The sequence below is a fragment of the Stenotrophomonas sp. YJH_SMC_37 genome, assembly GCF_059370035.1.
In genome coordinates this window covers 1-56,247 of the sequence record NZ_JCAFTG010000011.1, presented here as the reverse complement: position 1 = coordinate 56,247, position 56,247 = coordinate 1, and the positions used below count along the sequence as shown (strand labels likewise).

The following is a 56,247-nucleotide window of genomic DNA, read 5'->3' as shown; positions in this document are numbered from 1 at the left end:
CCGGGCTGCGACTGCGCTATGAGTTCAGCCGCCGCTTCGCGCCGTACATCGGCATCAGCCACGAACGCAGTTTCGGCGACACCGCCGACTATGCCGGTGACCACGCGCGCGACACACGTTGGGTCGCTGGCGTGCGCATGTGGTTCTGAGCAGCGTTACGTGAGCAGTGGCCAGCCCCGGCAACCGCCGGGGCCGGCTACACTGCGCCACGTTCCAATGCAGGTTCCATCATGCCGTTGCAGATCCGCCGCGCCACCCTGGCCGATGTCGATGCGCTGTCGGCCATCGCCATCACCACCTACAACGAAACCTGGGGCGACTCCTATCCGCCGCAGGAGCTGCACGATTTCCTGCACGCGCACTACAGCAGCGAACCGCAGCGCATCGAACTGTCCGACCCACGCAGTGCCATCTGGCTGCTGATGGACGGCGACGCCGTGGTCGGCTACCTGGCCGCCGGTGCCAACACCCTGCCGCATGCCGAGGCCCGCGAGGGCGACATCGAATTGAAGCGGTTCTACATCCTGGCCGCACACCAGAACGGCGGCCATGGTGCACGCCTGATGGACGCGTTCATGGCCTGGCTGGACCAGCCGCGCCGCCGCACCCTGTGGGTGGGCGTATGGGAAGAAAACTTCGGCGCGCAGCGCTTCTACGCGCGCTATGGCTGCAGTAAAGTGGGCGAGTACGACTTCATCGTCGGCGATACCCATGACCGCGAGTTCATCCTTCGGCGGCCGTGATCACGTCTTTGTAGAGTCGAGCCATGCTCGGCTATTGGCGGCAACAGCCAGTCGAGCATGGCTCGACTCTACAGAGAGCGAAGCGCCTAGAAGTCGAACAACTCGGAGAGGAAGCTCTCCTTCTTCCTTTTCTTGTAGCCGTGGCCACGGTTGTCCTCGTAGCGCTGGCCGAGGTGGCGGGTATCACGGTGCATCACCGGTGGCGGCGCGGACGCCGGCTGAGCCTGCACGGGCGCTGGCGGCGGTACGGCAGCACCGGCGCCCGCACGTTCGATGATCTTGTCCAGCTCGCCACGATCCAGCCACACACCTCGGCAGCCAGGACAATAGTCGATCTCGATGCCATGGCGTTCGGCCATCTGCAGGGTCTGGGTCTTGCACACGGGGCACAGCATGGGCATGGCTCCTGAAGGTCTGGCAACGACTTTACCTGCCCACCGATGACTGTGCGGCAACACATGACCGATGGCACAGGGACTTCCGGCGCGTGCCAGCGTCCCCGGCCGCCTTCCACACTTCACGCTGGTTCCGCAGGGAGTGCGTGCATGACCGTCCTGTCCCGCCTGCCCAACGCCGCGCGCCTGCTGCTGGTGCTGCTCGGCGTCGGCGTTGGCCTGAATCTGCGCGATGTCGCTGCGGCCGCAGGCGCGCCGATTCCCGCCTTGCCTATGCCCTACGGCGGCAGCCTGCTGGACAACGCACTGGCCGTCCTGCTGGCGCTGCTCCTGGCCGCACTGCTGCGCCCGCGTGGGGTGGGCCTGATGGCCAGCCTGGGGCTGCACGGGAACGGCTGGCGCGGCCCATTGTGGGTGCTGCTGGCCAGCCTGCCCTGCTGGCTGGGCCTGGCGGTGCTGGGCACGCCCAACACCGCACTGACCGCACTCGATGCGACGATGCTCGCCGTGCTGTTCCCACTGGCCGAGGAAGTGCTGTTCCGCGGCCTCGGCTTCGTGCTGCTGGTGAAGCTCATGCGTGGCCCGTGGTCCCTGTTTGCGCTGCCGCAGGCGCTGCTGTTCGGTTGGGTGCACTGGCTGGGCTTCGGCGGCTTCGACGGCGGCGGCACTGCCCTGTTCGTCGGCGCGGTCATCGCACTGGGCGGCTTCATCTTCGCTTGGCTCGACCATCTGGACGGCGACACCCTGTGGTGCGGCCTGGTGCTGCACGTATCGATGAACATGGCGTGGAACGTGTTCAGCCTCGACGACGTCGTTGCGCTGGGCTGGCAGGCCACCAGCCTGCGTATCGGCACCGCGCTGCTGGCGGTGGCGGTGCTGGCCTGGCAGGTACGCCGCCAGCGCCAGCGCTCGCTGCAACGCCCACTTAGCCTGGCGTGCACGCCGGGATCACCCCCGGCTTGCGCATACTTGCGCGCCTTTTCATTGCTGCTTTCCGGAGCTGTAGCGTCATGTTGCTGTCCAAGCGCCACGTCGAACCCCGCGTCCTGCTCATCGAGGACGCCGAGGAAACCCGCGAACTGAGTCGGCTGGCGCTGGAAAGCCAGGCCTGCCACGTGGCGGGCGTGAGCTCTGCCGAAGCGGCATTGGGCCTACTGGCCGCCGGTGAGCGTTTCGATCTGCTGTTCACCGACGTCAATCTGGGTGCAATCAGTGGCATCGAAGCCGCCAACCGGGTCCGCGGCCTGTATCCCCAGCTGCCGATCCTGGTGACGTCGGGCATGGACCAGCACCAGGTGCTGCCGCAGCTGCGCGACGGCATCCATTTCCTGCCCAAGCCGTACAACATGAGCGAGCTGCTCGACGCCATCCGGCTGTGCTTCCGGCATGCCGATGTGGGCGTATTGACCGGGCCGGATTCACAGGCGGACTGAGGCGTTCATCCACGCATGGCGTGGATCTACTGCAATGGCCCTGTAGATCCACGCCATGCGTGGATGGCGCCCATCATCAACCGCTGCTGTACGGTCCGGTACCCGGGAACACCTTCAGCAGTGCGCGGGTGATCATGTCCGGGTAGACGGTGAAGTGATCCTCGTCATCGATCACCATGTTCTCCACCTTCAATGATCGCCCGCTGCTGCGCAGCTGCTCGGCGAATTCTGCGTTGTGGCGCAGCATGTCGTTGCGGGTGAAATAACGCGGTTCGGGCTTGACCGTTTCAAAGCTGCCCACCGACAGCACCACCGTGGTCGGCTGCGCCGGCGCCTTGGCTTCGGCCTGCATGCGCGGCACCCGATGGTCGTCGAACCACAGCGATGGGCTGGACAGGATGTAGGTGCGGAACATATCCGGGCGCGTGGTCAGCACGTAGGCGCCGAACAGGCCACCATAGGAATGACCCGCATAGGCACGCCGCGCCGGATCGGTGCGGTAGCGTGCATCGACCATCGGCAGCACCTGCGCTGCCAGGAAATCGCGGTAGTGCGCGGCACCGCCGTAGGTGACGTCATCGCTGTAGTAGCCATCGACCGTATGCGCTGGATTGCTGGGCGTGTAATCGCGCGAGCGGCTCTGCTTGGAGGTCAGGCCCTCCTGCGGCGGCAGCCCGACCAGGATGAAGTTCTCGATGTTGACGCCCTGCTGCCCCACCAGGTTGCGCACGCTGCGCACCAGCGGGAAGCTGTACAACGCATCGGTCACGTACAGCACCGGGTAGTGCTTTTCCGGATGCGCCGCATAGTCGGCCGGCAGCGCCACCCAGATCGGGTAATCGCGCCCCACCGGGTCATGCACGCGCAGCGCTTCGGTATCCGGCAGCACCACGCCCGTCGCGGCCTTGGTCGCGTCGCCCTTCGCTTCAGGCTGCGTTGCCGGTGGCGCCACCGACATCGCACAGCCACTCACGGCCACGCAGGCCGCCATACTCCATCCACGCACACGCTGCATCCACACGCTCCCATTGCGGGCGGCGCACCGGATGGCGCCGCTGCCGCATCCTTGCATGCTGTGCACGCCGCTGCCAGTGCGGTCAGGGCGAGGCCGGCGGCGGCGCCGGGAACAGCGTGCGCAGCGCCTGCAAGGCGGCCGGGTGATAGATCGTGGCGTGGGTTTCCTCCGGCAGCGGCAGGTACTTCACCAGTGGCGATGGCGACGCCTGCTGCAGCAGCGTGGCCAACTGTGCGGCGGACGCAGCCAGCTCCGGCTGCCCACTGCTGGCCAGGAACACGCGCGGCTGCGCGCGCATCACGGCCGGCAACTGCTTGGCCGCGGCCGCCAGCATCGTGCCCCGGTTCCACCACAGGCTGGGGTCCAGCGCGATGTAGCTGTTGAACAGCATCGGCTCCTGCAGCAGTGTTTCCACCACGAACAGGCCGGCCAGCGACTCGCCGATCAGTGCGCGCTCGTCGGTGGTCGGGTAACGCTGGCGGACCTGCGGCATCAGTTCATCGCGCAGGAACGCGCGGTAGGCCACCGAGCCACCGATGCGCGGTGCGATCTTCTGGTCCTGCGGGTCGCTGCTGGGGCCGGTCATGTCGCGGCGGCGCTCGGTGTTCTCGATGCCGACCAGCAGGAACGGACGCATGCTGCCGTTGCCGCTGAGCACCTGCACCAGCCCGGCCACATGCAGGAAATCCTCACCGATGCCGCCGTCGGGCATGTAGAGCACCGGCAGCGGCGCTTTCGGGTCCAGGCCCCACGGCTGCGGACGGTAGACATTGATGCGGCGGGTCTCGCCCAGCGCCTTCGATTCGATGGTGAAGGTTTCGCCGATCACCAGCGGGGTTGCCGGCGATGCCTGTGCGGATGGTGCCGGTTCGGCGGCCATCAGCGGCGCGACGGAGATGGCGGACAACAACAGCGACAGCATGATCAAGCGCATGGGGTGACCCGTCCTGGGAAGAGGCCGAGCATAGCGCCCAGCGGCAGGCATTGGCGGCTTCTGCACGCTCAGCATCCCTGCCAGATGCGTGGATCCATGCCATGCGGGGATGACCTCCCCGCGCGCAACCGGGTACGGCTCGGTTTCCCATGCAAATCGCAGCCGAGCATGGCTCGGCTCTACAACACCTTGGACGTCGCAGATGCACCGATTTTTGAGTGCGTGACCCGCTGTTCCGTACCACCACGGCTGGCAAACGTGGCGCCCACTTTCCACGTACCCCATCACGGCAAACGTGCCGTCAGCGGCAGCTAACAGCATTTTGCAACGATCAGCCAAGCGCATGAGCACATGCGTCGCGAGCTGTCGCTTGCTGCAATAGCTGCCCCTGCGCGAGCATTCCCGCGCGCCTGGATTCCGCATCGTTCTTCGGAAAATCCTCATTGAGTTCCATGCGCAGGCGTAAACACCATGCTGCGCCACCGACAACGGGTGGCAGCGGGCCTGCAAGCCCGTAATGACATTCACGCTGTTGTTTGCGCTCACCCGCCGACACTGTCTTTGGACCGTGCCGGCGGGTGATCCGTCGGCCTTCATGGCGGGCGCTGCGTGGGGGCCTTCTGGCCCGCCGGTTACTGCGTGATGTCATTCCGGCTTGCAGCCACGCATCGCCCGCCACCCGTTCTGCGCGGTGGCACGCCCACTCCAGAGTCGAGGAAGCCGAGATGACCGATCGTCCGCCCTATGCTTCGTACACCGCCAGCACTCACTATGACGACGACAACCCTTCGCCCGAACTGAGCACGTTTCTGGGCTGCCTCAAGCGCATCCGCGCGGGCGAAGGTGCCGATGGCCAGCCCTGGCCTGAAACCAGCGTTTCCACCGGGCGCGGGGTTGCCCTGTCGCGGGTGGAACGGGCCGCCATCGGCATGCTGACCGTGGCGGAAATGCTGCATGCCGCCGACCGCTGCCGGGCAATGGCCACGCCCGACCGGCATCTGGATGCCGGCGTGGTTGAAGGGCTGTTCTTTGCCTGCCGCGGGCTGGCCGAGCTGGTGTGCCGGGATGTGAGGCCGGAGTAGCCTCACCCTGTACCGCAAACCGGGCCATACTGGGGCCGGGCCGGCCGGTACCGGGTCCCATCGAAACCTACAAGGAGGTTTGTATGTTGAATGTCGTGATCGTTGCCGCGCTGGCTGGCGGCCCCGCTGCATCCGTACCGTATGCCGATTGCCTGCTGGGCAATATCCAGCCCGGGCTGTCCGATCATGCTGTGCAACTGGTACAGCAGGCGTGTGCGGCGAAGCATCCAGACAGTTTCCTTGCCTCGCTGGAACTGGAACGCACCTACAGCGCCCAGCGGCAGGCGCGGTTCGATGCGGATCGTGCGACAGCGGAACGCTCTGCGAATGCTGCCGCCAACGCCGCAGCGGTCGCCGCGCAGGCAGCCGCCGAACGCGAGGCGGCGCGGGCGCGCGGCGCCAAGGCGAAATAGGCATTTTGCGGGCAACAACACAAAAGGCACCGCTGAGCGGTACCTTTTTGAATGACTTGGGTCATTGATTGCATTGGTGGGCCGTGAAGGATTCGAACCTTCGACCAAAAAGATCAAAAGAAGGCTTGCGACTCCTTTGAAAACAACCGGGTGCGCCGCTCTATTTTTCCGCCCGCCGAGCGTGGAACCATTGCCGATCCTAAGCTCACTCGACAATTTTTCCGCCGTCTCAAGGGATATACACGGGGTCCACGACCAAGGTTCCACCGTTTGACGCCGGTTACCGAGCCACTGGTGAACTGGTGTGCCGCGACGTGCGACCATCGTGAGCGTGCGGGCGGGAACGGCAATGAAAAAGGCGCCCAGCGGGCGCCTCCTCACAATCCAGCGGCAAATCAGGAGCGCTGCACGTTGGAATCCAGCCACGCCTGCACGCCCTGTAGCTCGGCCCCGATCTTCGCATTGAAGGTTCGCTCCACATCCCACGCAACGCCCCTCCCTTGGGCAAAGGCGGCGCGATACTTCTTTATCATGTTGCCCGGGTCGTTAGCCAGTTCCTGCATGAGCTGGGGTACGCCCCAGATCACCAGCTCGAAAGGTTCGCCGAACGCCTTCTGCAGAATATCCGGAAGGTCGCCGTAGCGGATGGTGTCACCTGCCAGATACACGATCTCGTTGCGGATCGCAGGTGTGTGGAACACGATGCGCGCTGTCATTGCGCCGATGTCATCCGGCGTGGTCAGGGTGACAGCATTGCTCGCCGAGCCCAACGCGTTCACTTTATGCCCAACCAGGTCGACCACCCCGAAGTCCGGCTCGAAGAGGTAACTGGTGAACATTCCAGTAGAGATGATCACCCAGTCCATCGCAGTCTGCGAACGCAGATACTCGCGCACGTCCAGCTGGGCATCGAACAGGTCCTGGGGACCACCGCGCCCAATGGCATCGAAATCGACACCGAACTGCCAAGGAAAGTAGCGGGGAATACCCGACTTCACCGCCGCACGCGCAACCTTCATTGGCGTATCGCGGCCTGCGGCATAGCCGGTGCATCCAATCACTGTGTCAGAATGCGCAAAGGTAGCCGCCAACGCCTCTACCGATTCAGTCACCAGATCACCAGCAACGATATTCACCCCCAAGGCGCGGATTTCATCGACCACCCGCTGCTTCTCCGGCAGTTCTGAGTCAATCGACGTCGCCCGTAGCATCACACTGATCCGTGTGCCTGGATGACTTACGGCCAAACGTGCAAGGTTCCGGATGACAGGCATTCCAAGCTCGCCTGCGCCGAGCACCAGGATCGACCGAGAGGGGGTAGTGCTGATATGAGATGACATGGAAATCGCCCTGTGTGTGTACGATGGCGGCGATTCTGCTCGCCTACTGGCCCACACGTAAGAAGGCACATCGATGATACCGACCGCACCGTTCATGAGTCCGGAAGAACTGCTAAGGCACTCTCAAGCCATATGCGACGGGATGAGCGAGGACGAAGATGGACTGCGCCGGGAGGTTTTGGCGCACGCTGGTAGCCGCTGGTCCCTGGGCGTCATCCATGCGCTTGGCGTGTATGGAACGCTGCGTCATGCCGAGGTCGCACGACGGATGAAGGGGATCACCCAGCGCATGCTTACGCGCACCCTCCGGCAATTGGAGCGTGACGGGTTGATCAGCCGGGAGGATTTCCACGAAGTACCGCCACATGTGGAGTACAGCATCACAGCGCTGGGCAAGGACCTTCTTGTACTGATGATTCCCATGTGGACATGGGTAGTGGCTCATGCGGAGGAATTCCGCCAATGTCGGCAGAATTTTGATTCTTCAGACGGGAAATGAAGATATAGGCCAGCAGCGGCGCAGGCAGGTAGCCTCCCCCACAGGCGGATGCTCCAGCGCGTCATGACGGGGGTATTCGCGTCGGTCACATCCGACGCCATGCGTTTGGCCTTGTGTGCTTGCTCTTGAGTTGACGACGATCTACTTCTGATCAATCGAGGCTCCCTAGCACGAGGAACGTTGAGCGCTAGGAAGAGATCAGACACTCAACCTGTAGCGAACGAACTCCCCGAGAAGCGATGATCGCATTGAACACCTCGATCATGGTGCGCTGCAGGGCATTCACTTGTAGGCATACATGCTTCGCGACGTCAGCTCTGTCTTGATCTGGCTCCATTGATTCCATTGTTTCCACCGACATCAAGGCCCCGGCCCTCAACGTAATAATGAGCGACAGTCGGTCACTCAAGCCGGCATCAAACACGTTCGTGGTCTCGCAAATTCGATCTATTCGCGTCGTATTGAACTGCTTCAAATAGACCAGCAGAGCTGCTTCCGCACCTGGTTTGGCACTTAGAAGTCCCAGGCCGTTCGAATAGCCGGCTATCTCGGCGTTTCCGTTAGTAAATGCACTAATTGAACGAAGCTGCGCTATCTCGAGCCCTAAATCGCCAGCAATTAGCTGTGACAGGCGGGAAGAGTCTGAACGCCTCCGGGACCAGGCTGAGGCGCGGTCATAAGCAAATACCCCTGCAGCGAGCAGGGCCGACAGTGCTGTACCCGCCGCACTGATGGTGTCTGCCGTCCAGAATGCCGACTGGCTGCTCATCGTCCCCCCAGTGGTCAAGTTCCAACCTGCGAAGGTATCAGCAAACGGCGACTGTGAAAGACGCGACCTGCCTTCGACTTCATCTGTATGGCACGCGCTACCCAGCCCAACCGAAAGGCGGCGAGATCTGCAGCTTGGCCAACCGGTTCGCCCGCACCGCCTCTCGATAGGCCTCGATCTTGGCCACATCCTCGCGCAGGCGGGTCTCGTGCCTGGTCACCCACATTTCGGCGCCGGCGCGGCCCTACTCGTAACTGCTACACCGGCGGGACGGCCCGCCGGGACCATGCCGGTGCCGGTCGAGACCGGCGATCCAGATCCCATCGTTCACCCGTTGTAGCAGTACGACCACCCACACGCCGCTGCAAGCGATGACCGTGGGGGCATCATCCGGGAGGCAGGCAGATCGCGTCGTCCAGTAGAAGTCGGGGGGCAGCGGCATGGCCGGCAGGATACGGCTGGGCGTCGCAAGCGCTGCGACAAGGGCGCGGGCTGCAGGCGTGAGCGCGTGCGGCGGCGGGGAGGCTTATGGCCCGCTTACGCGCGATAGAGCGCAATTTTTGAGGTGACCACGGGAAAGAGGTAACAAAGGTAATCAGGCACCCAGATCCTAACAATTTACGTTTATTATCAATCACTTATATAGCTTAAATGAAGGTAACAATAAGGTAACCCTGGAGTGACCAGATTACCTTTTAGAGGGGTAACATCGGCAGAGTAAAAAGTCCTTATTAATCAATGACATTACTTTGTAGGAAGCAAAAAATTACCTCCCATCACTTCAAAAGGTAACCATTCTTATGCCTTTTAAATCATATACTTAGACCACGTTCGGACCCGCGTGTTACCTGGTTACCTTGTCCCCGTGGTCACATGAAAAGTCGGGCCTGCCGAGAAGAGCCATGGAACGCCCGCGTAGGGTCTCGCAGGCGCCCCTCCCGCGCAGGGAACCGCAGGTCCGACCGGCGCTTTGGAACTCCGGGGAGCGCCATACAGGGCCTGGGCTGAGGCTTGGTGCGGGCAGCGCAGAAAAAGCACCCCCTGAAGTGCGCGGCGTGGCGGGGAGACGAGTGCACACCACCGGGCGCGGGTAGGAAAAACCTGAATGAAATGTAAGCAAGGTGTCTGCATACTTGTAGACAAAAGGGGGATCTATGCTTACCAAAATCAACCACATCACAGGAACTGGGCTCTTTGAATCCGCTGGAGCATCGCCGCCGTTCACTGCAGCGACTCTGATCTTTGGCGAGAACGGCCGTGGTAAATCCACCCTCGCTTCTCTACTCCGCTCTTCGACGGGAGAGGAAGGATCAGATATCAATGCGCGCCGCACACTAGGCAACTCTCTTACGCAGACCGCCAGCATTGAGATACAAAGTGCCGGAGGTGTGGAAACCCTCAATCTGAATAGCAACACATGGTCCAGCCACTGGATGGACTTGATCGTGTTCGATGCCGAGTTCGTTAGTAAGAACGTTTACGCAGGGCACGGCGTTTCCCCGGACCAAAGAGCAGGCCTCCTGTCCTTCGCTGTTGGCGAGGCCGCCGTTCAAACGAAGAAGAGCCTCGACGATCTCACGGCTCAGGCGAATGCGGCCGCCGCAACATTCCGCGCGGTTGAGTCGGCACTCAGTCACGCCCGTGGTCCCTTCACTTTGAAACAGTACCGGGCGCTTCCCGCCGACGCAGACTTGCAGCAAAGAATTGATGCGCTGCGACTGCGGTCGAATCAAGCCAAAGACTTGGCAAAGGTAAAAGGTACGCCTGGGGCGCAGCTGATCCCAACACCGAAGCTGGACATTGAAGCGCTCTTTGCGATCTTGCGAAAGAGTGTTGCTGACGTCTCCGAGGCAGCAGCCACGCGCGTGAAAGCGCACATCGCATCGCGCAGCTCGGCAGCATTCGAGGGCTGGCTGGCTGCGGGACTGAAGTACGTGGTGGACGATAACTGTCCGTTCTGCGGGATCGCGAAAGGTGACGAGCCCCTTCTCGCTGCATACCATTCCTACTTCAATGACGAGTATCACGCGTTGAAGGAACAAGCATCCACATTGCCCGCGAACGTGGAGACGCGCGTTGGGGAACAGGTCGCAGTTATAGTCCATAGCAACGTTCAGAAGGCCCAAGCGCAGCTCAGCTATTGGAGAAGCGTACTCAGCCTACCGGCGACAGACTTTGAAGAAGAAAAGTTCAGCTCACTACTCGCAGAATTACGCGAACTGCTTGTCGGCCTCGCAAGATCGAAAAGCGAGTCCCCACTCAGACCCATCGGAGGTCAGGCTGAGCTTGAGCAAGCAGTTCAGATGTGGCAGGGCTTGATTGGTCAGCTCAATTGTTTCAATGAGAGCCTCATCACGTGCAATCAGCTGATCGATTCATATAAGCAGTCGCTCGAGACAGTGCAGCAGCAGCTGATCGAACTTGAAATAAAGAAGCTTGAGATACAAAGAGACAGGCACACCACCGCTGCGATCAATCAGCTCGCTGAATATGACAGTGCTGATCAGACTCGCAACGCACTCGCAAAGCAGAAAGAGACAGCTCGCACCACGCTCAACGGACAGATGGAGGCCATCTTCGTAACGTATGGTGAAAATATCAACAAGCTGCTGGCCGACTTTGGCGCGCAAATTGAGATTCGGTCTCTTAAGCCAGCGTTCCGTGGACAGGGGGCCATTGGTCGAACAGAGTATGAACTGATAGTTCGTGGAAATCCGGTATCCCTAACATCCACAGAGGGTGCGCACTTCGGGAATACTCTCAGTGAAGGCGATAAGCGAGCGCTGGCTTACGCCTTCTTTCTCGCAAAGGTCATCACCACTCCCAACCTGAGCGTAAAGACCGTACTAATTGATGATCCAGTCTGCAGCCTGGACTGGAACCGACGTGCCGCGACCATACGTTCACTGCTGCGTCTAGCAAGAAGTTGCAGGCAATTGATCGTCCTTGCGCATGACGCATTCTTTGTTCGCGCGCTAGGTGAAGGACTGTCAAAACTTCCTGAAACGAAGAACAAAGTCAGCTACATCAAAGTGGTCGCAACAGCAGGAAATGCGTCTGATCTGTCGTCCTTCAACGTAGAAGACGAATGTAAAGGAAGGCATCGGCGAAACATCGATATCCTTTCTGCGTATCTAGCAGATCCGTCCTCCAGCTCCGCCCACCTAGTTTCTAGAACCATCCGCCCGGTTCTTGAAGGATACATAAGAAACCGGTTTCCACTCAGCCCTCCAACCGGAAACATGCTTGGGAACCTTATCGCTTTCATCCAGAGCGCCGATCAGAACTCGCCGTACTTCGCCCTGAAGCCGTTAGTTGGTGAGTTCAATGACATCAACGACTACGCAACTCAGTTCATGCACGAAGATGGTATGCAGGAACCGCCTCTCGTCGAGGCTGAATTGAGAGCGTATTGTCAACGAGTGCTTGCACTTTTGAGCAAATAGACCTTCCGCCGGGCGACTAGTCGCCCGTCGTTTCACGTGCTCAGCCTTCTCTCGGAAGCGCTCCAGCCGCAGGCGCATGCATCCTGCCAGCTCCCGGACAGTCAAACCAAGCGAGGTGGAGACGGCTTACTCCGGCGTGTCGGTCCGTGAGCGCCGATAGTCTTAGCCAGCAGGCGAGCGCATGCGCTGTAGCCCAGGTTCCGCTGCTCCATAATCACGCAATGGGCGCCAGCTCGAACGGTTGGAAGCGAATCACCTCATCGCCGAGCCATTCATTCAGTGCCGTAAGTCGCGTCTGCAGTGGTGACAGTTCCATCGCAGTCCATACGGTTGCCGCCTCGCGGATCGAGCCAAAGCCACCGCTGTTCTGCGGCACGATGCCCAGCAGCTGCGGCGGGGTGCGCAGCGAGGCCAGCATGTCGTCTCGGGTCACGCTCTTGATGCCGGTGAATTCATCCTTCGCCGCAACCTCGCTGACGGGAATCAGCTTCAGACCGTCCTTGCTGCCGCCCGGCGAGTGCAGGAACACGATGCGGCAGCGCTACGACCATGAACTGCCGTTGGTTCAACCGCCAGGCAGGAGAAATGCACTTGAGCGTGGAACCACGTAATTTTCCCGCCAATTTTCCCGGCGGCATGAAAAAGGCGCCCGGTGGGCGCCTAAGTCGTTGATGCAATGGTGGGCCGTGAAGGATTCGAACCTTCGACCAAAAGATTAAAAGTCTTCTGCTCTACCGACTGAGCTAACGGCCCATTGCACTGCCCCAGCCTTTCGGCGGGGTGGGCATTCTACCCTACTTTGCCGGGCCGGGTGAAACCCTGCTGCGTCGAGGTTGCCGGCCAGCGGCCAGCACTACCCGATCTGGCGAGCCCGCTTAAACCTTCCGGGCCTCACGCGCATCCCAGCTGTGATTCCCGCCCGGAGCCACGGATGCGCCTGCCCTTCTGCCTCATTGCCGCCCTTCTGCTGCCCTGCAAGGCACTGGCCGCCCCGCCCCAGGTCGTCACCGACGACATCGGCCGCTTCTGGGCCACCTATGACGCGGTGCGCGCCGAGCCCGACGTTGAACGCCAGGTCGCACTCGTGCAGGAACGCTACATCGATCCAGGCAGCCCCGGCCTGCATGCGCTGATGCAGGTGCGCCGCTACACTGCCCGCGAATACGCCGAGGCCATGCGCGCGTGGCCGCGCTTCTGGACGTCGGTACGCCCATTGACCGCCAACGCGCAGCAGGCCAGCGCCACTCTGGAGCGGGACCTGGCCGCCTTCCGCACGCTCTACCCCGCCCTGCGTCCGGCCACCACCACCTACGCAGTCGGTGTGCTGCGCACCGGCGGCACCACGCTGGGTGACAAGGTGCTGATCGGTGCCGAGATGGCGCTGGGCGATGAGCGCGTGGACGTGAGCGAACTGCCCGAAAAGATGCGCGACCGGCTACGGATCTTCTACGACAGCCGTCCGGGGGCGAACAACGCGCAGAACAACCTGCACGAGTACGTGCATACCCAGCAGCGCGAGACCACCGGCAGCCTGGCGCAGTACGTGGTGCGCGAGGGTGTGGCCGAGCGGCTGAGCGGGCGTCGGCCGGCATTGCCGCTGTATGCCTACGGGCCCGCGCACGAGCCGGAAATCCGCACGCGCTTCATTGCCGAGATGGACGGGGGTAACCTCGACAACTGGCTCTACAACAGCGCCCGCAATCCATTCGGGGTGAGTGATGTGGGGTACTACGCTGGGTATCGCATCGCGCAGGAGTACATGCGCCAGCAGGCCGACGAGAAGGCCGGTATCGCGCGGATGATCGAGTTGGACTATGCCGATCCGAAGGCGGTGCGGGCGTTCATCGAGGCGTCGGGGTGGTTGCCTGATGAGGCTGCCGGCCAGCGGCCGGCACTACCAGACTCCAGCCGCCGGTAGCGCCGGGACAGAGAGTGCGAACCAACGGTTCGCACCCACCATTGGGGCATCAGCCCCATCACCTCAGACGTACAGCGTGGGGTCCGGCACGCCGGCTTCGGCGAAACCCTGCGCGCGCAGGCGGCAGGCATCGCAGTGGCCGCAGGCGGCGCCGTTGGCGTCGGCGTTGTAGCAGGACACGGTCAGGCCGAAGTCCACGCCCAGGCGCACGCCTTCGCTGACGATCTGGCCCTTGCTGAGGAACTGCAGCGGCGCGTGTACCTTGATGCCCGCACCTTCCACGCCCGACTTGGTGGCCAGGTTGGCCAGCGCCTGGAACGCGGCCACGAACTCGGGGCGGCAGTCCGGATAGCCGGAATAATCCACGGCGTTGACGCCGCAGAAGATGTCGTTGGCACCGAGCACTTCGGCCCAGCCGAGGGCCAGCGACAGCATGATGGTGTTGCGCGCCGGTACGTAGGTGACCGGAATGCCGGCACCGCCGGCCTCGGGCACGTCGATGTCATCGGTGAGCGCCGAGCCACCGATGCTGCGCAGGTCCACGTCCACGGTCTTGTGCGCGACCACGCTCTGGGCCTTGGCCACGCGGGCGGCGGCATCCAGTTCGGAGGTATGGCGCTGGCCATAGCGCACGCTCAGGGCATGCACGGCAAAGCCCTGTTCCTGGGCCATGGCGATGACGGCGGCTGAATCCATGCCGCCGGAGAGAAGCACGACTGCCTTCTTCATGGGTAAAACATCCGGTTGGGAGGGGAAAGCCAGCACGCTGTCCCGCGCCGGAGTTACATCAGGGAACGTTGCCTGGGCTCATCGGCCCGGCTCGTCGTTCCACAGGATTTTATGCAACTGCATCTGGAAGCGCACCGGCAGGCGGTCTTCGACGATCCAGTCGGCCAGCTGGCGCGCGGTGATCTCGCCCTTGCTGGGCGAGAAGAACACGGTGCAGCGCTTCACCAGCTCGTGCTCGGCGACCAGGGCCTTGGCCCAGTCGTAGTCCTCGCGGCTGCAGATGACGAACTTGATCTGGTCGCGTGCGGTCAGCAGCGGCAGGTTCTCCCAGCGGTTGCGCGCCACTTCGGCCGACCCCGGGGTCTTGATGTCGACCACGCGCGATACACGCGGGTCCACCGCGCTGACGTCCAGCGCGCCGGAGGTTTCCAGCGAGACGTCCATGCCGGCGTCGCACAGCTTCTGCAGCAGCACCAGGCAGCGTTTCTGCGCCAGCGGCTCGCCGCCGGTCACGCAGACGTGGCGCACGCCCTGGGCCAGCACCTCGGCCACGATGTCGTCGATGTCCCACCAGGTGCCGCCATGGAAGGCATAGGCCGTATCGCAGTACTGGCAGCGCAGCGGGCAGCCGGTCAGGCGCACGAACACGGTCGGCCAGCCGGCGGTATCGGCTTCGCCCTGCAGCGAGGTGAAGATCTCGGTGATCTTCAGGCGTGGCAGGGGCGACTGCACAATCTCACTGGGCGTGGCGGCGGCGCTGGACGGGGTAACGGCGGTCATGGCGGGCACTTCTTGGTGGGACACGTGGCGGGTGGGCTACCGTGGCCGGTAACGAAAGCAGCCGAGCATGGCTCGGCTCTACAACAGCAACCGGGCGGGCATGGCCCAGCCGGTAACGAAAGCAGCCGAGCGTGGGCTCGGCTCTACAACAGCAACCAAACGGGCATATCCCTGCCGGTGACGCGAGCCGTCGGGCATGGCCCGGCGCTACCGGATCCGGGCGGGTTTGCCCGTCCGGAAACGAAAGCAGCCGAGCATGGGCTCGGCTCTACAGGGCACACATTGTACGCCCGGTCAGCGGATCAGCGGATCTGCTTGCCCAGGCGGATGGACTGCAGACGGTCCTGCGCGGTGCGCGCGGCGTCCGAGCCGGGGTACTGCGCCACGACGGTCTCCAGCGTCTGCTGGGCCTGGTCGACCTTTCCCTCGCCGTACTGCGACAGGCCGATCTTGAGCAGGCCGCCCGCGGCCTTGTCGTGGGTCGGATAGCGCGAGAGCAGCTCTCGGAACTGGGTCTCGGCCATCGGGAAATTGCGGGTGGCGTAGTAGCTCTCGCCCAGCCAGTACAGCGCGTTCGGCGCGTAGACGCCGTTCGGGTACAACTCCAGGAAGCTCAGGAACAGCTGCGCCGAATCGTCGTACCTGCCGGCCTTCAAGGCATCGAAGGCAACGTTGTAGGAGGTGCGCTCGTCACCGGTGGCGGCGAGGCTGCCGGCATCACCATGGACGGAAGGCGGCCGCTCGGAAGTGGCCGCCACTGCGGGTTTTGCCGGGGCCGGTGCGGCCTTGGGCGCGCTCGCCGGAACGGGCGGCAGGGCCGGGGCGGCGTTGCCCCCTTCCAACCGGTTCAGGCGGCTGTCCAGATCCAGGTACTGGTCCTGGGCGGACTGCTTGAGCTGGGCGTTGTCGTGCTGCAACTGCTCGATCGAGGCCTGCAGGCTGGTGACCTGCTGCCGCAGCTGATTGATCTGGTTCAACAGGTCCTGGTTGGCACTGTTGTTGTACATCTGCTGCTCGAGCGCGCCGACACGGTCAGCCAGGCTCTGTCGCTGTGCGTGCGCCGGTGCGGCAGCCACGAGGGCTGCCGCAACGACCAGCATCAGTTTGATGCCAATGCGCATGGATTACTGCGCGGTGTAGACGATTTCGACGCGACGGTTCTGCGACCAGCAGGACTCGTTCGACTCGGTGCAGACCGGACGCTCTTCACCGTAGGACACGACGGTCAGCTGCGAAGCCGAACCACCGTTGGCCTGCAGGGCCGAGCTGACGCCGTTGCCACGACGCTCACCCAGGGCCTGGTTGTACGCGCGCGAACCGCGCTCGTCGGTGTGGCCCTGCAGGGTGATGCGCGAGGACGGACGGTCACGCAGGTACTTGGCGTGGCACGCCATGATGGCCTGGAATTCCGGCTTCACGTCTTCCTTGTCCAGGTCGAAGTAGACCACGCGCTGGCGCAGGCAAGCGTCGGTGTCCAGGTCGCCCGGGCCGTACAGGCCGGAGGTCGACGGACCGGTCGGGGTGGTGGTCGAGGTGCCGGTGTCGACCGGGGCTGCCGGCTCTTCCTTCACCTTCTTCGAGCAACCGGCCAGGACGGCCACAGACAGCAGGGAAACAAGCAGAACGCGGGTGGACTTGTTCATGGCGATACCTTTGTGGCTCCTAAGCCGATGAGGGGTTCAAGACAACGAAAATATTAACACTCTTTTAGCGCTGGGTACGGTATGGGGACCATGCCGGTTCGCGCACATCACCGTCAGCCAGGACCAGGCGCTGGCGAACCCGCGCATCGGCCGACACGGCATACAACACACCACGGCCACCTTCGCGGGCGGCGTACAGCACCATGCTTGCGTTGGGCGCAAAGCTCGGCGATTCATCCAGCGAACCCGGGGACAGCGTGCTCCAGCGCGGCGAGCCCAGCGAGCTGTCCATCATCGCGATCTTGTAGCTGTTGCCCGAGCCCTGGGCGACGGCGATCTTCTTGCCATCGTAGGACACCGACGGCTTGGCATTGTAGTTGCCCTGGAAGGTCACGCGCTCGGCGCTGCCGCCGCCGGCACCGACCTTGTAGACCTGCGGACGGCCGCCGCGATCGGAGGTGAAGTACACCGCGCTGCCGTCCGGTGCCCAGGTCGGCTCGGTATCGATGGCGAAGTGGTTGGTCAGCTGGGTCAGCTGCTTGCTGCCCAGGTCCATCACGTAGATTTCCGGGTTACCTGAGCGCGACAGGGTCAGGGCCAGCTTGCGGCCGTCCGGCGAGAACGCCGGGGCGCTGTTGATGCCGCGGAAGCTGGTGACCAGCTCGCGCGCACCGGTACCGATGTTCTGGATGTAGATGGCCGAATTGCCACGCTCGAAGCTGACGTAGGCCAGCTTGCTGCCATCCGGACTCCACGACGGCGACAGCAGCGGCTCGGCCGAACGCACGATGGTCTGCGGGTTGAAGCCGTCGGAGTCGGCCACCATCAGCGCATAGCGCATGGCGTCGCCCTTGCCGCTGGCAGTCACGTAGGCGATGCGGGTCCAGAAGGCGCCGCGGATGCCGGTGATCTTCTCGTAGATGGCGTCGGCCATCTGGTGGGCGACGTCGCGCATGGCGTTGCCGCGGGCAGTCATCGCCAGGCCCAGCAGGCGCTCGCCCTTGGGCACGTCGAACAGTTCGTATTCGACGCGGTAGGCACCGGCACCGGCGTCGAGTACGCGACCGACCACGATGTAGTTCTGCTTCAGCGCGCGCCAGGTGGCGAACTGGATGTCGCCGCCACGCACCGGCTTTTCGACGATCTGCGCTTCCGGCAGCGTGCGGAACTGGCCCGAACGCTCCAGGTCGGCACGGACCACGCCGGCGACGTCGGTCTGCGGAGCGGCCGACGAACCCTGGTAGGGCATCGGCACGATGGTGATCGGCAGCGCGGAGGCATTGCCGCCGATGATGTCGATATCCAGCCCCTTCTGCTGCGCGACGGCAGCAAAGGGCAGCAACAGGGCCGCAAACACGGCAAGCCAGCGAGGCATCTTTTTCATGGAGCGCTCAATAGGGGAAACCGGAACGAGGGATAGCAAAGCAGGAGTGAACCGCTTCGCAATCATGAACCAAGGGTACGTGAATTCCGGGTCAGTTCCAGCCCGTCCTCTCACGCACCGTTAACGTCGTGGCTAACATCGCACCTGCCTGCCCCGGTCACTCCGCCCAGCGGGGCGGTGTTCGACAGAAGCCTAAAGCCTGCCCGGCCGAAACCGAGCACACCAGAGGCAAGCGCGACATCCATGGGCAGGAGTGGCCCGAGCCCCCCCCCCTGCCCTGCCCGCCTCAGCGATCCTGGGCGGTAAAAGTGAAGTTGAGCGTGCGCGCGAACACCGACTCGAAGCCGCGGTACGGCAACGGCTGCGCATTGAGCACGGCGGCCTCGATCGAACGCTTGCCGGCCTCGTCGTACGGGCAGTTCGGGCTGACCTTGGCCTGCATCACTGTGCCACCCGGAATCTGGGTGATGGTGATCTGGCAGCGCTGGCCCAACGGCACCGTATCCGGACGCACCCACTGCGACAGCACCTTGGCCTGGATCGCGGCAGCGTACTTGGCCGATAGATCGTCGCTGTTACCGCCACCACCGGCGGCTGGCTGGGATGCACCGCTGGAACCGGCGGCGGCACTGCCGGCAGCATTGCGCGCGGCGGCGACCTCGCGCAGCTTCCGCTCGGCCAGCTTGGCTTCCTTCTCGGCCTGCTCGCGGCGGGCACGGATCTCGGCGATCTTCTTCTGCTTCTCGGCCTCGGCCTTGTCAGCCGCGACGCGCTCCTGCTCGGCCTGCTTCTTCTTCTCGTCCGCTTCCTGCTGCTTGGCCAGGCGCAGCTTCTGCTCCGCTTCTTCCTGGCGCTTGCGTTCGGTCAGGTCGATCTGCTCCTGGCGGCGCTTGGCTTCCTGTTCCTGCTTGGCCTTCTCCTGCGAGATGGCCAGTGCGCTCACCGCTTCCTGGTCCTTGGTGTCCGGCTGCGCGACGCGCTCCTGCGCCTGTTGCTGCTGGGGCGTGGGCGCGTCCTGCGGGCGCGGCTCGGGAATCGGCTGCGGCGGCGGAATGGTGTCTTCCGGCACCGGGATCGGCTCGGCCACCGGCGGCGGCAGGTCTTCCAGCTTTTCCGACTGGCGCAGGGCCTGGCGCGCGGCGGACGCCTCAGACGCGGACAGCGCCAGGCTGGCCTCCACCGAAGGGTCACCGGCAGCGGCATCGGTATTGCGCTCGGGCGACCAGAACCAGGCCACGATGAAGACCAGCGCGACCAGCAGGTGCACCAGCAGTGCCAGTGCCAGGGGCAGGCCCCAGCCGGGTTCGCGCTGCTGCGGAGGTGGCAGGGCGTCAGCGTGCATCGGTGGCCAGGCCTACCTTGTCTACCTTGGCGCGCTTGATCACATCCATCGCGGCGATGACCTTCTCATAGGCCACGGCACGGTCGGCGGCGACGATCACGCGCACGCCCTTGTCCTGGGCGGCAATGCCAGCCAGGCGGCCTTCCAGTTCCTCGGCCGACACGGCGGCCGGTTCCTTGGCGTCGGGCAGCTTCAGGCTGAGCTGGCCGTCCTGGCGCACCGAGACGATCACCGGGTCCTGCTTGCTTTCCAGCGCCTTGGCGTTGGATTGCGGCAGGTCGACGTCGAAGCTCAGGGTGAGCAGCGGCGCGGTGACCATGAAGATGATCAGCAGCACCAGCATGACGTCGATGTAGGGGACGACGTTGATTTCCGATTTCAGCTTGCGGCGCTTTCGGCGGCCGATGGCAGCGGACATGGCTTGGACTCCCGGGTCAGGCGCTTACTCGTCGCCAGCGCTCTGGCGCTGCAGGATGGAGCTGAACTCTTCGGCGAAGGTCTCGAACCGCACCGACATGCGCTCCACGCGGGTGGTGAAGCGGTTGTAGGCCCACACCGCCGGGATCGCCACGAACAGGCCGATGGCGGTGGCGAACAGCGCTTCGGAGATGCCCGGCGCGACGGCGGCGATACCGGCCTGCGCACCGCTGCTGATCATGTCGTGCATGGTCACCATGATGCCGAACACGGTACCGACCAGGCCCACGTACGGGGCAGTCGAACCGATGTTGGCCAGCAGTTCCAGGTTGCGCTCAAGCTGGTCCACTTCGCGGGTGTAGGTGGTACGCATGGCACGCTGCGCGCCTTCCAGCTGCGCACGGCCGTCCAGGCGGCGCTTGTCGCGCAGGCGGGTGTACTCGCGGAAGCCGGCTTCGAAGATGGCTTCCAGGCCGGTCACGCTGCGGCTGCGGTCGGTGGCGGCGCTGTACAGCTTGCCCAGGTCGGCGCCGGACCAGAAGCGGTTCTCGAACTCGTCGGCTTCGCGGGTGGCCTGCTTGAACACGCGTGCCTTGCGGAAAATGATCACCCAGCTGACGAACGAGCCGACCAGCAGGAGCAGCACGATGATCTTCACCGGCAGGCTGGCCTTGGCCATCAGTTCGAGGTAGTTGATGCCGCCGCCGGTGGTGGCCTGGGCAAGGGTCTGTGTCGCGGCGTTGCTGACGTCGGCCGGCAGTGCCTCGGTGACCGTGGCCTGCAGGGCCAGGAGCGTTGCGATCATCCGTTGTTCCTCAGTGTTCAGATTCGGGGTGGAGGTGGGGTTGCAGCACGGCAAGGACGGCCTCGTCCATGCCACGCGGGCGGAAACTGGCCGCGTCCAGTGCGGCGATGCGGACCTGGGCCGACAGCAGCAACTCGCCGTCGCGCAGGATCTGCTGGTCGAAGACCATGCTGGCCTTCTTCAGCTGGACCAGACGGGCGCTCACCTGCAGGGTGTCATCCAGCCGTGCCGGCCTGATGAAATCCATCTGCATCGAGCGCACCGCGAAGACCATCCCATGCTCGGCGCGCATGCGCTCCTGGCCGTAGCCGAGCGCACGCATCCATTCGGTCCGGGCCCGTTCCATGAAGGCCACGTAGCGGGCGTGGTAGACCACGCCGCCTGCGTCGGTATCTTCCCAGTAAATGCGTGTCGGCCAACTGAATAGTGGCTCAACCAACATCGGGAACCTCCGCGAACAGGTCCTGCGGCGGGTTCTTCGGCTTCAGGCCCATGTGCCGGTAAGCCTTGTGGGTGGCCATGCGGCCACGCGCGGTACGCACCAGGAAGCCCTGCTGGATCAGGTAGGGCTCGACCACGTCTTCCAGCGTGCCACGCTCCTCGGACAGGGCCGCGGCCAGCGATTCGATGCCGACCGGGCCGCCATCGAAGTAGTCGACCATGGTCCTGAGCAGGCGCCGGTCGAGCTCATCAAAGCCCTCCGGGTCGACCTTCAGCATCTGCATCGCAGCCTGTGCCACGGCCTCGTCGATGTGGCCGCCCGCCTTTACCTGCGCGTAGTCGCGCACGCGGCGCAGCAGGCGGTTGGCGATACGCGGGGTGCCACGCGCGCGGCGCGCGATCTCCCCTGCCCCATCGGCGGTGCAGTCGATGGCCAGGATCGCCGCCGAACGGCGCACAATGCGGGTCAGCTCTTCGACGCTGTAGAACTCCAGCCGCTGGACGATGCCGAAGCGGTCACGCAGCGGTGCGGTCAACAGGCCGGCACGGGTGGTGGCACCGATCAGGGTGAACGGCGGCAGGTCGATCTTGATCGAGCGGGCAGCGGGGCCCTCGCCGATCATGATGTCGATCTGGAAATCTTCCATCGCCGGGTACAGCACTTCCTCCACCACCGGCGACAGGCGATGGATCTCGTCGATGAAAAGCACGTCGTGCGGCTGCAGGTTGGTCAGCAGCGCAGCCAGGTCGCCAGCCTTCTCGATCACCGGGCCGGAGGTCACGCGCAGGGCCACGCCCAGTTCGTTGGCAATGACGTGGCTGAGCGTAGTCTTTCCCAGGCCGGGCGGCCCGAAGATCAGCACGTGGTCGAGCGCGTCGCCGCGCCCCTTGGCCGCTTCGATGTAGATCTCCATCTGCTCGCGCACCGGGGCCTGGCCGAGATAGTCGGCCAGGCGCTTGGGGCGGATGCTGGCGTCGGCGGCGTCATCCTCGCGGGTGGCGCCGGCGCCGATGATGCGGTCGTCGGTCATGTGCTGATTATGCGGCAAAAGCGGGGTGATTCGGCCGGGCTGCGCCCGGCACCCGCAGAGGCAACGGCAACATCCAGAGCAACAGCCGAAGCGGGCTTCCTGGGGAATGGCGGGGTGGGTCCGGTTGCGGGGGACGCCGTAAATACGTCCATGTAGGCTCGGTCGCGCCATCCATGGCGCTCACGCACCCGCAACCGGACCCACCCCGCCTTCGACAGTTTCCTGCGGTCTGTCGGAACGGCGTTCTGCTTTGGCGGGGGCCGACCGTTGGTCCGCACGGTAGATCCACGCCATGCGTGGACGGATCTCTGGAGGAATCGACGGTGGAGATTAAATCTCCACCTGCGCGCCGAGTTCCACCAGCCGGTTACCCGGAATCCGGAAGAAGCCGGTCGCCGGCGCGGCATTCCGGTGCATCAGCGCGAACAGCTTGTCGCGCCAGATCGGCATGCCGCGGTTGGCGGTGGCCACGATGGTCTCGCGGCTGGCGAAGAAGGTGGTGTCCATCGGGTCGAAGTAGATGCCGCCGTGGTCGCACGAGCGCATCAGCGCCAGTGGGACGTCCGGGGTCTCCATGAAGCCGAAGCGCACATAGACCCGGTAGAACTCGTCGCCCACCGATTCGATCTTCAGCCGCTGCCCTTCCATCGCATACGGGATCGGCAGGGTTTCCACATGCAGGAACACGTTGCGTTCGTGCAGCACTTTGTTGTGCTTGAGGTTGTGCATCAGTGCGTGCGGGGCCACGGTCGGATCCGCAGTGAGGAACACGGCGGTGCCCGGCACGCGTACCGGCGGCGCCAGCATCAGGCCCGGCAGGAAGGTATCCAGGCGGATGCCGTCCTTGCGGATCTCATCGCGCAGCAGCTCGCGGCCCCGGCGCCAGGTACGCATCATGGTGAACAGGAAGATGCCCAGCACTACCGGGAACCAGGCGCCCTGCAGCAGCTTGGCGCCGTTGGCGATGACAAAGCCGAGGTCGATGATGAAGAACACCACGCACAGGGGCAGCAGCCAGGCGCGTGCCTTCGGCCACAACGAGCGGGCCACCAGGGCCAGCAGCAGGGTATCGATCAGCATGGTGGCCGACACCGAGATGCCGTAGGCCACGGCCAGGTTGGACGAGCTGCGGAAGGCCAGCACCAGGCCGATCACCATCACCGCGATGCCCCAGTTGATGCCCGGGATGTAGATCTGTCCGATGGTGTCATGCGAGGTGTGCTTGATGCGCATGCGCGGGATGTAGCCCAGCTGCATCGCCTGACGCGAGACCGAGAACGCACCGGTGATGACCGACTGCGAGGCAATCACCGCCGCCATGGTGGCCAGGATGATCATCGGGTACAGCGCCCACGACGGCACTGCCTCAAAGAACGGGTTCTTCAGCGCCTCGGGATGGTTGAGCACCAGTGCGCCCTGCCCCAGGTAGTTCAGCACCAGGCACGGCAGCACGAAGAAGTACCAGGCATGGCGGATCGGCTTGGCACCGAAGTGGCCCATGTCGGCGTACAGCGCTTCGCCGCCGGTCACCGCCAGTACCACCGCACCGAGAATGAAGATGCCATGCCAGCTGTGCTCCATGAAGAAGCGGATCGCCCACCACGGGTTGAAGGCTTTCAGCACTTCCGGCGCATCCACGATGTTGTAGATGCCGATCGCCGCCAGCGAAATGAACCAGACCGAGGTGATCGGGCCGAACGCCTTGCCGATCTTCTCGGTGCCGAAGCGCTGCGCCGCGAACACCATCAGCAGCACCACCACCGTGATCGGCACGATGAAGGCATGCAGGCCGGGCGCGGCCACCTCCAGGCCTTCGACCGCGCCAAGCACCGAGATCGCCGGGGTGATCACGCCGTCGCCGAAGAACAGCGAGGCGCCGAAGATGCCAAGGATGCCCACCACGTAGGCCGAGCGCGACCCGTTGCGCAGCGTGCGCTGGGTCAGCGCCATCAGCGCCATGATGCCGCCCTCGCCGTCATTGTCGGCGCGCATGATGATGGTCACGTACTTCAGCGTGACCACGATGTTCAGTGCCCAGAACGCCAGCGAGAGCACGCCCAGTACCGTGTCGTGGTCGCTGTTGAGCCCGTAGTGCGGCGAGAACGCCTCCTTCAGGGTGTACAGCGGGCTGGTACCGATATCACCGAAGACCACGCCGATCGCACCGATGATCAGCGCCAGGCCTCCGGCGGGAGGAGCGTGACCGTGGCCGCCGGGGGCAGCTGCGTGCGGGGTTTGACTGCTGGACATGGGACTCCTGGCGAGGCTCAGGCGGTTCGTTGAGAGAAAGGAAGCCGACTCAGCGCAGCGCGGACTGCAGCGCCTTGCGGATCACGGTGGCCACTTCATCGCCTTCAGTGAAGGCGTCGCGGGCCATGCGGGCCGCTTCAGCAGGCTTGTAGCCCAGCTGCTGCAGCGCCACGGTGGCATCGGAAAGCGGGTCGGCCGCGGCCGGGCCGCTGCCGGTGGGCAGCGCGCCGCCGGCACCGAACTGGGCGGCGCGGTCGCGCAGTTCCAGCACCATGCGCTCGGCGGTCTTCTTGCCGATGCCCGGAATGCGGGTCAGCGCGGTGATGTCACCGGCCTGGACCATGCGCGCGAATTCCTCGACGGTGACCCCGGACAGCACGGCCAGCGCGATCTTCGCGCCGATGCCACTGACCTTCTGCACGTCGCGGAACAGCCGCCGTTCGCCCTCGCGCAGGAAGCCGTACAGCGAGACGCTGTCTTCCTTCTGCGCGTAATGGGTGTACAGGGTGACCTCGCGGCCGAGTTCGGGCAGGTCATAGAAGGTGCTCATCGGCGCCTCCAGCTCGTAGCCCACTCCGTTCACGTCCACCACCAGCCACGGCGGCGCCTTGTAGGCGACGATGCCGCGCAGTCGACCGATCATTGCGTGCAGCTCCTCATTTGCGGCCCCACGCCTGGCGGGCACTGAGCCCCAGGCGGTTGGCCGTTGCCCTTACGTGGGCATGGGTGATCGCCACCGCCAACGCGTCGGCCGCGTCGGCCTGCAGCTTGGTTTTCAGGTTGAGCATGAGCCCGACCATGTGTTGAACCTGTTGCTTTTCGGCACCACCACGACCGACCACCGCCAGCTTGATCTCGCTGGCGGCATATTCATGCACCGGCAGGTCACGCAGCACAACGGCGGAAATCGCCGCGCCCCGGGCCTGGCCCAGCTTCAGCGCCGAATCGGGGTTGCGGGCCATGAACACGCGTTCGATGGCCACTTCCTGCGGCTGGAACTCGCGGCACAGGTCGGCCAGGCCGAGCACCAGCAGCTTCATGCGCTGCGGGAAATCGTCCGCGCCCAGCAGCACCAGCGGCTGGTGGTGCACGTAGGTGACGCGCCCGGCGGCGTCGACATCGATGATGCCGACCCCGGTCCGCTGTGAACCGGGGTCGATGCCGAGGATGCGGGTCATGCTGCGCTCCTGGCAGGGTGGAACGGGGTGCGCTGGCAGGCGTATGGGCTCATGACTGTCCGCGGTGACCGTTCAACGGCCCGCGCCCAGGCCGTCGAGGACGGCTCAGGCGTAGGCGTCGGCGCCCAGTTCGGCGTTGGAGTACACGTCCTGCACGTCGTCCAGATCTTCCAGCATGTCCAGCAGCTTCTTGACCTGCAGGGCGACCTCGCCCTCGACCTTGATGTCGTTGTCCGCGCGGAACGTGATTTCCGCGTGATCGGCGACATGGCCGGCGGCGGTCATCGCGTCCTTGACCGCGTTGAAGGCGTCAGGGCTGGTGACCACGTCGATCGAGCCGTCGTCCGGATAGACCACGATGTCATCGGCGCCGGCCTCGATGGCGGCTTCGGTGATGGCCTCCTCGTCGGCGCCCGGGGCGAAGCTGAGCACGCCCAGGCGCTTGAACATGAAGGCCACCGAGCCTTCGGTGCCCATGTTGCCGCCGCACTTGCTGAACGCATGGCGGACATCGGCCACGGTGCGCACGCGGTTGTCGGTCAGGCAGTCGACGATCACGGCCACGCCACCGGGGGCGTAGCCCTCGTAGCGGACTTCCTCGTAATCGACGCCTTCCAGTTCACCGGTGGCCTTCTTGATGGCGCGCTCGATCACGTCCTTGGACATGTTCACGGCCAGGCCCTTGTCCACCGCCACGCGCAGGCGCGGGTTGTTGTTGGGGTCGCCTCCACCGCCGCGCGCAGCGACGCCGATCTCGCGGATGATCTTGGTGAAAATCTTGCCGCGCTTCGCGTCGGACGCGTTCTTGCGGGCTTCGATGGAGGGGCCTCTACCCATGGGTGCTACCGTCTGGCTGCTTCAGGATCAAGGCGCGGATTCTACCTGATCGGGCGCTGCAACCGTGTCTAGGCCCGATGGATGCCGCTGCGCTCGCCGGGCATGGCCCGGCGCTACCGCTGGCGATCTGGTGGTGCTTTTCCCGGTAGCGCCGGGCCATGCCCGGCGAAGAGCGTGCGAACCAACGGTTCGCACCCACCCTGGTGCCGTTCGCACCCACCCTGGTGCCGTTCGCACCCACCCTGGCAGGCCGTTCGCTCCCACCAACTTAGGCGGCGGCGGCGTCGCGGCTGTGGTCGAAACGGCCATGACGCAGGAAATGCGCGGTCTGCCGCGCGGCGTCGGGCGATACCACCAGGCCGCTGTGGCTGGTGCGCACCACGCAATGGTCGGCCAGCCCCGGCAGGCGGGTCTCGGCCAGTGCCACGGTGCCGTCGGAGGCATCGTCGATGGCACCCAGCAGGCTGCCCAGCCCATGCGGTACCGAGCCGGCGATCAGGCCAACCTCCGCCCGGCCCTGCCAGTCCGGCAGGCCATCGAGCAGCAGCTCGCTGCTGCGGCCCAGCGCCAGGCCCCAGCCGTGCTCGGACAACGAGCGTGCGGTACCACTGCCGCGCAGCGGCGAACCCAGGCAGACCACGCGCTGCACCGGCAGCTGCGGATTGCGCCGCAGCGCTTCCAGCGCCAGCAGCCCGCCCAGGCTGTGGCCGACCAAACTCAGCGGGCCGGCGTCGGCCAGCCGCTCCAGCAGCTGCGGTACGGCCACGTCCGGGCCACCGAACACCGAGGAATAACCAAACGCGTGCACCTGGAAGCCGCGCGCGCGCAGGCGCCAGGCCAGCGGCCCGACCCAGGCGCGGGCATTCCAGATGCCATGCAGCAGCAATACGGGGGGAGTCATGCAAACAGCCTGGCGGTCAGCGGGGCAGGAACGTACGGTGATTGAACACGCGCGCGCAGCAAGCGGCAGTGAACATCAGGCCGCGCGCGGTGCGCGGCGCAGGATGAATTCGAGATCGTTCGTGTCGCCCACCGGGAACAGGTATTCGCCGGCCTTCTCGAAACCGTAGCGGGCGTAGAAGCGCTGTGCGCCGAAGTTCTCCGACCACACGCCCAACCACAGGGTGCGCGGGCCCTCGTGTTCCAGCCAAGCCAGCGCGGTTTCCAGCAGGCGGCTGCCCCAGCCGCAGCTTTGCTGCGTCTTGATCAGGTACAGGCGCTTGAGTTCGCCGTCACCGGGCTTCACGTCCGGGTGCGGCAGGCCGCAGGGGCCGGCGGCGGCATGGCCGACCGCCTCCCCATCCAGTTCCAGCAGCCACACCGCGTAATCGGGGTGGGCCAGGATCACGCGCTGGCGCTCGACCGCGTAGGCCTCCTCCAGGAAGGCCTGCAGGTCCTGCGGCGGGTACAGATGGCCGAAGGTTTCAGTGAACGTGCGGGCGGCCAGCGCCGACAGGGTCGGCGCGTCGTCCACAGTGGCGCGGCGGATCGAATACATGCAGGAAGTTGACGCCAGGGCGAAGCAGGGGTCAAGCCTTTTCAGGCGACTCCGCTTCTTCTTCCCCGTCCTCTTCCTCGTACTCCTCTTCGTCCTCGTCCTCTTCTTCCTCGCCTTCCTCGTCCTCGTCGTACTCTTCCTCTTCGTCGTCCTCGTAATCCTCGACGCCGAAGTCTTCACCGTCCCAACGGCCTTCGCCGTCGGCGACGAAGGTCAGGGCCATCGCCGCCGGGTTGGTACCGACGCGGACCAGCCAACCACCGAACACCCGTGCACGCTCGGTGACCAGGTTGGCCTCGGAGCCTTCATTGCCCAGCTTTTCCCACTCCAGCGAAAACGCAAACTCGGTCATTGCCTGGATCTCCTGATCAGTTGGTCTTGGGGCGAACCTGGATGTGCACTTCGGCCAGCTGCGCGTCGACGATCGGCGACGGCGCGTCGGTCATCAGATCCTGTGCACCGGTAGTCTTCGGGAACGGGATGACGTCGCGGATCGATTCGGTGCCGGCCATCAGCGCGGCGATGCGGTCGATGCCGAAGGCGATGCCGCCGTGCGGCGGCGCGCCGTAGTTCAGCGCGTCGAGCAGGAAGCCGAACTTGGCGCGGGCCTCTTCGGCACCGATGCCGAGCAGCTCGAACACCGCGCTCTGCATGTCCGGACGGTGGATACGGATCGAACCACCGCCGATCTCATTGCCGTTGAGCACCATGTCGTAGCCGCGCGAAACGGCGGTACGGGCGTTGGCGCGCAGGTCGGCGATGTCGTCCACGGCCGGTGCGGTGAAGGGGTGATGCAGGGCGACGTAACGCTGTTCTTCCTCGTCCCATTCGAACATCGGGAAGTCGGTGACCCACAGCGGCGCCCAGCCGTCGGCGACCAGGCCGAAGTCCTTGCCGGCCTTCAGGCGCAGCGCGCCCATGAAGTCGGAGACCTTGTTGTAGCCACCGGCACCGAAGAACACGATGTCGCCGTTGCCGGCGCCAACATGGGCCACCAGCGCAGCGAAGGAGGCCTCGCTGAAGAACTTCTGGATCGGCGAGCTGATTTCGCCGTTGTCGGCGATCTTGATGTAGGCCAGGCCCTTGGCGCCGTACTTGGCGGCGTGCGCGGCGTACTCGTCGATCTGCTTGCGGCTCAGCGCTGCGCCGCCCGGGATCCGCAGCGCGGCGACGCGGCCTTCGGCATCGTTGGCCGGGCCGGTGAACACTGCGAACTCGCTGTCCTTGACCAGTTCAGCCACGTCGACCAGCTCCAGCGCGATGCGCAGGTCCGGCTTGTCCGAACCGTAGCGACGCATCGCCTCGGCCCAGGTCATGCGCGGGAAGCTGGCATCCAGCTGGACGTCGACCACTTCCTTGAAGATGGCGCGGATCATGTCTTCGACGAAGTCCTGCACGTCGCGCTCGCGCACGAAGGCGAATTCCATGTCCAGCTGGGTGAACTCCAGCTGGCGGTCGGCACGCAGTGCTTCATCGCGGAAGCAGCGCGCGATCTGGTAGTAACGGTCGAAGCCGGCCACCATCAGGATCTGCTTGAACAGCTGCGGGCTCTGCGGCAGGGCATAGAACTCGCCCGGGTGCATGCGCGCCGGCACCAGGAAGTCGCGCGCGCCTTCCGGGGTGGCCTTGGTCAGGATCGGGGTCTCGATGTCCTGGAAGCCCTTCTCGTCCAGGTGGCGGCGCAGGGCCTGCACCAGCTTGATGCGGGTGCGCTGCATGCGCTGCATTTCCGGACGGCGCAGGTCCAGGTAGCGGTACTTCAGGCGGGTTTCCTCGCCCGGGTTCTCGTGCGCGTGGAACGGCAGCGGCGCGGCCTTGTTCAGCACGGTGATGGCGGTGGCGATCACTTCCACCTTGCCGGTGCGCATCTTGTCGTTCACCGCGTGGCGTGCACGCACGACGCCTTCCACCTGCAGCACATCCTCATAGCCCAGCGACGCGGCCACGGCGAACACGTCGGCGTTGTCGACTTCCACGGTCACCTGCACGATGCCTTCATGATCGCGGAGATCGATGAAGCAGACGCCGCCCTGGTTACGGGCCACGTCGGTCCAGCCGGCGAGGGTGACAGTCTGGCCAATCAGGGTCTCATCGACCAGGCCGCAGAAGTGGGTACGCATGGGGGGAAGCTCCGCTGGAGAACGCCGGCACCGGATGGGGGCCGGAAAGCCTCGTATTCTGCGGCCGAGGCCCCGGCCGGGGCAAATCCGGCCAGTCACACCGGCTTGATCGCCTCCCTCCCTATAGTCGGGCACCTACCACCGTATGGGATGCCGCCATGAAACCGCTGTCCCTGGCCAGCCTGGCCGTAACCCTCAGCCTGGGTGCGCTGGGCACCCTGGCCCTGCCCACCCCTTCCGCGCATGCGCAGAGCGGCGTGGTCCGCTGCGAAAGCCAGAACAACCGCGAACGGGTCTGCAACACCGGCTGGCGCAATGCGCAGCTGGTCCGCCAGCTGTCCGGCAGCGCCTGCGACGAAGGCCGCACCTGGGGCAGCCGTAACGGCAGCATCTGGGTCAGCAACGGCTGCCGCGCGGAGTTCGTCGAGGCCCGTGGCGGCTGGGGCGGCGGCAACGGGGGCGGCTGGGGCGGCAACAACGGCCGGCCCGGCGAGACCATCCGCTGCGAGAGTCAGAACAACCGCGAGCGCAGCTGCCCGGTCGGCTGGCGCAATGCCCGCCTGGTCCGCCAGCTGTCCGGCAGCCCTTGCGACGAAGGTCGTACCTGGGGCGTGCGCAATGGCGCGGTGTGGGTCAGCAACGGCTGCCGTGCCGAATTCGCCGAGGCGCGCGGCTGGGGCGGTGGCGGCTGGGGCGGCGGCAACAGCAACTATTCCGTCACCTGCAGCAGCAACAACAACCGCTCGCAGACCTGCGACTGGGATGAGCGCCAGGGCCGGCCGGTGCTGCAGCAGCAGTTGTCGGGCAGCGCCTGCCAGGAAGGCCGCAGCTGGGGTTACTCGCGTGGCCAGGTGTGGGTGAGCAACGGCTGCCGGGCGCGTTTCGGCACGCGGTGAGGGGTAGCGCCGGGCCATGCCCGGCGAGCGCAGTGGCGCGGTCAACTGCAGAAAACCCGCCGGGCACGGCCCGGCGCTACCGGGCTGGCTGCGCGGCCTCATCACCCCAAGGTGGCGGTGGCAGGTCGACCGGCCTGCTCAGGTCGAACTGCACGCGGAAGCGGCGGCCGTCCGGGCGCGTCAGTTCGTAGACGAACGTCTGGTCCGGATCGATCTCCATCGCCCAGGTGTTGTGGGTCGACGCCAGCATGTCGGCGCGGCGGAACATCGCCACCGAATCGGCATCGGCCGGGAACTGCTGGCGCTCGGCGGTACCGGGCGGCGTGCTGTCGCCACCGTAGAGGGTGATCGCGTCGGGGCTGCCATCTTCGTGGCGGTGGTCGTGCTTCAGCCGCAGCCCGTTCGGCGTGCGGGTCAGCACCCAGGTCCGCGAGTGGTCATCACCCACGTGGAACGGGATGCGCAGCTCATGCGCCGGGTCGGCGCAGCCACGCACATGCATGACCAGGCGCTGCCCGGCGAACGGATCCTTGCCGGTCGGTGCCGGCGAGTCCTCCACCACCTTGCCGGCGTAGGCCTGGCCGCAATGTGCAGCGATGGCGGCCATGAAGGCGTCGGCAGGTGCGGTCGCCAGATCATGGGCGACCGTATCGGAGCGCTGCGTGCACGCAGCGAGGCTGAGCAGGAGGGCGGCGGTAGTGGCAACGGCAATCGATCTCATGCCCCAACCCTAACGGCCATGGACGATGGGCGCAAACCGCGCGCCAGTCCCGCTCAGCGCTCGGCAGACGGTGCTGTCGGCAGTGCTTCGATCGCCGCCACCGGTGCGGCCTCGCCCTGACCGGCCGGCTCCTGCTCCACCGGATCAACGTCAAACGGGGTACGGAACACCAGCGAAGGCAGCAGCGTAGTCAGCGCCGCGTACAGCAACAGCGCACCGAACAGCACCGCCGGGATCTGGAAGCGCTCGCGCATGATCGCCGCCAGCACCAGGGTGAAGATCAGCGTCGGTGCCAGCGCCAGCGAGACCCGCAGGCTGCTGCGGAAGCTCTCGCCGAACATCACCCGGCGCTGCAGCCAGACCACGCCGATGCGCAGCGGCAGCACCACCAGGGTGATCACGATGCCCAGCCCCAGCGCCTCGAAGCTGAGCGCTTCGCTGGGAACTTTGGTGCCGGCGTTGAAGAAGTAGAACGGCACGAAGAACGACGCGAACAGGCGCAGCGCGTGCAGGTTCTCGTGCGAGGCCAGCAGCGGCATGCGCTGGTGCAGCAGGCGCGCGACCAGGCCGGCGATGAACGCGCCAACCAGGTAGTACACGCCCAGCAGGTAGGTGATGTAGGCCGCCACCATGCCGACCATCACCAGCAGCGAGAATTCCGAGCCGGGCGCATGCGGTGCCACCCAGCGACCCAGCGCGATGAACAGCAACGGCAGGCCGACCATCATCGCCAGCAGCGCCAGGCTGGACAGCGCCATATGCCCCGGATCGCCGGCCTGCAGCACGATGAACAACGCCGCCAGCGCCAGCAGTTCGCCGGCGATGGCCTTGCTGGTCACCCAGAACCGCTCGTCCTCGCTCAGGCCCAGCCGCGACAGCGAATCCATGATGAAGCCCGTGGACGGCGTCAGCAGCGCCAACGCCAACAGGCCAGCGGCCTGCCACGGCAGCCCCGCATAGCGCCAAGCCAGCCAGCCCACGCCGAACAGCGTGCCGGTACGGATCACCAGGTGCGCCAGCAGCGGCCACATGCCACGGCGCAGCGCCTGCAGGTCCACTTCCAGGCCGGCGAACAGGAACAGCGAGGAAATGCCCAGGGTGGCCAGCAGTCCGATCACCGCATCATGTGCCTGATCCCCCAGCCAGAGCATGCCGATGATGCCGAACAGCAGGCAGGTCAGTGGTGCGGGCAGGCTGAAGCGCTGCAGCGCGCGCGGGATCACCAGCAGCGCGAAGATCAGCAGCAGGTAGATCAACTCATGGCTCATCGGGGTCTTCCGTGGGGTTCGAACGCGCGCAGGATGCGCGCGCCGAACCGATCCGGCAACCCACGTTTGAATGACCCCGGTTACCTCACCCAATCAGTCGATCGGCGATCCGGCCCACCTGGGCCAGCACCTGGGCGCGCTGCTCGTTGCTGATCGCACTGGCCTGCAGATAGGCGGTCAGCACCCACGATGCGCCGCCTGCCCGCGGCCACAACACGGCAATATCGTTGCGCACGTCCTCGCCATTGCTGCCGGTCTTGTCGCCCACCCGCCAGCGCTTGCCCAGTCCCGCGCGCAGGCAGGCGTCACCGGTCTCGTTATCGATCAGCCAGTCGGCCAGCTGCTGCCGCGATGCCGGCTGCAGCACTTTCCCCAGCACCACACGCTGCAGCGAACCCGCCATCGCAGCCGGGGTGGTGGTGTCGCGCGGGTCGCCCTTGGCAAAGCTGTTCAGCTCCGGCTCCAGGCGGTCACTGCGGCTCACCGTATCGCCACTGGCGCGCAGGAACGCGGTCACTGCGGGCGGGCCACCGACCACGCCGAACAGTAGGTTGGCGGCGGTGTTGTCGCTGGTGATGATCGTGGCACGGCACAGATCGCGCACCGTCATGTCCTTGCCTGCATGGCGGCGGGTAACCGGTGCGTGCGAGAGCAGATCGGCCTCGCGCACCGGCACGCGGGTGTCCAGCAATGCCGGCGTGCGCTCGGCCTGGCTGAGCACGGTAGCCGCCAGCATGCTCTTGAAGGTGCTGCACATCGGGAAGCGCTCGTCCTGGCGATGACCGATGCGGCGACCGCTGGCAGTGTCCAGCAGGGTCACGCCGAGGCGTCCGGCGCAGGCCTTTTCCAGCGCGGCGAAGTCAGTGGCGGCGGTAATGGCGGCATCGGTGGGTGCGTTGGCGGTGGTCTTGCCCGCAGCACGTGCCAGCAGCGGCAGGGCAAGCGGGGAAGCCACGGCGGCACCACTGAACTGCAGGAATCGGCGACGGGCGAGCATACGGGTTCTCCTGGGGACCGCTCGATTATTGAAGCCGCTATCGGGGGCGACCAGCGCAAAAAATCAACAGGAGGCATGAAGTGAATTAATGCCTGACGTATTCAACCCCTTAATTTTCCGAAATCCATGGTTGAAGCGTTAGGATCAGCCATCACTCCAGCTCACGACTGCGCGATGTTGCACCCTACCCTGCCCCTGAACGCGCTGCGCGCCTTCGAGGCCGCCGCCCGCCACCAGAACTTCACCCGTGCCGCGCTGGAGCTGTGTGTCAGCCAGGCCGCGCTGAGCCACCAGATTCGCGGGCTTGAGGACCGGCTCGGCATCCGCCTGTTCCATCGCCTGCCGCGCGGCGTGGCGCTCACCGAAGAAGGCGCGGCGCTGTATCCGGTGCTCAACGAATCGTTTGAACGCATCTCGGCCAGCATCGCGCGTTACACCGGCGGACCTGCGCGTGAAGTGCTGACCCTGGGCGTGGTCGGCACCTTCGCCACCGGCTGGCTGCTGCCACGGCTGGCCGCGTTCGAGGCAGCGCACCCGGACATCGAGCTGCGCCTGCAGACCCACAACAACCGCATCGACCTGGCCGGCGAAGGCCTGGACCTGGCCATCCGGTTTGGTGATGGCGACTGGCAGGGCCAGGCCTGCACGGCGATCCTCGACGCGCCGTTCGCGCCGCTGTGCGCGCCGGCACTGGCGCGGCGCCTGAAACAGCCGCGCGACCTGGGCACGCTGCCGCTGCTGCGCTCCTATCGCAGCGACGAATGGCCGCGCTGGTTGCAGGCGGCAGGCGTCAGTGGCGTGGAAGCCCGCGGGCCGGTGTTTGATTCGTCATTGACAGTGGCGATGGCCGCGGTCGGCGGCGCCGGCGTGGCGCTGCTGCCGCTGCGCATGTTCGAGCAGGAGCTGGCCGAAGGCCGCCTGCTGCAGCCGTTCGGCACCACACTGGAGCTGGGACGCTACTGGCTGACGCGGCTGCGCTCGCGTGCAGAGCGCGAGCCGGCAAAGCGGTTCCGCGAGTGGCTGCAGGCACAGGGATGAAACGCAGGCGACGTGGGTAGCGCCGGGCCATGCCCGGCGGCTTTTGCGATCCGTTGCGCTCGCCGGGCATGGCCCGGCGCTACCGATGGCATCAGGACTCGAGCAGTTCCATCCAGGCGGCTTCGGCCTTTTCCAGCTGCGCGGCGGCGGTTTCGCGGTCACGGCCAAGTACCGCCATGCGCGTGGCATCGGCGTAGTTGGCCGGGTCGGCCAGCTGCCGGTCCAGCTCGGCCAGTGCACCCTCCAGCTCGGCCACCTTGGCCTCGGCCGCGGCCAGCTTGTGCGGGTTCACCGGCTTCTTCTGCACCACCTGCGCCACCGGGGCGGTCTTGACCACCACCGGCTCTTCCACCTGTTCCATGCGCGCCTTGGTGCCCTGCGCCTGAGGGCGGGTCCGCAGCCACGCGGCGTAGGCATCCAGGTCGCCATCGAACGGCTCGACCACGCCATCGGCCACGCGCCAGTAGGTATCGCAGACCAGGCCGATCAGATGGCGGTCGTGCGAGACCATCACGATCGCGCCTTCGAAGGTGGCCAATGCTTCGGCCAGCGCTTCGCGCATTTCCAGATCAAGGTGGTTGGTCGGTTCGTCCAGCAGCAGCACGTTCGGCTGCTGCCAGGCGATCAGCGCCAGCGCCAGGCGTGCGCGCTCGCCACCGGAGAAGCCGTCGACCGGCTCGAACGCGCGGTCACCGGGGAAGTTCCACTTGCCGAGGAAGTCGCGGAACGACTGGTTCGGTGCGTCCGGGGCGATCTCGCGGAAGTGCTCCATCGGCGACTGGCCTTCGTGCAGCGACTCCACCGTGTGCTGGGCGAAGTAGCCGATCTTCAGGTCCGGGTGCGCCATGCGCTCGCCGACGATCGGCGCCAGTTCACCCACCAGGGTCTTCACCAGGGTGGTCTTGCCGGCGCCGTTGGGGCCGAGCAGTCCGATGCGCTGGCCCGCTTCCAGGCCGAAGCCGACGTTGTGCAGGATCACCGCGTCCTTGCCGTAGCCGGCCTCGACGTGGTTCAGGCGGATCAGCGAGAACGGCAGCTTGGCCGGCGGCGCGAACTCGATACGGAACTCACGCTCGGCGCGCACCGCTTCGGTGCCGGCCAGCTTGGCCAGGCGCTTCATGCGGCTCTGCGCCTGCGCGGCCTTGCTGGCCTGCGCCTTGAAGCGGTCGATGAAACTCTGCAGGTGGGCACGCTCGGCCTGCTCCTTCTCGTGCGCGATCTGCTGCTGGCGCAGCTGTTCGGCGCGCTGGCGCTCGAAATCGGTGTAGCCGCCCGGGTAGAGTTTGGCGCCGCCACCGTGCAGGTGCAGGGTGTGGGTGGCCACGTTGTCGAGGAACTCGCGGTCATGCGAGATCAGCAGCAGGGTGCCCGGGTACTTCAGCAGCCACTGTTCCAGCCAGTACACCGCGTCCAGATCCAGGTGGTTGGTCGGTTCGTCCAGCAGCAGCAGGTCGCTGGGCATCATCAGCGCGCGGGCCAGGTTCAGGCGCACGCGCCAGCCGCCGGAGAACGAGGAGACCGCGCGGTGATGGGTCTCGGCCGGGAAACCAAGGCCGTGGAGCAGCTTGCCGGCGCGCGCTTCGGCGTCGTAGGCCCCCATCTCGGCCATCTTGGTGTGTGCGTTGGCCACCGCCTCCCAGTCTTCGCGCGCGGTCGCCTCGGCCTCTTCGGCCAGCACCGCGGCCACCTCGGTGTCGCCGCCCAGCACGAAGCTCAGCGCCGGGTCCGGCAGTGACGGGGTTTCCTGGGCCACGCTGGCGATACGGACCTTGCCGGGCAGGTCGACGTCACCCTTGTCGGCCTCCAGCTCGCCCTTCACCGCCGCGAACAGGCTGGACTTGCCAGCACCGTTGCGGCCGACCACACCTACCCGGTAACCGGCGTGCAGGGTCAGGTCGACATTGGACAACAGCAGCCGCTCGCCGCGGCGCAAGGCGAAATTACGAAGGGAGATCATCGGGGGAGGGGTCCATATAACCGGATGGAATGTGCTGGTGAGCACTGTTCCTGCGACGTAATTCTAGCGTTAACGAATACTTGACGCGCCCCGGGATGCGCAGTGGCCGACGTTCCTCTCTCCCACGTCCCCGCCGCGTGCGTCCCGGGTCTCCTCCCGCCGATGCCTGTCCGGGCTAAATGGTTGCTGCTGCAACGTTTTTTCCGATGACCGGCATTTGACAGGCACTGAATATCCCGTTAATTGCTGTATTGCGCACCGCAACAACCGCCGTCCGCCTCACCCCCGTGATGTCGATTCCGGTGCCGCCCCCGCCAACCGGAGCCCCATCCCGATGACCCGCAAGACCAGCCTGATCGCCGCCGCCGTCGCTGTCGCACTCGGTGGCTCTCCGTTCGGTGCCGCTGCCCAGCAGGCCGGCACCGCCGCCAACACCCTGGACACGGTGATCGTCACCGGCACCCGCGTGGCCGACCGCACGGTCGCCGAATCGCAGTCGCCGATCGACATCATCACCCCTGAAGTGCTGCAGTCCACCGGCACCAGTGAGCTGGCCACCGCACTGTCGCGCGCCCTGCCCTCGCTGAACTTCCCGCGCCCGGCCTTGACCGACGGCACCAGTGGCGTGCGCCCGGCGCAGCTGCGCGGCCTGTCGCCGGACCAGGTGCTGGTGCTGGTCAACGGCAAGCGCCGCCACACCTCGGCGATGATCAACGTCAACGGCAGCATCGGCCGTGGCTCGTCGGCGGTGGACATCAATGCGATCCCGATCGCCGCCATCGAGCGCGTGGAAGTGCTGCGCGACGGTGCGTCGGCACAGTACGGCTCGGACGCCATTGCAGGCGTCATCAACATCGTGCTCAAGGGCAGCGGCCGTGGCGGCAGCCTGGCCGTGGACTACGGCCAGTACTCGGCCGGTGACGGCAACAAGTACCAGCTCTCCGGCGATACCGGCGTCGAGTTCGGCAACGGCCGTGGTCGCGTGCACGTGGCTGGCCAGATCAGCCAGCAGGACGAGAGCAACCGCGCCGGCCCGTACCGCGGCACCACGCCGAACACCGGCAACTTCCCCAGCATCGGCCAGAAGACCTTCATCGTCGGCGACCCGCGCGTGGATGCCACCGCCGCCTCGGCCAACGCCAGCTTCGACTTCAGCGACCACGTGACCGGCTACGCCAGCGCGCTGCTCAGCAACCGCGACATCACCTCGTTCGCGTTCTACCGTTCGCGCAACCACAGCGGGCAGAGCGCGCTGCTGGCGCAGACCTACCCGGACGGCTACGTGCCGGAGATCAACCAGTACTCCAAGGACCGCTCGCTGGTGGCCGGGGTCAAGGGCAACACCGACAACGGCTGGACCTGGGACCTGAGCCTGAACCACGGCGAGAACACCCTCGACTTCCACACCCGCAACAGCATCAACTACAGCCTCGGCGCCACCAGCCCGCGCTCGTTCTACGACGGCACGCTGAAGTACCAACAGGACATCTTCAATGCCGACCTGACCAAGTCACTGGACTGGGGCCTGGCCTACCCGGTCACGCTGTCCTTCGGTGGTGAGTACCGCAAGGAAAAGTGGGACCAGAACCCGGGCGAGCTGAACTCGTACACCGGCAGCGGCGCGCAGGGCTTCGCGGGCTTCACCCCGACCAATGAAGTGCATGCCGACCGCCACAACTACGCGGTCTATGCCGGCCTGGAAGCGGACCTGACCGAGAAGTTCTCGGCCGGCATCACCGGCCGCTACGAGGACTACTCGGACTTCGGCGACCGCTTCTCCGGCAAGCTGTCGGCGCGCTATGCATTCACCGACAAGGTCGCGCTGCGTGCCACCGCCTCCAGCGGTTTCCGCGCGCCCTCGCTGGCGCAGCAGGGCTACCAGGCGGTGACCAGCCAGTTCCTCAATGGCGTGTTCGTCGAGCGTGGCACCTTCCCGACCACCAGCCCGGCCGCGCAGGCGCTGGGCGCCTCGCCGTTGAAGGCCGAAACCTCCACCTCCTACAGCCTGGGCCTGGTGCTGCAGCCGGTCGACCGCCTGTACATCACCGTCGACGCGTACCAGATCGACATTGATGACCGCATCGCGCTGTCGTCCAGCATCACCACCAACGCCGCCACCAGCGCACTGCTGGGCACCCTGGGCCTGCCGCAGGTGACCGCGTTCTCGTACTTCACCAACGGCCTGGATACGCGCACCCGCGGCGTCGACTTCGTGTCCAGCTATACGGTGCCGTTCAGCGCCAGCAGCCTGGAGCTGACCGCCGCCTACAGCTACAACGACACCGAAGTGCGCCGCGTGGGCGGCACGCCGGCGGTGTTTGGCACGCTGGGCCTGACCCAGTCACTGATCGGCCGAGATGAGATCGGCCGCATCGAGGACAGCTACCCGCGCGACAAGGCGATCCTGAGTGGCACCTGGCGTTCGGATCACTGGGAACTGGGCCTGGCCGCAACCCGCTACGGCAAGTTCACCGTGCGCAACTCGGCCACCGCGCTGCGCGACCAGACCTACGGCGATGCCTGGGTGGTGGATGCCTCGGCCAGCTACAAGCCGAGCAGCAACTGGACCCTGACCGTGGGCGCCGACAACCTGCTGGACAAGTACCCGGACCGCACCGAAGACCTGCAGAACTCCACCTTCGGCATGCTGCCCTACAGCAACTACTCGCCGTTCGGCTTCAACGGCGCGTATGTGTACGGGCGGATCAAGTACACCTGGTAAGCGGTAGTGCCGGCCGCTGGCCGGTATACCCTCGCCACATCTCTCACACCCGCCGGAGTGATCCGGCGGGTGTTTTGTTATGTGCTGCGGGCAAGATCAGCCGCGCGGCTGGCAATTGGACGTGCGATGACCTTCTACGATCACACGGACAGACTCGAGACAGTTGTCCAGACTGTCAAAATTCACGCTCACTTGAAGACCAGGGAGCATCCAGCTCGCGCTGCCAAATGTCTGTTATCGTGCCAACGACTGGCCCTTTGGCCAATGCGCTCTTCGAGAATGGACGGCGGATCATCGAACTGAAGACCGAATGGCAGCGACCCAGCCCAGGCTCTTGAGTTTCCCAATCGATCGCGGATGAAACTGATACCCGTGCATACCGGATGGCCACCGGGCGTGCCCCGCTTGCTGTCGAAGTAAAGGATGAAGCCATGCTCGTCGGCTCTATCGACGACCTCCCTGCTCGACTCCGCCATCAGACTCGCAAGACCAAACTCCCGGAACACTGCCCGGAAATCAGCATCCTCGGTCGATCTGCCGAGGACAGCGAGCACCTGCTCCGCTGAAGGGTACTCGCGCATTGCCGGTGCGCAAGCCAATGGACGCATGGGAATTCCCAAGCTGATATCAAAGATCCCACACGCTCCTGCCTGCTTGATGCATCCAGCCTGATACGTCAGACGGATGCGGTAGTCAGGCAACCACCACGCGTCACGCCTGCCGGCGTGCAAGCTGTCTCCGAAGCCCGCCGTGGCGAGCCTCTCGCGAGCTGTCGTCCTGTCGTCCTCCCATTGCAGGCCAAACGGCAGATCGCCTTCGTACCTGCGCATGACATCTGGAATGCCTGCCGTCACCGCAACGTTGGTGAAGATCAGCTCACCGCTCTTACCGTGCGAAGCAACGGATCGCCCGTTCCAGTAGTTGCGCTCGCTGAAGGAGAACAGCATGCCCTGCCCGCTCACACGCAGAATCGCCTCGTAAGGGCTTTTTGCAGGATGGGCCAGCTCTGGCCTTCGCCTGACGCCAAGCGATTGCAGCACCGTTGTGACGGCTGGGTCAGTGGCGTTTCTGCCAAACAGCGCTGTTACTGCCTGGATGTGCACCATATTTGTTGGAAGAATCATGGAAGCCCCACTGTCCATTCGAGCGGGTTGCGCATACGCCGCGATTACGCTTGGCTATGAGTACGGTCCACCGGAATGCCAACGGATACGCAGCGAATCGAATCTCCGGGACCGGAAAAATCCACCGTAAGCTCCAGACCGCTGACCCACCAGATATCCACTTCTCCAGAAAAGCCCATCTCGACAGCGTTTCCTGCACCCAGAACGGCAAGTCGCTCCCTGACATGTGGACGCAGCATGGAAAAGCTCACTCCGTGGGGTAAAGACCCAGCGTAGGCCCGCTTGTTTTTCCTGACTCCCCAGAAGATCGCGTCGGTCAGCACCCATGGGCCATCGTCCAGATCGTGATACGGAATGTCCTTCAGTAGTCCGATGTCCTTGAATTCCAACTGCAGCGAACCCTCGCTGTCGGTCCATATTCGCCTTCCGGCCAAGTTGAACGGATAGCGACGGAAGTCGACCTCGCCGATTTCCAGTTCAAGGAGCAACCGGGACATGGAAGCAGAACTCGTGTCCTGGCCTACCGCCTGAATCACTACGTCAATGTCGGGAAGCTTCATGCGGTCATCCACCCCTGCAGTCTGAAGAGAGCAGGCCCCGCCTGGTTGGCAAGCAGAAGGGGCAATGAGCACATGGTGACGCGTGCGGGGCTCGGGAAAACTTCGGCCAGACCTCAGGCGTCCTGCCCAGAACGCGCGCCACCAGAATGACTTCCCACCCTCGTATATCATTGGATCGACTGAAAACCTTGGCGCACAGGAGCAAAGGGTCCTGCGATGGCACCGCCGCGTATCGAACCCATCCCCTTCCCGTGCCTTTCTCGGGTGGCGTCGGCCTGCCTGCGGTTCACGGTCCAGAGCCACTGGCCACCCCAAATAGGTCCGATCCCGACAGCGCCACCCTCGATCGCGCCGCACACGCCAGGCCGGACGCCGACCACTGATGGCTCCGCCCACGCAACGATCCGATACGCTGGCCCGGTTTGCCGTATGTGGCCGCATCGGTGAAAATCGGGGCATTCCCCCGATTTCCTGCGAGTGCCGATGCACCATGACACCGACCTGATCAACATCGTGGCCGTTGGCCTGGGGCTCGCCTTCATCTTCGGCGCGCTGGCCAACAAGCTCCGCTTGTCTCCCCTGGTCGGTTACCTGGTTGCTGGCATCTGCGTAGGCCCGTTCACCCCCGGCTTCGTCGCCGACCAGGCGCTGGCCAACCAGCTGGCCGAACTGGGCGTGATGCTGCTGATGTTCGGCGTCGGCCTGCACTTCTCGCTGAAGGACCTGATGGCGGTCAAGGCCATCGCCATCCCCGGTGCCATCGGCCAGATCGCGGTGGCCACCCTGCTCGGCTGGGGCGTGGCCTCGCTGATGGGCTGGCCCGCCATCCATGGCGTCATCTTCGGTTTCTCGCTAGCCACCGCCAGTACCGTGGTGCTGCTGCGGGCGATGGAGGAACGCCGTCTGCTGGAGACCATGCGCGGCAAGATCGCGGTCGGCTGGCTGATCGTGGAAGACCTGGCCTGTGTGCTGGCACTGGTGATGATGCCGGTGATGGCCGGTGTGTTCGGCCCCGACGCGGCCAAGGAGTCGCACTCGCTCGGCAGCGTGCTGGCCGACATCGGCTGGACCTTCGTGCAGCTGGGCCTGTTCGTGGCGGTGATGCTGGTGGTCGGGCGCCGGGTCATCCCGTGGATCCTCGAACGTATCGCCGGTACCGGCTCGCGCGAGCTGTTCACTCTGTCCGTGCTGGCGATCGCGCTGGGCGTGGCGTTCGGCTCGGCGATGCTGTTCGGCGTCTCGTTCGCGCTGGGCGCGTTCTTCGCTGGCATGCTGCTCAACGAATCAGAACTGAGCCACAAGGCCGCGCATGATTCGCTGCCGCTGCGCGATGCGTTCGCGGTGTTGTTCTTTGTGTCGGTCGGCATGCTGTTCGACCCCAACATCATCGTGCAGCACCCGTGGCAGGTGCTGGCCACGGTGCTGATCATCATGTTCGGCAAGTCGGCCGCCGCGTTCTTCATCGTGCGTGCGTTCGGCCACCCGACCAGCACCGCGCTGACCATCTCGGCCAGCCTGGCGCAGATCGGCGAGTTCGCCTTCATCATCGCCGGCCTCGGCGTGGCGCTGCAGATCCTGCCGAAGGAAGGCCAGTCGCTGGTGCTGGCCGGTGCGCTGGTGTCGATCATGCTCAACCCACTGGTGTTCGGCCTGCTCGACCGTTGGCAGGCCAAGCAGGAGCAGTCCCCGCAGGCACCCGAGCCGCCTGAAGCCATCGGCCCGTCACGGGACCTGCATGACCACGCCATCGTGATCGGCTATGGCCGGGTCGGCAGCGAACTGGCGCAGGTGCTGAGCGACCGTGGCGTGCCGGTGCTGGTGATCGATGACAACAAAGAGCACGTCGAGCAGGCGCACGCCAAGGGCCTGGCAGCGATCCGTGGAAGCGCCGCCGCCGACCGGGTGCTGGCCGAGGCCCATCCGGAGCTGGCCAAGATCGCAGTGCTGGCGATCCCACAGCCGCTGGAAGCCGGCGAGGCACTGGCCAAGCTGCGTGCGATCAACCCGGACCTGACCCTGCTGGCGCGCGCGCACAGCGATGCGGAAGTGAAGCATCTGCTGGAACACGGTGCCGATGGCACGGTGATGGCCGAACGTGAGCTGGCTTACTCGCTGGCGGAGATGATCATGTCCACACCGCCGTACCGGAATCTGGGGCAGCACAGTATCCCGGTGGTGTGAGAAGTGTGCTTGCGGCAGGGCTTGCAGCCCGGCACCTGCTGAAGCAACTTCAACTGCAACGGCAAAAGCAAAAGCAGGCATTCCGTGGGATGGCGGGGTGGGTCCGCCTTCGACAGTTCCCCGCTGCTGTTGGTGCATTGGGTCAAATCCGTTTTCCGCAGGAAAACGGATCTGACCCCGGAAACAAAAAAATCCCCGGTCGACCCGCATCGACCGGGGATCTGGATCGCCACGTTGCCACGCCTTGGAGAGGCAGTTCCACCGTAGCGCATCGCGCCACCGGTGGTGATCGCCTGTGGCGATATGCACCAAGCGCGCGGCTATCAGGCTGCGGCCAGGGCCTGCTCCAGGTCGGCGCGCAGGTCGCCGATGTGCTCGATGCCGATCGACAGCCGCACGGTGTCTTCACTGACGCCGGCCTTGGCCAGTTCCGCCGCATCCAACTGGCGGTGGGTGGTCGAGGCCGGATGGGTGGCCAGTGACTTCGCATCGCCCAGGTTGACCAGGCGGGTGAACAATTTCAGCGCGTCAAGGAAACGTGCGCCTGCCTCGCGCCCGCCCGGCAGGCCGAAGGTCAGCACGCCCGAGCCGTGCCCACCCAGATAGCGCTGCGCGGCGGCGTGCTCGGGGTCGTCGGCCAGTCCGGCGTAACGCACCCAGGCGACCTTGTCGTGCGCCTTCAGGAACTGCGCGACGGCCAGTGCATTGGCGTTGATGCGTTCCATGCGCAGGGCCAGGGTCTCGATGCCCTGCAGGATCAGGAACGCATTGAACGGCGACAACGCGGCACCGGTATTGCGCAGCGGGACCACCCGCGCGCGCCCGATGTAGGCCGCCGGCCCCAGTGCTTCGGTATAGACCACGCCGTGGTAACTGGGGTCGGGTTGGTTGAGGCGGGCGAAACGCTTCGGCTGCGCCGCCCAGTCGAAGCGGCCGGAGTCGATGATGGCACCGCCGAGGCTGGTGCCGTGGCCGCCCAGGTACTTGGTCAGCGAATGCACCACGATGTCGGCGCCGTGCTCGAATGGGCGCAGCAGGAACGGCGTGGCCACGGTGTTGTCGACGATCAGGGGCACGCCAGCGGCATGCGCGACCTCCGCAATCGCAGCGATGTCGGTGACGTTGCCACGCGGGTTGCCGATGGATTCGACGAACACCGCCTTGGTGCGCTCGTCGATCAGCGCGGCGAACGCAGAAGGATCAGCCGGATCAGCAAAGCGCGCTTGGATGCCGTACTGCGGCAGCGTGTGCGCCAGCAGGTTGAGGCTGCCGCCATACAGCGCGCTGGAGGCGACGATGTTGTCGCCGGCCTCTGCAATGGTCTGGATGGCATAGGTGATCGCGGCCTGCCCCGAGGCCAGCGCCAGCGCACCGATGCCGCCTTCCAGCGCAGCCAGGCGCTGCTCCAGTACGTCGGTGGTGGGGTTCATGATGCGGGTATAGATGTTGCCGGGCACCTTCAGGTCGAACAGGTCGGCGCCATGCTGGGTGTCATCGAAGGCATACGCCACCGTCTGGTAGATCGGCACCGCCACCGCGCGGGTGGTCGGGTCGGGACGGTAGCCGCCGTGCACGGCCAGGGTTTCCAGTTGCCACTGCGGGTCGCTCATCGGGCCAGGCTCCATCCGGGGAAACCGCCACCATAGGCCAGCCGTCGCCCGCCGCTGAAAGCTGCTGGCGATGACGCCCATACCGGGGGTTATCAGGTTGGCCGCGATTCAGGCAGCGGTCACGGGGCGTTGATAGGCTTCGCCGCCGGGCGCTCCTGCCCGGGCACGGAGGCCTCACGCGCATGCAGCCATCCCCCTGGACACCCACCGCCAACGGTACTCCGACGCAGGTCCTGCTGGTGGAGGACGACCGTCGCCTGGCCGAACTGGTCAGCGACTATCTCCACGAACATGGTTTCGCCGTGCAGCATGTGGCGCGCGGTGACCTTGCCGGCGCGGCCTGCCGCCAGCATGCGCCCGAGCTGGTGGTACTGGACCTGATGCTGCCCGGCCTCGGCGGCATCGACGTGTGCCGACAGATCCGCAGTTTCTCCGACGTGCCGATCCTGATGCTGACCGCCTGCGAAGACGACATCGAGCAGGTGCTGGGCCTGGAGTCGGGTGCCGATGACTATGTGCACAAGCCGATCGAACCGCGCCTGCTGCTGGCGCGCCTGCGCGCGCTGCTGCGCCGCCGCCACGGCAGCAGCAACACTGGCACGCCCTGCCGGCTGATGCATGGTGAACTGCTGATCGACCGCATGCAGCGCGAGGTGCATCTGCATGGCCAGCCGGTAGACATGGGCACCACCGAATTCGAGATCCTGTGGCTGCTGGCCAGCCAGCCGGGGCAGATCCTGTCGCGCCACCAGATCCTGCAGGCGGTGCGCGGCATCGGCTTCGACGGCCTGGACCGCAGTGTCGATGTCAGCATCGGCAAGCTGCGCCGCAAGCTGGGCGATGACGCGCGCGAGCCGCGGCGGATCAAGACCGTGTGGGGCCGCGGCTACCAGTTCAACCCGTCGGCCTGGACCGCATGAAGCGGCTGTTCCTGTGGCTGTGGTTCATCACGGGTGCCTGCTTCCTGGTGTCGGTGTTCTTCCTCAACCACATCCTGGATGGCATCTACACGCCCGTGCAGGATCGCGTCTTCGTCCAGCAGGTGCGTGGTCAGGTGTACGCCCTGCGCAGTGGCCTGGCCGGCCTGGATGCCGACCAGCAGCGTGAGCGCCTGCAGCAGTGGCAGCCACACTACGGCATCGCCCTGACCCTGCTCGACAAACCTCCAGCACTCGACGCGCAGGAACAGGTGGCCGTGAAGGCCGATGGTTTCATCGTGCGCGATCAATACCAGCAGGTCCTGCTGCCCATCGAGGGCAGCGATGGCCGCTGGCTGCACCTGCGCCTGCCTGGCGCGGTGCAGATGACGACGTACATGACCATCGCCGCCTACCTCAGCATCCTGCTGCTGGTGGGCGCCAGCCTGTACGCGTGGGTGCGCCTGCTCTGGCGCGACCTGGAAGCGCTGCGCCTGCACGCCGACCGCATCGGCGCTGGCGATCTGCAGGCACGTGCGCAGGTCTCGCCACGCTCGCAGATCCGGGTCATCGTCGACCACTCCAACCGCATGGCGGCACGCGTGGCCGAACTGGTGCAGCGCCAGCGCGACCTGACCCATGCGATCTCGCATGAGCTGCGCACGCCGATCGCGCGCGTGGCCTTCGGCCTGGACCTGATGCAGGACAGCGACGATCACGAACGCCGTGCACGGCTGGCACAGGGGCTGCACGGCGATCTGGCCGAGCTCAACCGGCTGGTCAGCGAACTGCTGGCGTATGAGCGCCTGGAGCATCCCAGCGAAGGCGAGCCGATGCAGCGCATCGAAGCCAACGACTGGCTGCAGGCCTGTCTGGCCGATGCACGCCGTGATGCCGAACGCGCCGGCGTGGTCCTGCGCGTGCAACCCAGTGCATTGCCACGGGTGGATGCCGAGCCGCGCCTGCTGCAGCTGGCACTCAGCAACCTGGTCGGCAATGCGCTGCGCCATGCGCGCTCGCAGGTGGAAGTCTCGCTGGTCGGTGTCGGTGGCCGCGCCTGCCTGCGCGTGGATGACGATGGCCCCGGCATCGCCGAAGCCGATCGGGAGAAGGTGATGCGCCCGTTCACCCGCCTGGATGACAGCCGCAGCCGCGATACCGGCGGCTTCGGCCTGGGCCTGGCCATTGTCAGCCGCATTGCCGTCCGCCACGGCGGCGAGCTTCGCATCAGCCGCGCCACGTTGGGCGGCGCACGCCTGGAAATGCACTGGCCGCTGGCTGCCAGCTGAACGCCCACGGGCGCAATTACAGTTGATTACAACTCCCGCACAACTGCGGACGGATCGGTCGCCGGCGTATCGCCACGCTAGCGACCCTGCAGCACGCGCCGGATGCGCGCGCTGCCTTCCTCCCATTGTCGAGAGTTTCCATGTCCCAGCTTCGCCGTTCCCCCGCCCTGCTCCACCTGGCCCTGTTGCCGCTGTTCGCCGCACCGATCGCCCACGCCAGGGATGACCACTGGACCTTCGAGCTCGCTGCCGGCGGTGGCGTGGCGCCGCGCTACAGCGGCAGCGAGGAGTATCGTGCGACGCCGTCGTTGTCCTTTGATGTCACCTCGCCGGGTGGATGGTTTCTGGGCACCAGTGGCATTGGCTGGGGCACCTCCATCGGCGAGCACACCCGCGTGCGCGCGTATGTCGGCGCCAGCGGCATCCGCAAGGAAAAGGACTCGCTGCTCGGCGGTTCCGACTTCCTGCGCGGCATGGGTGATATCGATACCCGTCCCCTGGTCGGCGTCTCGGCTGGTTATACGCTGGGCGAAGCCGTGCTGAGCGGCTCCTGGCAGTTCACCCGCAAAGACGAGGACAAGGCCGAGAACGGCCTGGCCACCCAGCAGGTGCACTTGAACCTGAGCATGCCGCTGTTCGACCTGGCCGGCGGCGTGGTCAGCGGCAGCGTGTCCACCGACTACGGCAACCGCGGTTACATGCAGACCTGGTACGGCGTCAGCCCGGAACAGGCTGCGCGTACCGGCTTTGCCGAGCACAAGCCAAAGGCCGGCCTGGTCAGTGCCGGTGTCGGCCTGAAGTGGAGCCACCGCGTGGGCCGCAACGGCAACTGGTACATCTCGGCCGAAGGCACGCGCCTGCTCGGTGATGCCGCCGACAGCCCGATCGTGCAGAAGGCGAACCAGTTCGGCTTGATGAGCGGCTATACGCACCGCTTCTGATGCATGAAGGGCGCCGCTGGGCGCCCTCTTCTGCTGCGATCAGCGGCAGGCCGGGGCGTCGCCGCTGCCGCACAAGCCAACCTCGCGCAGCCAGCCGATCCACTGCACGACGTCGTCCTTCTCCGGTTCGGCGCGGAACGACTTCTGCACGGTGTGGAAGCCCTGCCTGCCCTGCATGCCCTTGATCCAGGTGAACTCCGGTTTGCCGGTGCCGGGGTTCAGCGGGCAACTGAGCATCAGCAGCGCGAATGGCCGTCCGCCCTCCTCGCCTTCGCGGATCCAGTGGCTCTGCGCAGCCGGACAGGCCATGCGCCACCCCGCCTCGATGATGCCGAGGAACTCGCGCGGACTCACATGGCCACTGTTCGGCGCATCATTGACGGTAACCATGTCGGTCCAGTCCTGCACGGTCTGGCCCTGCGGCACGTACTCGGTGATGCGGTTGCCTTGTGCGTCGGTGCTCTGGTGGGCCTGCTGGTAACCCTTCATCGGCGGCAGCTGGACCTGTTCGACGGCTGCGGCGTGTCCAGCAACTGCAGCGAGCGCCAGCGCCAGCGCAAGCGCCAGCGCCACGCAGAGTGAAACCCTGCGGGTAACGTCCATGCGGTTCTCCTCGTCCTTGCGAAAGTAAAACGGGATCATTGTGCCTTGCTGAGGCGTTGGTGGCGCGCCAGCCATGGCAGGCGCGCCACCGGTTCAGGCCTTGGCGAAGACCAAATGCCCACCCTCATTGCCGACTTCGATGGTGTCACCGTTGACGAACGCGCCGGACAGGATCTGCTGCGCCAGCGGATTCTCCAGCTGCGACTGGATCGCGCGCTTCAGCGGGCGCGCGCCATATACCGGATCGAAGCCGACGTTGCCGAGCAAATCGAACGCCGCATCGGAGACCGACAGCTTCAACCCGCGCTCGGCCAGGCGCTTCTCCAGCCCGCGCATCTGGATGCGCGCGATCTGCTTGATCTGCTGCTTGTCCAGCGGGTGGAACACCACGATGTCGTCCAGGCGGTTGATGAACTCCGGACGGAAGTGCGCCTGCACCACGCCCATCACCGCCGCCTTCATCTGCGTGTAGGCCTCCGGACTGTCGTCGGCGCTCATGTCCTGGATCTGGTGCGAGCCCAGGTTCGAGGTCATCACGATGACGGTGTTGCGGAAGTCCACGGTGCGGCCCTGGCCGTCGGTCAGGCGGCCATCGTCCAGCACCTGCAGCAGGATGTTGAACACATCCGGGTGAGCCTTCTCCACTTCGTCCAGCAGGATCAGCGAGTACGGGCGACGACGCACGGCCTCGGTCAGGTAGCCGCCTTCCTCGTAGCCGACATAGCCCGGAGGCGCACCGATCAGGCGCGCGACGCTGTGCTTCTCCATGAACTCGCTCATGTCGATGCGGATCATCGCGTCGGCACTGTCGAACAGGAATTCGGCCAGCGACTTGCACAGCTCGGTCTTGCCGACGCCGGTCGGGCCGAGGAACAGGAACGAGCCGGCCGGACGGTTCGGATCGGACAGGCCTGCACGCGAGCGGCGCACGGCATCGGAGACGACCTTGATCGCTTCCTCCTGGCCGACCACGCGGTTGTGCAGCACCTCTTCCATGCGCAGCAGCTTGTCGCGCTCGCCTTCGAGCATCTTGTTGACCGGGATGCCGGTCCAGCGCGAAACGACCTCGGCGATCTCCTCGTCGGTCACGCGGTCCTGCACCAGCTTGAAGTCCTTGTGCTCTGCTTCCTGGGCCGCGGCCAGCTGCTTTTCCAGCTGCGGCAACAGGCCGTACTGGATCTCGCTCATCTTGGCGAAATCCTGGCGGCGCTGCGCGGCCTCCAGCTCCAGCTTGGCCTGCTCGACCTGTTCCTTGATCTTGGTTGCGCCCTGCAGCGCGGCCTTCTCCGACTTCCAGATTTCATTGAGATCGGAGAACTCGCGCTCCAGCGCATCGATGTCCTTCTCCAGATCGGCCAAGCGCTGCCGCGAGGCTTCGTCCTTCTCCTTTTTCAGCATCTCGCGCTGGATCTTCAGCTGGATCACCCGGCGTTCCAGGCGATCCAGCTCCTCCGGCTTGGAGTCGATCTCCATGCGCAGGCGTGAGGCGGCTTCGTCCATCAGGTCGATGGCCTTGTCCGGCAGCTGGCGGTCGGTGATGTAGCGGTTGGACAGCGTGGCTGCAGCCACGATGGCCGGGTCGGTGATTTCCACACCGTGGTGCACGGCGTACTTTTCCTTCAGCCCGCGCAGGATCGCGATGGTGTCCTCCACCGACGGCTCGCCCACGAACACCTTCTGGAAGCGGCGCTCCAGCGCAGCGTCCTTCTCGATGTACTTGCGGTATTCGTCCAGCGTGGTGGCGCCGATGCAGTGCAGCTCGCCTCGCGCCAGCGCTGGCTTCAGCATGTTGCCGGCATCCATCGCGCCATCGGCCTTGCCGGCACCGACCATGGTGTGCAGTTCGTCAATGAACAGGATGATCTGGCCTTCGTTCTTGGCCAGGTCGTTGAGCACGCCCTTCAGGCGTTCCTCGAATTCACCGCGGAACTTGGCACCGGCGATCAGCGCGCCCATGTCCAGCGACAGCACGCGCTTGCCGCGCAGGCCTTCGGGTACTTCGTCGTTGATAATGCGCTGGGCCAGCCCTTCGACGATCGCGGTCTTGCCCACGCCGGGCTCGCCGATCAGCACCGGGTTGTTCTTGGTCCGGCGCTGCAGCACCTGGATGGTGCGGCGGATTTCCTCGTCGCGGCCGATCACCGGGTCGAGCTTGCCGCTCTCGGCGCGCGCGGTCAGGTCGATGGTGTACTTCTCCAGCGCCTGCCGCTGCTCCTCGGCATTCTCCGACTGCACGTTCTCGCCGCCGCGCAGCTTGTCGATGGCCGCCTGCAGGCGGGTCTTGTCGGCACCGGCGGCGCGCAGCGCCATGCCCAGCGTGCCACCATCCTCCAGCGCCGCCAGCACGAACCACTCGCTGGCGATGAAGGCGTCACCGTGCTGCTGGGCCAGCTTGTCGGTCTGGTTCAGCAGGCGCCCCAGATCGTTGCCCATCGAGACGTTGCCGGCCTGGCCGGATACCTTGGGCAGTGCGTCCAGCGCCTCGGTCAGGCGCTCGCGCAGGACCGGTACGTTCACCCCGGCCTGGGCCAGCAGCGGGCGCGTGCTGCCGCCCTGCTGGTCCAGCAGCGCGCTGAACAGGTGAACCGGTTCGATGATGCTGTTGTCGCGGCCCACGGCCAGCGACTGTGCGTCTGCCAGCGCCTGCTGGAAACGCGAGGTGAGCTTGTCCATCCGCATTGCGAATCCTCATCGGTCATCAGGGCCGGCCCGCGCCGGCGATGCTGGGAAGATGCGGTTGCCCCACCCCGTTTCAAGGGTGGCTGCGACTGCACCCCGGGGCCAGTCAGCCTGCGGCCAGCATGCCGGAACGAGTGTGGTCGGCGCGTTGATCCCGATCAGTTCGGCGCAGTGGACCGGTTCAGCGGGTGATCGCAGAGCGGAGCGCCCGCAGCTGCTGCTTGATCGCCCGCGCCTGTGCAGGATCCATGCGTAGCAGGGCCTTCTGCCCGATCGAGCGTGACTGCAGGGTGGGATCGACGAAGCGGTAACGGCCGCGCTCGTCGCGCTGCACCAGAGGCGCCTGGGCCAGTTCCGGGGTATCAAGCAGATGATCGATCACCGTGACCAGGCGATCATTGAAATATCCGTCGGGCCGGCCCAGGTCGACGTAGGCCTGCTGGATCAACGGATAGAAGCGCTTGTAGGCCGTTGCCGTTGCTGCCGGATCCAGCGCGGTGAAGGCCTGCACATAGGGCGCATAGCGCGCCGCGTTGCTGGCGGCGGTGCGATCACCGCCTTCGCCGGGCTCGACCTGGAGGTCGCCCGGCAGCGGCCGTGCGGCCAGCGCAGTGGGCGGCACGCTGGGCCTGTCCAGGTTGTCGACCTGGGTGACCAGGCGCTGGATCAGGTGATCGCGCAGCAGCAGGGTCATCGGGCCCTCGCCCTGGAACAGCTGGCTCAATGCGCCCCAGGCAGCCGCATCACTGTCGGCCAACTTGGGCAGCGCCGGGTCAGCGGCGGCCTCGGTGTCCAGCGGATGCCTGATCGGCGGCGGTGCTGGCGCGGGGTCCGCGGCCGCCTGCGGTTGCGGCGGTGCGCTGGTGCTGGCGGGGGTTGACTGCACCGGCACCGAAACACCGTCTGCCAGGTGCCTCAGCTGATCGCGGAACAACCAACCGCCCGCGCCGCCGATCACCACCACACCCAGCACCCACGGCCATACCGCCTTTGCACTCTGCATGATGCAGCACCTCGTTTCACACGCATGGAGAAGGTGTGACCCCACCGATTGCAGCCGGTTCCCCGCCTGTTCCGCTGCCGTTCGGGTTGAGACCTGCAGCAGAGCCGCGCTCACGCCTGCTTTGCATGCTCCGCGCGACGCTGTGGGTCTTTTCCTGTGGAGGCACCGCCATGCAGTACGCGCTGTACTACTGGACCGGCATTCAGGGCCGTGGCGAGTTCGTGCGGCTGGCGTTGGAAGATGCCGGCGCCGACTACATCGACATGGCACGGGTGCACGGCGATGCGGTGATGCAGCCGTTTCTCGATGGCAGCAGTGAAGGGGCACAGCCCTTCGCGCCGCCGTTCCTGAAGGCCGGCCGCCAGGTCATCGCGCAGGCCGCGGCGATCCTGGATTTCCTCGGTCCGACGCTGGACCTGGTGCCACAGGCGGCCTCGCGGCGGATGCAGGCGTTGCAACTGCAGCTGACCATCGCCGACCTGGTGGCCGAGGTGCATGACACTCACCATCCGATTGCCGCATCGAAGTACTACGAAGCGCAGAAGACCGAGGCCAAGGCACGTGCCGCGTCGCTGCGCAGCGAGCGCCTGCCGAAGTTCCTGGACTACTTCGAACGGGTGCTGGCCGCCAACGGTGGCCGCCATGCACTGCGCGAGCATTCGTACGTGGATCTGTCGCTGTTCCAGCTACTGAGTGGGCTGGACTACATGTTTCCACGCCGCATGCAGGCACTGGCGTCCACCCTGCCCCTGCTGCGCGCGCTGCAGGCGCGGGTGGCGAAGCGGCCGAACATCGCCGCCTATCTGGCCTCGGAACGACGTCTGGCGTTCAACACGAATGGCATCTTCCGCCACTACCCGGAGCTGGACGCCGAACGGTAGTGCCGGCCGCTGGCCGGCAGAGCGCGCTGTAAGCATTAGCCGCCTGCAACACGCCCCTGTAGGGCCGAGCCATGCTCGGCTCAGAGCAGCCGAGCGCAGGCTCGGCTCTACAGAGCACCAGAAGTGGAAGGAGCGGTAGCGCCGGGCCATGCCCGGCGTCACCGGTCAATGATCGGTGCGATCAGCCAGCGGTTGCACCGGCTGCTTCTGCAGCGACAGCAGGCCCAGCAGCACCGCCAGGGCCACGTAGGCGCCGGCAAACTGCAAACTGATGATGCGCGCCAATCCTTCCAGGTCCCACGGCAGGTAGATGCCGCCGCGCGGATCCACCGAGTGGATCAGCCCGAACAGTGTCAGCAACGCAGCCACCAGCAGGAACCCGCAGGCACGGCGCAGGCGGCCATCGACCATCGCCGCCACCGCCGAAATCCACAGCATCGAGGTGATGATGAAGCCGTTGCCGAGAGTGAAGATCACCGCCAGCTCCGGCAGGCCGTGGCCGTCGAGCTTGGTCAGCAGCTGCGGCAGCTGGTCCGGTGCGATCCAGCCCGGCGCCTTGATCGCCAGCAGGTAGGCCACCGAAGGCAGGAAGCCGAATACCATGGCACCGCTATGGTGACGCGGCGTAGCCTGGAACGCCTGGGTGGTGATGTCGATGGCCACGTACACGATGATCGGTGCGAGCACCGCCAGCGGCAGCCATTGCACCAGCCCGGAGATGATGCCGAGCATGCCGCCGATGCCGACGAACAGGCCCGTCAGCAGCGTGTAACCGCTGCGCGCGCCCATGTGCTTGTACGCCGGCTGGCCGATGTAAGGCGTGGTCTGCGCCACGCCGCCGCAGACACCGGCCACCAGCGTGGCCACCGCTTCCACCAGCAGGATGTCGCGGGTGCGGTAGTCATCGCCGGCCGCACGCGCGCTTTCGGATACGTTGATGCCACCGACCACCATCAGCAGGCCGAACGGCAGCAGCAGCGGCAGGTAGGTCATCGCGGTGGGCAGGCCGTCGAGAAAGCCCAGCGTCGGCAGCGGCAGCACCACCTGCGGCGGCACCCACGCCGGCACATGGAAGCCCGGCGCGCCCAGCCCGGCCAGGCCCAGGCCGTAGTACAGCGCGGTGCCGAACACGAAGGCCAGCAGCACGCCCGGGCCTCGCACCGGCAGCTTGCCCTTGGCGATCAGCACATACAGCAGCAGGCCCAGCGTGGTGAAGCCGACCAGCGGCGAGCGCAGCGTCTCCAGCAGCGGCAACAGGCCCATCAGCACCAGCGCGATGCCGGCGATGGAACCCAGCAGCGCGGCACGCGGCAGCGCACGGGTGACCGCTTCACCGAAGAACGACAGCACGAACTTGAGCACGCCCATGATGACCAGCGCGGCCATGCCCAGCTGCCAGGTGGCGATGCCCGCCGCGTGCGGGTCCATGCCCTGCTGCTTGAAAGCGATGAAGGCCGGGCCAAGCACCAGCAGGGCCATGCCGATGCTGGTCGGGGCATCCAGGCCGAGCGGCATGGCGGTGACGTCGTCACGGCCGGTACGCGCGGCGAGCCGGCGTGCCATCAGGGTGTACAGCAGGTTGCCGATCAGCACGCCGAAGGCGGTGCCGGGGAACATGCGGCCGAACACCACGTCGGCGGGGAACTGGAAGATCCCGACCAGAGCCATGGCGATGAAGCCGAGGATGGAGAGGTTGTCGACGACCAGGCCGAAGAAGCCGTTGAAGTCGCCGGCGACGAACCAGCGACGCGGTACGGCGGAAGCGGGAGCGGACATGGAAGGGGCGGTGGGGGTGGGGACCGCCGATGGTAGGCCCAGCGGGGCTGGCGCGCCAATTCCGTCGTGGAATGATGGGTTCCAGCCAACGGCGGGGCCCCTCGTGGCTGGGTTGGTCGCGGACAGCGGACCTCAGGGGGTGGGCCGGGCGGGTAGGCTGCGCAGGGGTCGCTGCAAGTACGTCCCTGTAAGCTCGGTCGCCGCATCCATGCGGCTCACGCCCCTGCGCAGCCTACCCGCCCGGCCCCTGACAGTTTCCTGCGCGTGCCAGCCACGGAAAAGAATCAGAAGATCAAAAGCAAAGGCAGGCTCTCGTTGTAGCGCCGAGCCCACGCTCGGCTGCTGTACGCGAAGCCTCTCAGCCGAGCATGGCTCGGCTCTACAGAAGATCATTCCGATCATTCTTTCGTTCATCCACGCATGGCGTGGATCAACCGTGTCGACCAAGGTAGACATCCACCAGTGCAATATCCCGTTCCGGCAGATTGCAGGAAGCTGTCGAAGGCGGGGTGGGTCCGGTTGCGGGGGCGTGAGCCGCATGGGCCCGAGGCATGCCTCGGGCGGGTTGGGCAGGACGCCCAACCCCGGTCTTGCCGTGTGCGCAGGATTGCGCACACGAGCAAGCGGCGACCGAGCTTACAT

50 protein-coding genes, 1 tRNA gene and 2 pseudogenes (1 of these 53 only partly in view) are annotated in these 56,247 nt (G+C 65.6%); 17 read left to right on the top strand and 36 right to left on the bottom strand.

Features of this window, described 5'->3' with window-relative positions; genetic code table 11:
• On the top strand, positions 1-149 hold the 3' end of the coding sequence (locus AC5P8J_RS15740) for a copper resistance protein B (protein WP_495216951.1). 901 nt of this gene lie to the left of the window's left edge; only the last 149 of its 1,050 coding nucleotides appear in the window; its start codon lies off the left edge, out of view; it ends in the stop codon at positions 147-149.
• Positions 150-230: 81 nt separating this feature from the next.
• Positions 231-743 (top strand): GNAT family N-acetyltransferase, encoded by a 513-nt coding sequence (locus AC5P8J_RS15735; protein ID WP_495216950.1) that lies wholly within the window; start codon positions 231-233, stop codon positions 741-743.
• Positions 744-829: 86 nt separating this feature from the next.
• Here the strand turns inward: AC5P8J_RS15735 and AC5P8J_RS15730 are convergent, their stop codons facing one another.
• Positions 830-1,138, bottom strand: a complete 309-nt coding sequence (locus AC5P8J_RS15730) for a TFIIB-type zinc ribbon-containing protein (RefSeq protein ID WP_308305337.1) — start codon at positions 1,136-1,138, stop codon at positions 830-832.
• A 150-nt stretch (positions 1,139-1,288) separates the two neighbouring features.
• Here AC5P8J_RS15730 and AC5P8J_RS15725 point away from each other — a divergent pair.
• Both AC5P8J_RS15725 and AC5P8J_RS15720 read left to right on the top strand, forming a co-directional pair.
• A pseudogene (locus AC5P8J_RS15725) lies at positions 1,289-2,053 on the top strand (CPBP family glutamic-type intramembrane protease); the annotation flags it as partial.
• Positions 2,054-2,148: 95 nt separating this feature from the next.
• Complete coding sequence (locus AC5P8J_RS15720; RefSeq protein ID WP_495216949.1) at positions 2,149-2,571, top strand: response regulator; 423 nt, start codon at positions 2,149-2,151, stop codon at positions 2,569-2,571.
• 76 nt (positions 2,572-2,647) lie between these two features.
• Here the strand turns inward: AC5P8J_RS15720 and AC5P8J_RS15715 are convergent, their stop codons facing one another.
• Positions 2,648-3,586 carry an alpha/beta hydrolase gene (locus AC5P8J_RS15715; protein WP_478435960.1) on the bottom strand — a complete coding sequence of 313 codons (939 nt, stop codon included), beginning with the start codon at positions 3,584-3,586 and terminating at the stop codon, positions 2,648-2,650.
• 82 nt (positions 3,587-3,668) lie between these two features.
• Entirely contained in the window at positions 3,669-4,520 is an 852-nt protein-coding gene (locus tag AC5P8J_RS15710) for an alpha/beta hydrolase-fold protein (protein WP_188250398.1), read from the bottom strand.
• 725 nt (positions 4,521-5,245) lie between these two features.
• Here AC5P8J_RS15710 and AC5P8J_RS15705 point away from each other — a divergent pair.
• Together AC5P8J_RS15705 and AC5P8J_RS15700 are read left to right on the top strand one after the other, a co-directional pair.
• On the top strand, positions 5,246-5,602 hold the full coding sequence (locus tag AC5P8J_RS15705) for a hypothetical protein (protein ID WP_188250399.1): 357 nt from the start codon (positions 5,246-5,248) through the stop codon (positions 5,600-5,602).
• Between the two features lie 83 nt (positions 5,603-5,685).
• Positions 5,686-6,015 (top strand): hypothetical protein, encoded by a 330-nt coding sequence (locus tag AC5P8J_RS15700; RefSeq protein WP_188250400.1) that lies wholly within the window; start codon positions 5,686-5,688, stop codon positions 6,013-6,015.
• Between the two features lie 395 nt (positions 6,016-6,410).
• Here the strand turns inward: AC5P8J_RS15700 and AC5P8J_RS15695 are convergent, their stop codons facing one another.
• The gene (locus AC5P8J_RS15695; protein WP_495213958.1) at positions 6,411-7,355 is read right to left on the bottom strand and encodes an aromatic alcohol reductase; all 945 of its coding nucleotides are present in this window, start codon (positions 7,353-7,355) and stop codon (positions 6,411-6,413) included.
• Positions 7,356-7,497: 142 nt separating this feature from the next.
• Here AC5P8J_RS15695 and AC5P8J_RS15690 point away from each other — a divergent pair, with 142 nt between their 5' ends.
• Positions 7,498-7,854, top strand: a complete 357-nt coding sequence (locus AC5P8J_RS15690; RefSeq protein ID WP_242015255.1) for a winged helix-turn-helix transcriptional regulator — start codon at positions 7,498-7,500, stop codon at positions 7,852-7,854.
• 187 nt (positions 7,855-8,041) lie between these two features.
• Here AC5P8J_RS15690 and AC5P8J_RS15685 read toward each other — a convergent pair whose 3' ends face one another.
• Positions 8,042-8,623 carry a hypothetical protein gene (locus AC5P8J_RS15685; RefSeq protein WP_188250402.1) on the bottom strand — a complete coding sequence of 194 codons (582 nt, stop codon included), beginning with the start codon at positions 8,621-8,623 and terminating at the stop codon, positions 8,042-8,044.
• A 1,154-nt stretch (positions 8,624-9,777) separates the two neighbouring features.
• On the opposite strand from AC5P8J_RS15685, the gene AC5P8J_RS15680 reads away from it, so the two are divergent.
• The gene (locus AC5P8J_RS15680; protein WP_188250403.1) at positions 9,778-12,069 is read left to right on the top strand and encodes an AAA family ATPase; all 2,292 of its coding nucleotides are present in this window, start codon (positions 9,778-9,780) and stop codon (positions 12,067-12,069) included.
• A gap of 214 nt (positions 12,070-12,283) precedes the next feature.
• On the opposite strand, the pseudogene AC5P8J_RS15675 reads toward AC5P8J_RS15680, so the two are convergent.
• Both AC5P8J_RS15675 and AC5P8J_RS15670 read right to left on the bottom strand, forming a co-directional pair.
• Positions 12,284-12,604: pseudogene (locus AC5P8J_RS15675) on the bottom strand (phage portal protein); the annotation flags it as partial.
• Positions 12,605-12,746: 142 nt separating this feature from the next.
• Positions 12,747-12,822: transfer RNA gene (locus tag AC5P8J_RS15670), tRNA-Lys, on the bottom strand.
• A 178-nt stretch (positions 12,823-13,000) separates the two neighbouring features.
• Between AC5P8J_RS15670 and AC5P8J_RS15665 the strand changes: the two genes are divergently transcribed.
• Positions 13,001-13,987 carry a DUF2268 domain-containing putative Zn-dependent protease gene (locus tag AC5P8J_RS15665; protein ID WP_495216947.1) on the top strand — a complete coding sequence of 329 codons (987 nt, stop codon included), beginning with the start codon at positions 13,001-13,003 and terminating at the stop codon, positions 13,985-13,987.
• Between the two features lie 63 nt (positions 13,988-14,050).
• On the opposite strand, the gene queC is transcribed toward AC5P8J_RS15665, so the two are convergent.
• The 18 genes from queC to aspS form a co-directional block, all read right to left on the bottom strand.
• A complete protein-coding gene (gene queC, locus AC5P8J_RS15660) occupies positions 14,051-14,716 on the bottom strand; it encodes a 7-cyano-7-deazaguanine synthase QueC (RefSeq protein ID WP_227854163.1) in 666 nt (221 codons plus the stop codon).
• A gap of 78 nt (positions 14,717-14,794) precedes the next feature.
• Positions 14,795-15,496, bottom strand: a complete 702-nt coding sequence (gene queE / locus AC5P8J_RS15655) for a 7-carboxy-7-deazaguanine synthase QueE (protein WP_019660124.1) — start codon at positions 15,494-15,496, stop codon at positions 14,795-14,797.
• Between the two features lie 302 nt (positions 15,497-15,798).
• Positions 15,799-16,617 carry a tol-pal system protein YbgF gene (gene ybgF, locus AC5P8J_RS15650; RefSeq protein ID WP_227852996.1) on the bottom strand — a complete coding sequence of 273 codons (819 nt, stop codon included), beginning with the start codon at positions 16,615-16,617 and terminating at the stop codon, positions 15,799-15,801.
• A 3-nt stretch (positions 16,618-16,620) separates the two neighbouring features.
• Positions 16,621-17,139: a peptidoglycan-associated lipoprotein Pal gene (gene pal / locus AC5P8J_RS15645; RefSeq protein ID WP_005418510.1), complete on the bottom strand. Its 519-nt coding sequence runs from the start codon at positions 17,137-17,139 to the stop codon at positions 16,621-16,623.
• Between the two features lie 64 nt (positions 17,140-17,203).
• On the bottom strand, positions 17,204-18,523 hold the full coding sequence (gene tolB, locus AC5P8J_RS15640) for a Tol-Pal system beta propeller repeat protein TolB (RefSeq protein ID WP_087802765.1): 1,320 nt from the start codon (positions 18,521-18,523) through the stop codon (positions 17,204-17,206).
• A gap of 286 nt (positions 18,524-18,809) precedes the next feature.
• Positions 18,810-19,865 (bottom strand): cell envelope integrity protein TolA, encoded by a 1,056-nt coding sequence (tolA, locus tag AC5P8J_RS15635; protein WP_478436010.1) that lies wholly within the window; start codon positions 19,863-19,865, stop codon positions 18,810-18,812.
• Complete coding sequence (tolR, locus tag AC5P8J_RS15630) at positions 19,855-20,283, bottom strand: protein TolR (RefSeq protein WP_006438804.1); 429 nt, start codon at positions 20,281-20,283, stop codon at positions 19,855-19,857. Before tolR ends, tolA begins: the two co-directional genes overlap by 11 nt.
• A 24-nt stretch (positions 20,284-20,307) precedes the next feature.
• On the bottom strand, positions 20,308-21,087 hold the full coding sequence (gene tolQ / locus AC5P8J_RS15625; RefSeq protein ID WP_005410752.1) for a protein TolQ: 780 nt from the start codon (positions 21,085-21,087) through the stop codon (positions 20,308-20,310).
• Between the two features lie 10 nt (positions 21,088-21,097).
• The gene (gene ybgC, locus AC5P8J_RS15620) at positions 21,098-21,529 is read right to left on the bottom strand and encodes a tol-pal system-associated acyl-CoA thioesterase (protein WP_019660128.1); all 432 of its coding nucleotides are present in this window, start codon (positions 21,527-21,529) and stop codon (positions 21,098-21,100) included.
• A complete protein-coding gene (gene ruvB / locus AC5P8J_RS15615) occupies positions 21,519-22,559 on the bottom strand; it encodes a Holliday junction branch migration DNA helicase RuvB (RefSeq protein WP_019660129.1) in 1,041 nt (346 codons plus the stop codon). The genes ybgC and ruvB overlap by 11 nt, the downstream gene beginning before the upstream one ends.
• A gap of 330 nt (positions 22,560-22,889) precedes the next feature.
• Positions 22,890-24,809 (bottom strand): potassium transporter Kup, encoded by a 1,920-nt coding sequence (locus AC5P8J_RS15610; RefSeq protein WP_021203145.1) that lies wholly within the window; start codon positions 24,807-24,809, stop codon positions 22,890-22,892.
• 49 nt (positions 24,810-24,858) lie between these two features.
• Positions 24,859-25,452, bottom strand: coding sequence for a Holliday junction branch migration protein RuvA (ruvA, locus tag AC5P8J_RS15605; protein WP_019660131.1), 594 nt, complete (start codon positions 25,450-25,452; stop codon positions 24,859-24,861).
• A 13-nt stretch (positions 25,453-25,465) separates the two neighbouring features.
• Positions 25,466-25,987 carry a crossover junction endodeoxyribonuclease RuvC gene (gene ruvC / locus AC5P8J_RS15600; protein WP_019660132.1) on the bottom strand — a complete coding sequence of 174 codons (522 nt, stop codon included), beginning with the start codon at positions 25,985-25,987 and terminating at the stop codon, positions 25,466-25,468.
• A gap of 105 nt (positions 25,988-26,092) precedes the next feature.
• Positions 26,093-26,824, bottom strand: coding sequence for a YebC/PmpR family DNA-binding transcriptional regulator (locus tag AC5P8J_RS15595; protein ID WP_019660133.1), 732 nt, complete (start codon positions 26,822-26,824; stop codon positions 26,093-26,095).
• Positions 26,825-27,092: 268 nt separating this feature from the next.
• Positions 27,093-27,725, bottom strand: coding sequence for an esterase/lipase family protein (locus AC5P8J_RS15590; RefSeq protein WP_019660134.1), 633 nt, complete (start codon positions 27,723-27,725; stop codon positions 27,093-27,095).
• Between the two features lie 75 nt (positions 27,726-27,800).
• The gene (locus AC5P8J_RS15585; protein ID WP_021203144.1) at positions 27,801-28,322 is read right to left on the bottom strand and encodes a GNAT family N-acetyltransferase; all 522 of its coding nucleotides are present in this window, start codon (positions 28,320-28,322) and stop codon (positions 27,801-27,803) included.
• 31 nt (positions 28,323-28,353) lie between these two features.
• Positions 28,354-28,674: a hypothetical protein gene (locus tag AC5P8J_RS15580; RefSeq protein WP_019660136.1), complete on the bottom strand. Its 321-nt coding sequence runs from the start codon at positions 28,672-28,674 to the stop codon at positions 28,354-28,356.
• Between the two features lie 16 nt (positions 28,675-28,690).
• Positions 28,691-30,442: an aspartate--tRNA ligase gene (gene aspS, locus AC5P8J_RS15575; RefSeq protein ID WP_111098900.1), complete on the bottom strand. Its 1,752-nt coding sequence runs from the start codon at positions 30,440-30,442 to the stop codon at positions 28,691-28,693.
• A 158-nt stretch (positions 30,443-30,600) separates the two neighbouring features.
• Here aspS and AC5P8J_RS15570 point away from each other — a divergent pair, with 158 nt between their 5' ends.
• Positions 30,601-31,338, top strand: coding sequence for a DUF3011 domain-containing protein (locus tag AC5P8J_RS15570; protein ID WP_111098901.1), 738 nt, complete (start codon positions 30,601-30,603; stop codon positions 31,336-31,338).
• Between the two features lie 76 nt (positions 31,339-31,414).
• Here AC5P8J_RS15570 and AC5P8J_RS15565 read toward each other — a convergent pair whose 3' ends face one another.
• From AC5P8J_RS15565 to blaL2, 3 genes are all read right to left on the bottom strand, one after another.
• Complete coding sequence (locus tag AC5P8J_RS15565; RefSeq protein ID WP_134731900.1) at positions 31,415-32,059, bottom strand: hypothetical protein; 645 nt, start codon at positions 32,057-32,059, stop codon at positions 31,415-31,417.
• A gap of 53 nt (positions 32,060-32,112) precedes the next feature.
• Positions 32,113-33,327 (bottom strand): cation:proton antiporter, encoded by a 1,215-nt coding sequence (locus AC5P8J_RS15560; RefSeq protein WP_227854166.1) that lies wholly within the window; start codon positions 33,325-33,327, stop codon positions 32,113-32,115.
• An 85-nt stretch (positions 33,328-33,412) separates the two neighbouring features.
• A complete protein-coding gene (blaL2, locus tag AC5P8J_RS15555) occupies positions 33,413-34,324 on the bottom strand; it encodes a L2 family extended-spectrum class A beta-lactamase (protein WP_494540166.1) in 912 nt (303 codons plus the stop codon).
• Positions 34,325-34,498: 174 nt separating this feature from the next.
• Between blaL2 and ampR the strand changes: the two genes are divergently transcribed.
• Positions 34,499-35,362, top strand: coding sequence for a LysR family transcriptional regulator AmpR (ampR, locus tag AC5P8J_RS15550; RefSeq protein WP_021204719.1), 864 nt, complete (start codon positions 34,499-34,501; stop codon positions 35,360-35,362).
• Positions 35,363-35,453: 91 nt separating this feature from the next.
• Here ampR and AC5P8J_RS15545 read toward each other — a convergent pair whose 3' ends face one another.
• Positions 35,454-37,319, bottom strand: coding sequence for an ABC-F family ATP-binding cassette domain-containing protein (locus AC5P8J_RS15545; protein WP_019660143.1), 1,866 nt, complete (start codon positions 37,317-37,319; stop codon positions 35,454-35,456).
• Positions 37,320-37,653: 334 nt separating this feature from the next.
• Between AC5P8J_RS15545 and AC5P8J_RS15540 the strand changes: the two genes are divergently transcribed.
• The gene (locus tag AC5P8J_RS15540) at positions 37,654-40,041 is read left to right on the top strand and encodes a TonB-dependent receptor plug domain-containing protein (RefSeq protein ID WP_111101984.1); all 2,388 of its coding nucleotides are present in this window, start codon (positions 37,654-37,656) and stop codon (positions 40,039-40,041) included.
• A gap of 188 nt (positions 40,042-40,229) precedes the next feature.
• On the opposite strand, the gene AC5P8J_RS15535 is transcribed toward AC5P8J_RS15540, so the two are convergent.
• Both AC5P8J_RS15535 and AC5P8J_RS15530 read right to left on the bottom strand, forming a co-directional pair.
• Complete coding sequence (locus AC5P8J_RS15535; RefSeq protein ID WP_288040773.1) at positions 40,230-41,165, bottom strand: hypothetical protein; 936 nt, start codon at positions 41,163-41,165, stop codon at positions 40,230-40,232.
• A gap of 44 nt (positions 41,166-41,209) precedes the next feature.
• Positions 41,210-41,725: a hypothetical protein gene (locus AC5P8J_RS15530; RefSeq protein WP_019338704.1), complete on the bottom strand. Its 516-nt coding sequence runs from the start codon at positions 41,723-41,725 to the stop codon at positions 41,210-41,212.
• A 483-nt stretch (positions 41,726-42,208) separates the two neighbouring features.
• On the opposite strand from AC5P8J_RS15530, the gene ybaL reads away from it, so the two are divergent.
• The gene (ybaL, locus tag AC5P8J_RS15525; RefSeq protein WP_456115856.1) at positions 42,209-43,906 is read left to right on the top strand and encodes a YbaL family putative K(+) efflux transporter; all 1,698 of its coding nucleotides are present in this window, start codon (positions 42,209-42,211) and stop codon (positions 43,904-43,906) included.
• A 323-nt stretch (positions 43,907-44,229) separates the two neighbouring features.
• Here the strand turns inward: ybaL and AC5P8J_RS15520 are convergent, their stop codons facing one another.
• Positions 44,230-45,516, bottom strand: a complete 1,287-nt coding sequence (locus AC5P8J_RS15520) for an O-acetylhomoserine aminocarboxypropyltransferase/cysteine synthase family protein (protein WP_197575570.1) — start codon at positions 45,514-45,516, stop codon at positions 44,230-44,232.
• 182 nt (positions 45,517-45,698) lie between these two features.
• Here AC5P8J_RS15520 and AC5P8J_RS15515 point away from each other — a divergent pair, with 182 nt between their 5' ends.
• The 3 genes from AC5P8J_RS15515 (at position 45,699) to AC5P8J_RS15505 (ending at position 48,663) form a co-directional block, all read left to right on the top strand.
• A complete protein-coding gene (locus AC5P8J_RS15515) occupies positions 45,699-46,436 on the top strand; it encodes a winged helix-turn-helix domain-containing protein (protein WP_478436014.1) in 738 nt (245 codons plus the stop codon).
• Positions 46,433-47,722, top strand: coding sequence for an ATP-binding protein (locus AC5P8J_RS15510; protein WP_459390010.1), 1,290 nt, complete (start codon positions 46,433-46,435; stop codon positions 47,720-47,722). The genes AC5P8J_RS15515 and AC5P8J_RS15510 overlap by 4 nt, the downstream gene beginning before the upstream one ends.
• A 140-nt stretch (positions 47,723-47,862) precedes the next feature.
• Positions 47,863-48,663: a MipA/OmpV family protein gene (locus tag AC5P8J_RS15505; RefSeq protein WP_021204727.1), complete on the top strand. Its 801-nt coding sequence runs from the start codon at positions 47,863-47,865 to the stop codon at positions 48,661-48,663.
• A gap of 39 nt (positions 48,664-48,702) precedes the next feature.
• Here AC5P8J_RS15505 and AC5P8J_RS15500 read toward each other — a convergent pair whose 3' ends face one another.
• The 3 genes from AC5P8J_RS15500 to AC5P8J_RS15490 form a co-directional block, all read right to left on the bottom strand.
• Entirely contained in the window at positions 48,703-49,305 is a 603-nt protein-coding gene (locus tag AC5P8J_RS15500; protein ID WP_495216946.1) for a hypothetical protein, read from the bottom strand.
• Positions 49,306-49,359: 54 nt separating this feature from the next.
• Positions 49,360-51,945, bottom strand: coding sequence for an ATP-dependent chaperone ClpB (clpB, locus tag AC5P8J_RS15495; RefSeq protein WP_155030007.1), 2,586 nt, complete (start codon positions 51,943-51,945; stop codon positions 49,360-49,362).
• A 181-nt stretch (positions 51,946-52,126) separates the two neighbouring features.
• The gene (locus AC5P8J_RS15490; protein WP_494540162.1) at positions 52,127-52,948 is read right to left on the bottom strand and encodes a DUF3014 domain-containing protein; all 822 of its coding nucleotides are present in this window, start codon (positions 52,946-52,948) and stop codon (positions 52,127-52,129) included.
• Between the two features lie 170 nt (positions 52,949-53,118).
• Here AC5P8J_RS15490 and AC5P8J_RS15485 point away from each other — a divergent pair, with 170 nt between their 5' ends.
• Complete coding sequence (locus tag AC5P8J_RS15485) at positions 53,119-53,829, top strand: glutathione S-transferase (RefSeq protein WP_494540161.1); 711 nt, start codon at positions 53,119-53,121, stop codon at positions 53,827-53,829.
• Positions 53,830-53,994: 165 nt separating this feature from the next.
• Here the strand turns inward: AC5P8J_RS15485 and AC5P8J_RS15480 are convergent, their stop codons facing one another.
• Complete coding sequence (locus AC5P8J_RS15480; RefSeq protein WP_494540160.1) at positions 53,995-55,605, bottom strand: SulP family inorganic anion transporter; 1,611 nt, start codon at positions 55,603-55,605, stop codon at positions 53,995-53,997.
• Between the last annotated feature and the right edge of the window lie 642 nt (positions 55,606-56,247).

Coding starts and splice junctions, on each gene's coding strand:
- AC5P8J_RS15735 (WP_495216950.1), top strand. CDS start 231: ATGCCGTTGCAGATCCGCCGCGCCACCCTGGCCGATGTCGATGCGCTG.
- aspS (WP_111098900.1), bottom strand. CDS start 30,442: ATGCGTACCCACTTCTGCGGCCTGGTCGATGAGACCCTGATTGGCCAG.
- AC5P8J_RS15730 (WP_308305337.1), bottom strand. CDS start 1,138: ATGCTGTGCCCCGTGTGCAAGACCCAGACCCTGCAGATGGCCGAACGC.
- AC5P8J_RS15665 (WP_495216947.1), top strand. CDS start 13,001: ATGCGCCTGCCCTTCTGCCTCATTGCCGCCCTTCTGCTGCCCTGCAAG.
- AC5P8J_RS15500 (WP_495216946.1), bottom strand. CDS start 49,305: ATGATCCCGTTTTACTTTCGCAAGGACGAGGAGAACCGCATGGACGTT.
- AC5P8J_RS15700 (WP_188250400.1), top strand. CDS start 5,686: ATGTTGAATGTCGTGATCGTTGCCGCGCTGGCTGGCGGCCCCGCTGCA.
- ruvB (WP_019660129.1), bottom strand. CDS start 22,559: ATGACCGACGACCGCATCATCGGCGCCGGCGCCACCCGCGAGGATGAC.
- AC5P8J_RS15515 (WP_478436014.1), top strand. CDS start 45,699: ATGCAGCCATCCCCCTGGACACCCACCGCCAACGGTACTCCGACGCAG.
- AC5P8J_RS15520 (WP_197575570.1), bottom strand. CDS start 45,516: ATGAGCGACCCGCAGTGGCAACTGGAAACCCTGGCCGTGCACGGCGGC.
- AC5P8J_RS15595 (WP_019660133.1), bottom strand. CDS start 26,824: ATGGGTAGAGGCCCCTCCATCGAAGCCCGCAAGAACGCGTCCGACGCG.
- AC5P8J_RS15580 (WP_019660136.1), bottom strand. CDS start 28,674: ATGACCGAGTTTGCGTTTTCGCTGGAGTGGGAAAAGCTGGGCAATGAA.
- ruvA (WP_019660131.1), bottom strand. CDS start 25,452: ATGATCGGTCGACTGCGCGGCATCGTCGCCTACAAGGCGCCGCCGTGG.
- AC5P8J_RS15590 (WP_019660134.1), bottom strand. CDS start 27,725: ATGACTCCCCCCGTATTGCTGCTGCATGGCATCTGGAATGCCCGCGCC.
- ybgC (WP_019660128.1), bottom strand. CDS start 21,529: ATGTTGGTTGAGCCACTATTCAGTTGGCCGACACGCATTTACTGGGAA.
- AC5P8J_RS15695 (WP_495213958.1), bottom strand. CDS start 7,355: ATGTCATCTCATATCAGCACTACCCCCTCTCGGTCGATCCTGGTGCTC.
- ybaL (WP_456115856.1), top strand. CDS start 42,209: ATGCACCATGACACCGACCTGATCAACATCGTGGCCGTTGGCCTGGGG.
- AC5P8J_RS15570 (WP_111098901.1), top strand. CDS start 30,601: ATGAAACCGCTGTCCCTGGCCAGCCTGGCCGTAACCCTCAGCCTGGGT.
- queE (WP_019660124.1), bottom strand. CDS start 15,496: ATGACCGCCGTTACCCCGTCCAGCGCCGCCGCCACGCCCAGTGAGATT.
- AC5P8J_RS15585 (WP_021203144.1), bottom strand. CDS start 28,322: ATGTATTCGATCCGCCGCGCCACTGTGGACGACGCGCCGACCCTGTCG.
- AC5P8J_RS15480 (WP_494540160.1), bottom strand. CDS start 55,605: ATGTCCGCTCCCGCTTCCGCCGTACCGCGTCGCTGGTTCGTCGCCGGC.
- blaL2 (WP_494540166.1), bottom strand. CDS start 34,324: ATGCTCGCCCGTCGCCGATTCCTGCAGTTCAGTGGTGCCGCCGTGGCT.
- AC5P8J_RS15485 (WP_494540161.1), top strand. CDS start 53,119: ATGCAGTACGCGCTGTACTACTGGACCGGCATTCAGGGCCGTGGCGAG.
- clpB (WP_155030007.1), bottom strand. CDS start 51,945: ATGCGGATGGACAAGCTCACCTCGCGTTTCCAGCAGGCGCTGGCAGAC.
- AC5P8J_RS15565 (WP_134731900.1), bottom strand. CDS start 32,059: ATGAGATCGATTGCCGTTGCCACTACCGCCGCCCTCCTGCTCAGCCTC.
- AC5P8J_RS15705 (WP_188250399.1), top strand. CDS start 5,246: ATGACCGATCGTCCGCCCTATGCTTCGTACACCGCCAGCACTCACTAT.
- AC5P8J_RS15610 (WP_021203145.1), bottom strand. CDS start 24,809: ATGTCCAGCAGTCAAACCCCGCACGCAGCTGCCCCCGGCGGCCACGGT.
- tolB (WP_087802765.1), bottom strand. CDS start 18,523: ATGAAAAAGATGCCTCGCTGGCTTGCCGTGTTTGCGGCCCTGTTGCTG.
- AC5P8J_RS15540 (WP_111101984.1), top strand. CDS start 37,654: ATGACCCGCAAGACCAGCCTGATCGCCGCCGCCGTCGCTGTCGCACTC.
- AC5P8J_RS15490 (WP_494540162.1), bottom strand. CDS start 52,948: ATGCAGAGTGCAAAGGCGGTATGGCCGTGGGTGCTGGGTGTGGTGGTG.
- AC5P8J_RS15545 (WP_019660143.1), bottom strand. CDS start 37,319: ATGATCTCCCTTCGTAATTTCGCCTTGCGCCGCGGCGAGCGGCTGCTG.
- AC5P8J_RS15680 (WP_188250403.1), top strand. CDS start 9,778: ATGCTTACCAAAATCAACCACATCACAGGAACTGGGCTCTTTGAATCC.
- AC5P8J_RS15530 (WP_019338704.1), bottom strand. CDS start 41,725: ATGAAGCTTCCCGACATTGACGTAGTGATTCAGGCGGTAGGCCAGGAC.
- ybgF (WP_227852996.1), bottom strand. CDS start 16,617: ATGCGCATTGGCATCAAACTGATGCTGGTCGTTGCGGCAGCCCTCGTG.
- AC5P8J_RS15535 (WP_288040773.1), bottom strand. CDS start 41,165: ATGATTCTTCCAACAAATATGGTGCACATCCAGGCAGTAACAGCGCTG.
- queC (WP_227854163.1), bottom strand. CDS start 14,716: ATGAAGAAGGCAGTCGTGCTTCTCTCCGGCGGCATGGATTCAGCCGCC.
- pal (WP_005418510.1), bottom strand. CDS start 17,139: ATGAACAAGTCCACCCGCGTTCTGCTTGTTTCCCTGCTGTCTGTGGCC.
- AC5P8J_RS15715 (WP_478435960.1), bottom strand. CDS start 3,586: ATGCAGCGTGTGCGTGGATGGAGTATGGCGGCCTGCGTGGCCGTGAGT.
- AC5P8J_RS15505 (WP_021204727.1), top strand. CDS start 47,863: ATGTCCCAGCTTCGCCGTTCCCCCGCCCTGCTCCACCTGGCCCTGTTG.
- AC5P8J_RS15685 (WP_188250402.1), bottom strand. CDS start 8,623: ATGAGCAGCCAGTCGGCATTCTGGACGGCAGACACCATCAGTGCGGCG.
- tolR (WP_006438804.1), bottom strand. CDS start 20,283: ATGTCCGCTGCCATCGGCCGCCGAAAGCGCCGCAAGCTGAAATCGGAA.
- tolQ (WP_005410752.1), bottom strand. CDS start 21,087: ATGATCGCAACGCTCCTGGCCCTGCAGGCCACGGTCACCGAGGCACTG.
- AC5P8J_RS15690 (WP_242015255.1), top strand. CDS start 7,498: ATGAGCGAGGACGAAGATGGACTGCGCCGGGAGGTTTTGGCGCACGCT.
- AC5P8J_RS15560 (WP_227854166.1), bottom strand. CDS start 33,327: ATGAGCCATGAGTTGATCTACCTGCTGCTGATCTTCGCGCTGCTGGTG.
- AC5P8J_RS15720 (WP_495216949.1), top strand. CDS start 2,149: ATGTTGCTGTCCAAGCGCCACGTCGAACCCCGCGTCCTGCTCATCGAG.
- AC5P8J_RS15710 (WP_188250398.1), bottom strand. CDS start 4,520: ATGCGCTTGATCATGCTGTCGCTGTTGTTGTCCGCCATCTCCGTCGCG.
- ampR (WP_021204719.1), top strand. CDS start 34,499: ATGTTGCACCCTACCCTGCCCCTGAACGCGCTGCGCGCCTTCGAGGCC.
- AC5P8J_RS15510 (WP_459390010.1), top strand. CDS start 46,433: ATGAAGCGGCTGTTCCTGTGGCTGTGGTTCATCACGGGTGCCTGCTTC.
- ruvC (WP_019660132.1), bottom strand. CDS start 25,987: ATGACCCGCATCCTCGGCATCGACCCCGGTTCACAGCGGACCGGGGTC.
- tolA (WP_478436010.1), bottom strand. CDS start 19,865: ATGCACGCTGACGCCCTGCCACCTCCGCAGCAGCGCGAACCCGGCTGG.